Genomic DNA, 57,016 nt, shown 5'->3' with positions numbered 1-57,016 from the left:
GCCCCGCCCTTCCGGGCGGGGCGCAGTCGTATCTCTGTCGGGCCGGGTCAGGTCACTTGACCTTGACGGTCTTGGCACTCGACGTGCTCGACGACGTCGTCGCGTTGCCCGTGTACTTGGCCTTGACCTTGATCGCCTTGGCGTACTTCTTCGGCAGCGTCACGGTGATCTTTCCCTTGTGCGAGCTCTTGAGGGTGACCGTCTTGACGACCTTGCTACCGACGTAGACCTTGACCTTGCCGGTCGCGTACGCGCCGGTGTTCAGCTTGCCGACCGTGACCGTGACCTTGGGCTTGGCGTTCTTCTTGAACGTCTTGCCCGTGACCGCGACCTTCTTGGCGAGCTTGGCCTTGGCCACCGTGAACTTCGCGGAGGCGGGAGACGTCGCTGCCGTCGTCGTGGCGGTCGCCGCGACGGACGCGGTGACCGTGTACGAGCCGACCGGCTGCTTCGAGGACAGCGTGAGCGTCGCCTTGCCTGCGACGATCGCTGCCTGCCCGAGCACGGTCTTCCCGTTCTTGAACGTCACCTTGCCCGACGTGATGCCGGTCACGACCGTGGTCACGCGCGCCACCGACTTGTGGCCGTAGGTCTGCGTGGACTTCGACCAGGTGGGCTTGGACAGCGTGACCTTGGTCGGTGCGGCCGGCTTCGGGGTGGGCGTCGGCGTCGGCGCCGGGGTAGGCGTCGAGGTGGGCGTCGGCGTCGGCGCCGGGGTGGGCGTCGGGGTCGGCGTCGGCGTCGGGGTCGGCGTCGGCGTCGGCGTCGGGGTGGGGACGGCACTCGCCTCCACGGTGACGGCCTTCCAGGCGCTGTGGTAGGACGCGTCGCCCAAGTAGTAGGCGGAGATGCGGTACCTACCGGCTGCCAGCGGGTCGGTCGTGACCGTCGCGACGCCGTTGACGACCGGTACGGTGCCCAGGTCAGCCTCGTCCGTGTAGAACATGACGTGTCCGGTCGCGGCGGATGGCAGCGTCGCAGTGAGCGTGACGCTGGCGCCGGCCTGGACCTTTGTGCTCGACGCTCCAAGGGACATCGACGGGGCCACGCGTCGGTCTCGTGCGAGACGCATCGTCCCGATCGACCCGGGCGCCTCGACCGCCGTGGCGTCATCGAGCGTGGTCCCGCCGTAGTACTGCTCGAGGTAGGTCGAGTCTCCCTCGACCATCAACCGGTACTCGCGTCCGGGAACGAGCCCGCGCACCTCGAACGTTCCGTCGGCCCGGCTTTCGGCCGTACCGCCCAGGCGCCACTGCTCAGCGTCTTCGTCCCAGGCGTAGGCCCGGACACGCACACCCGCGGCGGGGCTGTCGTCATCATCGTCCGTGAGGGTCCCGGTGATGGAGGCACCCGCCTCGAGCGTCACGTCGCCCAGATCGCGGTCACCGTCGGTGAGCGTGACCGACTCGGCATCTGCCAGGGTGGCACCGCCAAAGTAGGTGGACGAGAAGCCGCGCCCGTATCCGAACCCGATGCGGTAGCTGCGGTCGGGCCGGAGCCCCGTGAAGGTGAACGTTCCGTCGTCGTCGGTCTGCACCTCGTCGTAGTGGTACCACTCTCCGGCGTCGACCGGGTCGCTCGCGTACAGGGTGACCCAAGCACCGCTGACGCCGGTGGTGCCGTCGGAGGTGACCCGTCCCGAGATGCTCGGCCTGACCCGCAGGCTCACCGTGTCGAGGGTGGTGCCCGTGCGGGTCGCCTGGACGTCTTCCGCGTCGTCGAGCTGCCAGGCGTCACGGTAGTACTGCCCGTCGTAGCGGTCGTCGTCATCGCTGAACTGCAGACGATAGTCGGTGCCGATGCTCAGCCCCCGGATCGTGTACGAGCCCCGAGAGTCAGTCGATGTCGACTTCACCCAGACCCAGCTGTTGTCGGTCGCGTCCCACCTGAAAGCGCTGACCTCGATGCCGCTGAGGGTCCTCGCGCCGGTTACGCTTCCGGTGATGCTGCCACCCGCTCGGAGGGTGACCGTGGGGACAGTGTTGGGGCCACCGACGAACGTGTAGCCCGTCGCTGCGCTCACGGTGCTCGCACCGCCCGAGAACACCGTCTCGTGGTTACCGCTGGGCACGTAGCGGAGGCGGTACTCCACCCCAGGCTGCAGGCCCCGGATCGTGAACTTGCCCTTGGAGTCCGTCCACGCCCAGGCGACCTGCTCCCACCAGCCGTCTTCGTCGGCCCGGTACGCCGTCACTTCGACGTTGCCGAGCCCCTGCGTGCCGTCCGTGGTGACCAGGCCGGCGATGCGCGCTGCGCGCGGCAGCGCGGTCGGTGCGACCTGGGTGTCGCCGGCCACGATGCGCACGTCCGTGGCAGTGCTGAAGCTGCCGCCCCCGCCGTAGTACGACGTGATGTATCGGTCCTCGTCAACGAAGCGCAGGCGGAACGTCTCGCTCGGGTCTAGGCCGTCGAGGACATAGCTACCGTCAGCGTCGGTCTCCGTGTAGGCGACCGGGGACCATTCTTCCCACTCGTCGTCCCACGTCGCAGCGGTGACCTCGACTCCGGCGACGCCGTCCTCGGGGTCGCCAGTCACAGATCCGAGGATCCTCGCGCCGACCGCGAGCGTGACGGTGTCGAGCGTCGTGCCGCCGGCCTGGAAGACGACGTCGCTGGCGTTCTTGAGGGAGTCCCCTCCGTAGAACGTCGGCGCGTAGCCCCTGGCCGAGCCGAACCCGATCCGGTAGCTCTCGCCCGGGGTCAGGTCGCTGAACGCGAAATCTCCGCTGCCGTCGGACCGCGTCGAGTCTTCGCGGTACCAGTGGCCGTCCTCGTCGCGCATGTACAGAGTGACGCGCACGTCCTCGATGCCCGTCTCGCCGTCGGAAGTGACGCGTCCGGTGAGGCGGGGACGCTCGCGGAGAGTCACGGCCTCGAGCGTGACACCGTCCTCGGTGACCGTGACGTCCTGGGCGTCGTCGAGGTCGGTCGCGCCGAGGTAGTACTGCACGGCGTATCGCTCGTCTTCAGGGCCGAACCGGAGCCGGTAGGTCTGGCCGGGCACAAGGTCGCTCAGCGTGTAGGCGCCTTCGTAGCTCCAGGTGCTCGACGCGGTGGCCCAGCTCTCCTTGCTCTCGTCCCAGAGGTAGGCCTGCACGCGTACCTCGGGCGTGTAGCCGTCCTCGGCGGCGACGGTTCCGGTGATGCTGCCGGACCGGGGCAGCACGACGGTTCCGACGGAGTTGGTGCCTGCCGTGACGGTGGTGCTCGTGGCTCCCGAGAGGGTCAGAGCCCCGCCGGAGTACACGGTCGCGAAGCCGCGACCGCCGTAGTACTTGATGCGGTACGCCTCCCCGGGGACGAGGCGACCGATCGTGAAGTGGCCGTCCTCGTCCGTGTACGTGTCATTGAACGGCTCCCACGAGCCTTCGTCGTCGTAGTAGAGCTCGACGTTGATCTCTTCGAGGGGCTGCCCGTCGGCGTCGGTCACGGTTCCCGTGATGCGCGCCGCAGGCGGGAGCGTGGTCGTGCCCGCCTGGTTCGGCCCAGCGACGGCGGAGATCCGCGCCGCGTCAGAGCGGTTGGTGGAGCCGCCGGCGAACGTGGTGATGTAGCGCGGGTCGCTGAACGCGAGGGTGTAGTCGACACCGGGCGCGAGCCCGTCCACGGCGTAGCTCCCGTCGGCAGCGGTCGCCGTCGAGACGTCGGTGTAGCTCCACCAACCGCCCTCGTCGTCGTCGACCCAGCGGAGGACGCTGACCTCGATGCCGTCGACGCCTTCCTCGGGGTCCCCGACGACCGTGCCGGTGATCTGTGCGCCGGCGGTCAGGGTGACAGTGCGCAGCGTGGTCAGGCCAGGCTGTGCCTTGATGTCCTCCGCGTCGCTGACGTCGCTCGCACCGCCGTAGAAGACGGGGGCGTAACTACCTGCGTTGTCGAAACCGATGCGGTAGTCGACGCCGGGCTCGAGCCCCGCGAACGTGAACGCTCCGCCCTCGTCGGTCCACTCGGTGCTGTTAACGAACCAACCGCCTTCGTCCCAGCGAGAGGGGTAGTAGAGGTTCACGCGGACGTCCGCGACGCCGGTGGTGCCGTCCGAGGTGACCTTGCCGGTGATCTTGGCCGCAGCGGTCAACGTTGTCGAGCCCACCGGATTGTCGCCGCTCTGGACGGCCAGCGCTTCCGGGCCCTCGCTGTCATCGTCACCACCGACGTAGGCGGTGACGAACTCGCCGTACTTGTCGATCACGAGCCGGTAGTACTGCCCCGGGACCAGCGCCCCGATCGTGTAGTGAAGCGCCCTGGGTCTGATGGAGACTCGCGCTATTTGATTCCGACCAGCAGTTCGCGGTCGGCTTGGACAGCATAGAACGCGTTCTCGAACTCGACGGGCGGGACGTCGCCGAGGTAGCCATGGAGACGTTGCGCATTGTGCCAGTGCACCCACCCGAGCGTCGCGAGCTCGAGGTCCTCGACGGTCTTCCACGGTCGTTGGCGGGCAGGTCCGCGGACGAGTTCGGTCTTGTAATAGCCGTTCACCGTCTCGGCCAGGGCGTTGTCATACGAATCGCCGACGGTTCCGATCGAGGGTGTCGCGCCGATCTCCGCGAGGCGTTCGCCGTAGCGAATCGACGTGAACTGAGAGCCCGCGTCGCTGTGACAGCGCAGATCGGCGTGGCGTGCACCGCGGGACCAGCGGGCCATCTCGATCGCGTCGAGGACCATCTCGGTGCGCATGTGGGACGCGACCCGCCAGCCCACAATCATCCTGCTGAACGCGTCGACGATGAAGCACACGTAAGCGACGCCGGCCCAGGTGGGCACGAACGTCAGGTCCGTCACCCAGAGCCGGTTTGGTGCGGTCGCGGTGAACTCGCGCTTGACGAGGTCCGGGTGCCGCGCCGACGCCGGATCCGGGCGGGTGGTCTTCACCCGCTTCGACCGTCGGGCGCCCTCGATCCCCGCGACCCGCATCAGCCGGGCGGTCTGATCCCGACCGATCACGATCCTCGCTCGTCGGGCCGCCTTCCACAGCTTGCGGACCCCGTAGACGCGGTAGTTCATCTCCCACAGCTCGACCAGCCGCGGGATCAGCTCCTCGTCCCGCAGCGCGCGAGCCGAGGGGGCGCGGGTCTTGGCGGCGTAGTAGCTGCTCGGGGCCACCTGCAGCAGTCTGCAGATGAGCTCGACTCCGAGCCGGCGACCGTCGACCAGGTCGTCCTTGTTCGCGTCGATGAACGCGACTACTTCCGGTAGTGGCGGTCGAGCTCCGCCCCAAAGAAAGACGCCGCACGCTTGAGCACCTCGTTGGCGCGGCGAAGCTCCCGGTTCTCCTGCTCAAGCTCCCGCACCCGCTGCGCTTCGGCGCTGCTCACGCCCGGGGTGACGCCGTCGTCGATGTCGGCCTGCTTGACCCACATCCGCACGGACTCGACCCCGTAACCCAGCTGCGTCGCGACCCGCTGCACCGTCCCCTGCGTGACGCCGAGCTCAGCGCGCAGCGTCCTCACCATCCGCACTGCGGCGGCCTTCTCCTCGCTCGAGTAGCGACGCGTCGTCGGCTTCCCATTCGCCAGTTCCTTCGGCATGACTCCATCCTCGTTTCCAAGGTCAGGAGTCTCCAACAAACTCAGGGCGCTTCAGAACTGGCTCCGCCAAGCAGATGTCGAGGAAGGCAAGCGTCCCGGTCAGACGGCAGACGAGGCCGCCGAGATGCGAGAGCTGCGCCGCCGTAACCGTCTCCTCGAGCAGGAGAACGAAGTCCTCAGGAAGGCAGCGGCATATCTGTCGCAGGCGAACCTGAAACTGGGTGGCTCCCCAAAATGACGTACCCGCTCGTTGCCGAGCTCGCCGAGGCGGGGATCGCCGTCCCGGTGTCGTGCCGGGTCCTGACGCTCGCAAGACAGCCCTACTACCGGTGGCGCAATGACCCGATCCGCGACGCGGACGTCCTCCGCGCATATCGGATCAACGCCCTCCACGACGCGCATGAGGACGACCCGACGTTCGGTTACCGATACCTCGCTGACGAAGCACGCCGCGCAGGGTGGCGGATGAGTCGCCGGACGGCGTGGAAGCTGTGCTCGCAGGCTGGGATCCTCTCCTGCGCGCAACGCCGCCGGCGCGGGAAGGGCAAGAAGGCCGGCCCACCCGTGTTCGACGACCACGTGCAACGCGTCTTCCGGGCCGATGCCCCCGAACCGGGTCTGGCTCACCGACATCACCGAGCACCGCACGACGACCGAAGGCAAGCTTTACTGCTGCGCGATCAAAGACGTCTTCTCAAACCGGATCGTGGGGTACTCGATCAGCGACCGGATGACCTCGAAGCTCGCGGTCGACGCACTCCGCAACGCCGTCGCCCGCCGCGGCGATGTCGCCGGATGCATCTTGCACGCCGACAGGGGCAGCCAGTTTCGAAGCCGCGCCATGGCCCGGGAACTGCGCCGGCACGACATGGTCGGTTCGATGGGCCGAGTCGGCGCCGCGGGCGACAACGCAGCTATGGAGAGCTTCTGGTCGCTCCTGCAGACCAACGTACTCAACCAGCAGCGGTGAACCACCCGGCAGGATCTGCGGCTCGCCATCGTCGTCTGGATCGAGCGGAAGTATCACCGGCAACGAGCCCAGGACTCCCTCGGCGGCTTGACCCCCGTCGAGTTCGAGTCCAAGCTGGCCGAGCCGCTCACCCTCGCGGCCTAAACCACACCTGTCACCAGTTCGTTCCTCACGCCCACACGCCGTAGCCGGCGGTGTTGGGCGCTTCGTGAAGGAACCAGGCAGCAGTGCAGGACATTGGCTCCGACATCAGTCGGTTCCGTAGATGTCGCGGGTGTAGATCTTGGTGGCGACGTCGTCGAGCTCGGGGGCGCGGAGGTTGGCGACGATGACGTCCGCGCGGGCCTTGAACTCGTCGAGGTCGGCGATGACCATGGCGCCGTAGAACCCTGCGCCATCCACGGTGGGTTCATAGACGGGACACCCAGATTGCAAAGAAGAAGACATAGCGTTTCAGTGATACTCAGCGATCCTTCACGCTGTCGACAGGCCGAACTCTTTCTGCCCCTGCTCCTGCTCTGCCACTACCCGACGATCGATACCGAAGTCGCCAGAGATCGACACACGAGCTCCTTGACCTCGCCAGACCGCGCACGCAACAAGAGGAAGCATCGGGGTTAAGTGGCGTAGAGCGGAACCATAGTCTGGCTCAAACAGGGACTGCGTCACAAGAAGCGCGACCGAAAGCCCGACGCAGCGCACAACAAGCGGGTCTTCGCCGACCTCCAAATGCCGAACCGCACGATATAGCACAATCCAGATGAACGCGATGAAGAGCGCAATGGCGAAGTAGTAAATGCCGCCCCTAAACAGGACTGGAACCGGGAGGATCAAGGCCCAGTAAGTCAAGACGTTGTTCACCACTCCCCCAAGCGGCTCAACCAGGTTCACAAAAGGATCAATTCTAGTACCCACATCTTCGGCGACCCTCCCCGCGTTGACCGAGCTCCTAAACGAGTTCGCCGACGCGTCGAGCACAACGAACACAGCAAGACTGAGCCCCGCTGAGCCAGCCATCCCCCATGCCGGGAGCGAGCGGGGCCGAAAGCGGCGCAAGACAAAGATCAACACAAGAAAGACAGCTGCAACTACGAGCCAATACTGGCGAAACCAGTAACCATACGCGACCATTAGAGCCAGCAATGCTGCATTCGACCAACGTCCGATCGGGAGCACAAGTGCCGCGATGGCAATTGGCGTCACGAATACGTCTTTCGAGTAGTAGCCTAAATAGACCGCCGCAAGAAGCACCGCGGAACAAATAATTGCTACGCCCTGCCATGTGCGAGCGTCGACTTTCGAACGGCGCCAAGCAAGGAAGATTGCAAAGACGGCCAACGAATAGCCAACCGTATAGGCCAGCAAAGGTCGCGTACCGAGGCCCAAGAACCGGTACACCATCGCAACGTTGACGTAACTATCGTCCGCTTGCGCTCGCCCTCGGGCGATCTCCCCTATCAAAAGTCCGTCGGCCAAAAAGCGCGGAGGCAGGACATCGTCGCGAAGCAGAACAAGAACGAAGCCAAGAAGAACTGTCTCGGTGATGCAGAACCATTGGATAAGGTCTCTCGGGCTGATCCTGGCAACGCGTAAGCCAATCTTCATCTGTTGGCTCCTCTCGGAAACCCGGAGAAATTGAGCATGGCCAGAGCCCTGGCACGGCTCACGTCCACGCGGTCACCCGCCAGAGACAATTCCAAAATGCGGCTCACGAGCTCTAGGGTCACCACAGAAGAGAGGTCTGAGGGCTCAACGCACCGTTCGGGTGTGCCCATCATCGCCATCATTCCCGCGACTTTACCCTGATAGGAGACAGCTACGGCGGGCGTCCCGGAGGTCAGAGACAGTATGGCGAGATGCATCCTTCCGGTCACAGTAATGGTGGCGCGCGCACACAAATTGAGTACCTCATCGACAGTAGGGAGCTTGGATACACTCCATATCTGATCAACACCAGTAGCCTCGGCCCGTTGGCGCAATCGCTCATGTCCGACTATGTCAGCCGCGGCGTTAGGGAGCAAAATCACTTCCAGACCGCGTGATCGAAGGAGTGAAAGAACCGAGATATAGCGGTCCATCTGCACGTCGGAGGCACTCACCACGGGATTCATGTTGACGATAGCGAACGGCGCCTCGCTGACGAATAGTGGAGGAACTTCGTCTACCTGCGGCCGACGCATGAAGACCATATCTGCGGCGCTCGTCACTGGGGCCACCCCGAGCTCCAGCATCCGATCACGCGAGATCGCGTCTCGTGCTATCAGAGAGACACCGGCATCCGCGGCGCGCACTGCGGCTCTCTGGACCGCGGGCAGAACCCTTGGGCTCCAAGAAAAGCCCACTACACGACATTCGACTCCGCGTCGCTGCGCAGTTTCGAGGAGCGTCCAGAGCGCGACAACACTTCGCGCATGGTAAACGCCATCAATAATGTCGGCTCCGGCGACGGCAAGAGCTCCACCCTTGCCAGCCAACTTGGCGATCGCGCGCATGGCCGCGACCTGGCGCCGGATCGATCCCGAGTGCACCCCGCGGAGCATAACCTCGCCGGCGACATCCGATCTCGTTTTGGAGAAACCAGAACGAGAGTCGTAGACAACAGTCGGACGCACTGACGAGTTCTGGCAGAAGGAGTCGAGCATTGCTTGATCTCCCAGGTTGCCAGCCGATGGAGGCGCGACAAAGACAACCCCTGTCGCATCGCCAGTTACGTCACCGCGGAGGACGCATCCAACAGAAAGCCGAACCGCCATCTGAGTAATGAACAGCATCGGTGTAGCGTCACGCACGAGCCGCTTTGCCCGCCGAACTAGCGCGTAAACTTGCTGAGCCCGCGGTGACCGCATTTCTAGCAACTGCTTAACTCGATATTTCACGAGATCATCTCCCTAATAGCCTGGCGCACGAGTGCAGCATGCACCAGGTACGACAGCATCACGACAATCGCGAGACCGAGCAAAGTAAATGACGGCCCGCCGAGTAACACAACGGCCAAAGTAGCAAGAAGCCTAGCGGCCTCCCACACAAACCGCGCCCTGTCGCGTCCAAGAAAGGCGAGCACACGTCCGACGGTCGCCAGTGCAATGTTGCCGAGAGCAAACAGCGCCACCGCAGTTGCAAGAATTGTCAGTTCGCGTATTGAGCGGTCCGTTTCGAGCGCGAAGAAGGCAAAGGCCAGAGCGACAAGGGCGCCGACCACCGATATCGCTAGGCCAACTACCGTACTATTCCGAATGGATCTGCCAACCCTGATGGCGTCTTTGTCTCGGACCGCCCGGGCTACCCATATATCGAGCTTTGTGCCTATAGTCTGCCAACCAAGCGTCTGAAAGCCAGAGACTATTCGCATCGCGGCCGACCAAGGTCCAGCCATCCACCCGAGCGCCGGCGCAATCATGCCGCCAGCCTGGGAAGCTAGAGTACCAAAGGTCAAGCCCACTACAAGTCTCCTGGCATTCCACAGCCCCGATAGTCCGATAGCAAGTAGAGGCCAAGCGTCCAGGACTAGCGTCACGACCATCCGCCCGTGTCTACGCCCGATGAACAGTAGAGCGGCTAAGTACGCCGCGCCGTTTGCGACCAAGTACATGGACGGAGGCGCGTCCAGCACTGTAACGAATAACGTGAACAGGAATGCGCTACACCCATACAGCAGACGGGCATTCATGGCTTCCCCGTAGGCGCCCTTTCGAGTATACCAAGCGAGCGAGATGACAAACGCTGCCTGCCCATACGCTGCGCACCATACGCTAGCAATTACGAGTAACGCGGAGTCTGCATGGCTAGTGCCATAGACTGCGCCGTAGACGATCGCGACGAGGCCGCTCAAGGGAACTCCTGAGATCAGAGCGCCTAATAGCCTCCTGCTCGCGATCGAGTCGTCAGGCTCGGTCGGCAACTGGTAGGACATTGCACCGGTTATCAACGGTATGCATGTAGCGATTACCGCCGTCGCAGCTACGACAAATATCAATGCGTCGGTTCGATGCAACAAAACGGGTAGTATGGATGCGCAAAATGCCAGGCATTGCGCAAGGAGACCGCTGGAACCCGACCGCAGCGTCTGCCAGCGTACTGGAAGTCGCGCACCTATTGCACGCCTCAGAGTCGAGAGTTTTCCTTCATCATCGGCTCTTGCGGTCACTCAGCCACGCCCGTTCGGCATATCCGCGAGACAGCATTATCGATATCAGTGCGAAGGCGTGACCAACTGAAAGCACCCGACGCTGCTACTATTCCGGCGGTCGAACAGTCAGCATAGCGCGCGGGATCACTTAATAGGCGCTGAGCCGCATCCGCGATGGCCAGCGAAGTCGCCGCCTCGGCTACGAGGCCACAGCCGCTCTCATTAACCTGCTCGACTAGTCCCCCGACGGGTGCCACAATGCACGGGACGCCGAGAGCCATTGCCAGCGCAACGACACCTGACTGGCTGGCTTCCGTATAGGGCAGGATTATGAGGTCCAGTTCAGACATGATGGTGTTAAGTTCGTCGTCGGGTATCCACCGCGTGTCAGCTAGTATTTCCTGGCCCATACGATCAACGTCCGGCTTGAGCGGGCCGTCGCCATACACTTCGATGCCGCGCGTAAAGCCTTGCGAAATCAGAATCCTCGCAATTTCGGGAAGCAGGTCAATTCCCTTATACTCCGTTAGTCTACCGACGAAACCGATACGACAGGTTGCAGGCGGTGGAGGGCTCTTCCGTGGCGCCGTTTCCGTACGGTGTTCGAAAGCCGGATGCCTGCTCTCGACAACATTTGCTCCATTTGCGCTGAGCGCCTCAGCGCTCGGAGAAGAAAGCGCCACCACCACATCGGCGCGGCGCAGTTCCGCCCTCCTCATCATTCGATATATTGCCCCATTCTCCCCTGCGTGATGTGTTCCGTCGTGCACTATGGTTACATAGACCACATTCTTCGGGAGCACGAGTGGCACCGTGAGCGATTGGTGTATCGACTCCATCGTGGAAATCACAACTCGCGTATTGCGGCGCGTCAACATACGACGGATTCGGACAGCCTGGCAGAGCGACCTCGGGTAATTTAGAAGTACACCGGCCTTGCTTCGATAGGTCCTTACGGTGACTCGATCAGTCGAGATTTTTGAGAGCTCGTCGCCAATATCAGCTCGCGCGTTATAGGACAACGTGAAAACGTTGCCACTGCGGGCGTACTCCCGAGCTATGTCCGCAAGAAAGCGTGGGCCTGCCCCTGTCTGACCCCAGTGTAGAATCAGGGATTCTGGGTTATCGCTATGCTCCATGTGTGCTACTTCCCGGCAAAGTTCGTGTAGAGGTTGGTGATCTCATCGAAGCGATCCGTTGATTGATGAGTTCTGCGAACGTGATCGGTCGCACCAATCTCGCGTTGAGCTTGCAGTGCTGGATCAGTGACCACACGCCGAAGTTCATGGTGCAAAAGCTCCTTCATCCCGGCGGGGACGGCGACTCCGTGAATGCTGATAATGTGTCCCAAGTCACCCACATCGTAGCCCACAATGGTGCGTCCCATGGCGAGGGCTTCGAGCGGCACGAGTGCAGCTCCCTCCCAATGCGATGGGGCGACAACTATGTCGCACGCCGCGTACCAATCCCGCGGATCCTCGCAATCTGTCACGAATCTTACTGTGTATCCGTCGGAACTTGCCTCAAGTACTCGCTTGTCAGGCCCCTGCCCCAGCAAGACGAGGAGCACGTTTGGCGTTTCCTCTTCAATCTGCTTCCAGATTTCCAGAAAGTCAATCTGGCCCTTCTGCTTCGTGAGTCGACCTACACAGAGAACCATTCGTGCGTCACTCTTGATTCCAAGTCGCTCCCTCGCGTCCCGGCGATCTCTTGGCTGGAACTTGGTGGCATCGACGCCGTTGCGCACGAGTCTCGACGAAGATATAGAGAGAGAATCAGAGTGTGCTAGCTCATCGCGACTTAAGCAAAGTGTTAGGCAAGTCCATCGAGATGCGGTCCGTTCCCACCGGCGAACTAGAAAGCGCCAACTGGCGGGCGCTGCCCAATCGCCCCAGGCGTGGGGCTGGTATATTGTCGGAGTCCGCCCCTTAACAGCAAGTCGGCCAGCGAGCCCGGCTTTTGTGCTGTGTAGGTGCAGGATCGACGGCGTCTCGGTCTGGATTATTCGCTGGAGTTCTCGCACTTCCCTCCACGTCGACAGTCCCGGTCCACGCCGCGCATTCCAGTGATGAAGGACTATTTCCCGAGCCTTTAGTTCGGCAGCCAACCAGCTATCGCTCGGACCGGCAACGGTGACCTCATGCCCTTGGGCTGCCTGCCATGTCGCCAATTCTAAGACGACCCGAGCAACGCCCGCTGATCCTGGTTGCGTGACATGCATGATCTTCACACGGCGCTCCCTTCTAAAGACCCCGGATAGTTTATTGCTATTCGCGCAGAAATAGCGCCTCATGAGGCTAGCTTTTACTCGAGATTCTTGCACGATGCCGGTACTCCGAGAGGCTCCGACCGGCATTTGTCACGTCTCGAGAGGAGCAAACTTGTCAGCGAGCGCCTTCCCCCGCGATCATGGCTTTCGCTGTTCGCGCAAGCAGGAGTGCGTCGCCGAATACTGTCCAATTCTCCGCGTAGTAGACATCTAGGCGGATGCTCTCGTCGGCCTCCAGGTTTGACCGCCCGCTCACCTGCCAAAGCCCAGTGAGCCCGGGTCTCACGAGAAGGCGACGGCTCGCCTTGCGGTCATACAGCGCCACCTCGGCGTCGATCTGCGGCCGCGGTCCCACGAGGCTCATCTCACCACGGAGCACGTTGAACAGCTGCGGCAGCTCGTCGAGCGAGTATCGGCGCAGGACCCGTCCGACCGGCGTCACGCGCGGGTCGTTCTTCGGCTTGTAGAACATGCCGATCTCCTCGACCCCCTCGGCCGCCAGGACTTCCGCGAGCCGCTCGTGAGCGTCGGGCACCATCGACCGGAACTTCAGCATCCCGAAGTGCTCCCCGTTCCGCCCCACGCGCTGCTGCGTGTAGAAGAGCGGCCCTCGGCTCGTGACCTTGACCAGGACTGCGATCACCAGCAGAACAGGCGAGATCGCGATCGTGATGAGCAGTGCAAGAACCCAGTCGAACACGGACTTGAACACGTAACGAGGGCCGTCGAAGCGGGGCTCGTCCACGTGAAGCAGGTTGGTGCCGCTCACGGGCGTCGACACGAGGCGCTGCCCGGCGACGTCGGTGAGCGCCGGCGCCAGCGCAAGGTCGATCCCTGTGCCCTCCAGGTCCCAGCCGATGTGCCGCACGAGGTCCGTCGTCAGCTGCGGCGAGCTCGTGAGCACGACCAGGCTTGCCCCGTACCGCTGCGCGGTGTCAGCGATGTCGACGAAGTCGCCGACCGTCTCGACACCCTCGAGCGGCTCCTCACCCGGCGCCAGGCACACGCCAACTACGCGGAGGCCCGCATCGGTGGCGAACTCGAGCTCAGCGACCATCTCCGCCACCTGCTCGCGGGCGCCAACCACGAGGACTCGGTCGCAGTGCCTGCCCGAGCGGCGCCGCTTGACCAGACGCTGCCGCGCTAGCCACCGGTTGAGCAGCAGCGCCAGCGTCCCGAGCGGGAAGGCGATGAGGAGGAACCCGCGCGCGATGTCGATCTTGAGCGCAAGGCAGACGATCGCGACCATCGAGAACGCCAACCACGACGCCTGGAAGACCGCCGTGTACTCCGGTGCGCCCGTGCCGACGACCCTGCGGTGTCGCGTCCTCTTGGCGGCCATCGCCACGCACCAGACCGTCAGCAGCCCCAGCGACAGGATGAGGTAGCTCGCGTGCACGCCGTTCGAGACCCGTACGCCGTCGTGGCCACGCGGGAATCTCGTGACATAAGCGATGAGGAGTGCGGCACCGAGCACGAAGGAGTCGCTCCAGCGCAAGCCGTTCACGTACGAGCGCAACCATGAGTCAGGAGCGGCCGCCTGCTCCGGTAGCACGACACCGTTGTCGTGCGGGGCACGCGTCGTCGCGGACGCGGTCATGTCTTCCTGAACGCTCATGCTGCTCTCCCCTGGGTCCCCTGTCAGCGGGCCCTGGGGTTGTGCGCGGTGGGGAACTCTCCTCCCGGACGCGGTCCGAACCAAAGGCCTCACAGAGTATGTCGGCCGGTCACGACCGCTCTCTTAGGCCCCTTGGCCGCCCAGCCACTCCGTGGATGTGCTTGCACACACGCCCTCCGCCCGAGTGCGCCTCCCGTAGGCACCCCGCGAACGACGTGACCTGCGGATATAGCGCCATTCCTCGCGCGGAAGCCCGTCATTTGTGACGTGCGCCACTTTCCGCCGAGGTGACCACCAGGCGGACTCCGTCAGAAGCCTCTGTCCACCAGCGAAGGGGCACCTCCGGCGGACCCTGGTGGTTCTTGTGAGTGTCCTGCGGCCCACCGCGGCTCCCCTCCGGCGCACCCTTTCGCTCTGAGCGTGCGGCGGTTCTTTGCTTTTTCTTTGCGCACGGGCGGTTCGCCCACGATGATCGAGGGGTGACGATCACGAGCTTTGCTCCCGAGTCCCGCACCGCTCCGACGGGCACGGTCAGAACCCGCGCAGCGTGGCGCACGCGTCCGCGCCAGCTTGCCGCGGCGTCGGCCGCCGCGCTGCTCGCGCTCCTCACCGTGGTCGTCGGCGCTCCCGCAGCCTCCGCAGCCGCTCTCCCGGCCGAGCCGCCCGCGAACCTCCGTGACCGTGTCACTGCAGACCCGTCGTTGCTGTCAGACGCCGACGTATCGCAGATCGAGGAGGCGCTCGACTCCCTGGCGGACGAGACGGGCCTCGCGGCCTACGTCGTCTTCACGGACGAGTTCGACGGTCGCAGCGGCGAGGACTGGGCCGTCGCGACGGCGGAGAAGTCGTCGTTCGGCGCTCAGAACGTGCTCTTCGCGGTCGCGACCGAGGAGCGCAGCTTCGGCATCGCGACGAGCAACGACGGGCCGCTCGACGACTCGGACGTGCGAGACATCGAGCGCGCCGTGATCGACGACCTCGGCGACCGCGACTGGGCGGCGGCGTCGCTCGCGTTCGTCGCGGCCGTGCAGGACGCCTATGCGGGGACGGGCACCGGCGCAGGCTCGGGCGGCGGCTCGGGCTTCCTCCCCGTCCTGCTGGGGGTCCTCGTCATCATCGGGATCGTCGGTCTGGGGATCTGGCTCTTCGGCCGCAAGAAGGCCCCGGCCAAGGCCGTCGAGGGTCTCGAGGCGCTGCCGACGCAAGAGCTTGCCCGCCGCGCGGGCACCGCCCTGGTCCAGGTGGACGACGCCGTGAAGACGTCGGAGGAGGAGCTCGCGTTCGCGCAGGCACAGTTCGGGCTGCAGGCGACCGACAAGTTCTCCGCCGCGCTCGCCGAGGCTCGTGCGACGGCGCAGCGCGCGTTCGCGATCCAGCAGCAGCTCGACGACGACGTCCCGGAGCCGGAGCACGTCAAGCGTTCGATGCTCGTCGACATCATCAACCTGTGCGGCTCGGTCGCCGCGACGCTCGACGCCCAGACGGCGGAGTTCGAGGAGCTGCGCGACATGCAGGCGCGCGCACCCCAGCTCCTCGACGAGCTCGACCAGCGCGCCGACGAGGTCCGCGCACGCCTGACGACCGCACACGCCGCTCTCGAGGAGCTCGGCCGCCGCTACCCCGCGTCGGCGCTCGCGTCGATCAGCACGAACCCGCCCCAGGTCGAGGCGCTCCTCGCTGGCGCGGCCGACTCGACCCGCGCCGCGCGGGGTGACCTCGAGCGCGACGACCGTCCGACGGCGGTCGTGCGCGCCCGCGGCGCGCAGCAGGCGATCGCCCAGGCCGCGGCGCTGCTCGACGCCGTCGACCAGGCCGGCGAGGACCTCGCCAGCGCGGGCCCGCGCCTGCAGGCAGCCCTGGCCTCGATCAGCTCCGACCTCGACGACGCCGCGCGGCTGGCACCGCAGGACGCCGCCGTCGACACGGCGGTCGAGCGCGCTCGCGCGGCCGTCGAGCTCGGCCGCGCGGCGCAGTCCGGCGGTGACCCGCTCGCCGCGCTCGCCGAGCTCACGCACGCCGAGGCGCAGATCGACGGCGCCCTCGCGACCTACCGGGAGGCCGACGAGCAGCGCAGGCGCGCCGAGGCTCTTCTCGACTCCCTCTTGGGCCAGGTCGACTCGCAGATCCGCGCGACGAACCAGTTCATCGAGACCCGTCGCGGCGCCGTCGGGCCGGAGGCGCGCACGCGCCTCTCCGAGGCGATCCGTCACCTGGGCAACGCCCACCAGCTCCGCCCGACCGACCCGGTCCAGGCGCTGTCCGCCGCTCAGCTCGCGCAGCAGCTCGCGACGCAGGCGCAGACGATGGCCCGGCAGGACGTCGACCGCTGGCAGAACAACCAGAACACACCGTTCGGCGGCGGTGGCGGCAACAACAACGCAGGCCTCATCCTCGGAGGCATCATCCTCGGCGAGATCCTCGGCGGCGGGCGCAGCGGCGGCTTCGGCGGTGGCGGGTTCGGCGGAGGCGGCTTCGGGGGCGGCGGCTTCGGCGGCGGAGGTGGCGGAGGATTCAGCGGCGGCGGCGGCCGCTTCTGACGAGGCACGAGCGACGCCCACGGCCCGGGCGACGCCGCACCGCACGTCCCAGCAGGGCCGCACAGACCAACAAGGCACAGACCGGCAGCATCCCGTATCAGGAAGGCGACACCATGGCTGAGAAGCAGAGCATCTTCGGACGCGTCACCCAGCTGGCCAAGGCCAACATCAACGCGCTCCTCGACAAGGCCGAGGATCCTCAGAAGATGATCGACCAGCTCATCCGCGACTACACGAACAACATCGCGGAGGCCGAGCAGGCCGTCGCGCAGACCATCGGCAACCTGCGTCTCGCCGAGAAGGACTACCAGGAAGACGTCGCCGCGGCGGCCGACTGGGGCAACAAGGCGCTCGCCGCCTCGAGCCGCGCGGACCAGTTCCGTGCGCAGGGCAACACGGCGGAGGCCGACAAGTTCGACAACCTCGCCAAGGTCGCGCTGTCGAAGCAGATCGCCGCGGAGTCCGAGGCGAAGCAGGCCGAGCCGATGATCGCCGCGCAGAACGACACGGTCGAGAAGCTCAAGAGCGGGCTCGCGCTCATGAAGGACAAGCTCGGCGAGCTCAAGACGCGCCGCGACCAGCTCGTCGCCCGCCAGAAGTCGGCGCAGGCGCAGAACGCCGTCCAGGGCGCGATCTCCTCGATCAACGTCCTCGACCCGACGAGCGAGCTCTCCCGCTTCGAGGAGAAGGTGCGGCGCGAGGAGGCGCTCGCCCAGGGGCACGCGGAGCTCGCCGCGTCCTCGCTCGACTCGCAGTTCGCCGAGCTCGAGGCCGACGCCGGTCAGATCGAGATCGAGGCGCGCCTCGCTGCGCTCAAGAACCGCGGCGCCGTCGGCGGCATCCAGGCTGCTCAGATCGAGGCGCCCGAGCACGGCTGACGCCGCAGCGAGCTGCCTCGGACAGCAACGTGGCCCCGATGCGTCCTAGGACGTACCGGGGCCACGGCCGTACCGGGCGGGCTGTCGGGGGCCAGCCGCCGCAGGCAACGGAAGAAGTGTCACACAACAGCCGACATGCCGGAGCACACTGCGCCGGTGTGTTCCACGAACGTTCGGGTGATCGTGCACGTCAGGTCGGTCAGACGGGCCGCGTGGGCGATCGCGTCCATCACGATCTCGGTCGCATCGAGACCCGCGGCACGCACCCAGGTCGCGAGCAGGTCGGCGTCGCCCTCGGGCCGGAACTGGACAGCGACGGCCGACCTGAGCCGGAACGCATGGAACGGGTACATCGCCGACGACGCGAGCCACGTGGCACCAGCCGGCAGTTCGACGATCGCGTCGGAGTGCATCGTCGCGACGAGCGTCGGCTCGCCGCGACGCACGGGGCCGGTCCCGTCGTCGACGCCCGCGCGTCGGGCGACCGCGCCGAACATCGGGTCCTCGGCGGCCTCGGGCCGCCAGGAGAGCTCGACGACGCCGGCCTCGAGGCCGGGCGGGGCGTCGAGGGCGACCCGGCCGCCGCACGCGACGGTGAGGAGCTGCGCGCCGAGACCGGTCGCGAGGGTCGGCAGGTCGGACGCCACGGCGTCGGCCAGCAGGGCGCGCAGCGCGGGCAGCCAGGGCGCGGCCGCGTCGTCGAGCACGCTCGCCGACCCGCCGAGCACGACGAGCCCTGCGTCGCAGCCGTGCACGTCCGGGACGACGTCGCCGTCGAACGGGCGCACGACGCGCACGTCCACGTGCTCCTCGAGCGGGGCCGCGAGCGCCCCGAGGGGCGAGTCCGCGCAGCTCTGGACGACCGTGACGGTCGGGCGCACCGGTGTGGAAGGGCTCTCAGGCATGGGAGGGACGCTAAGCCGCGCCGCTCGGCACGTGCAAGCCGCCCGTCCAGGTCCCGACCGGGCGGCGACGTCGGACCACTAGGATCGAGGTATGTCGGATGTGAGCACGGCCCCGCGCAAGACCTATCTCATCGTCGACGGTGAGAACATCGACGCCACCCTCGGCGTCAACGTGCTGGGCCACCGGCCCACGCCGGACGAGCGGCCCCGCTGGGACCGCATCAGCGACTTCGCGGCGAGCGTGTGGGACCAGCCCGTCCAGGGACTCTTCTTCCTCAACGCGACGTCGGGCCAGATGCCGATGCCGTTCGTGCAGGCGCTCCTCGCGATGAGCTACCGGCCGATCCCCCTCGCGGGCGGCCCGGGACTCAAGGTCGTCGACATGGGTATCCAGCGCACCCTCGAGGCGCTCGTCCCCCGCGACGCCGACGTCATCCTGGCGAGCCACGACGGGGACTTCATCCCGCAGGTTGACGCGCTGCTCGACGCCACCCGCCGGGTCGCGGTCCTGTGCTTCCGCGAGTTCGTCAACTCGCACATGGCGGAGCTCGCCGACCGTGGCCTCGAGTTCTTCGACCTCGAGGGCGACGTCAACGCGTTCAACACGATCCTGCCGCGCGTGCGCATCATCCCGATCGAGGAGTTCGACCCGCTGCGTTTCCTCTGACGCACACCGCCCGGTGTGCCGGGCGCGGCGCGCCCGGTGCACACCCCCTCAGTCGCGTCTCAGGCAGTTCTCAGAATCGCGGAGCATGCTGGAGACATGACCACGACCGAGGCGCGCCTTCTCGTCGTCGACGACGAGCCGAACATCCGTGAGCTCCTTGCGACCTCCCTGAGGTTCGCGGGCTTCGAGATCCACACGGCTCCCGACGGCGCGACCGCGCTGCGCCTCGCGCGCGAGGTCCAGCCGGACCTCGTCCTGCTCGACGTCATGCTCCCCGACATGGACGGCTTCACCGTGACGACGCGCATGCGGGAGAAGGGGCAGACGATGCCGGTCCTCTTCCTCACGGCGCGCGACGACACGCAGGACAAGATCACGGGTCTGACCGTCGGCGGCGACGACTACGTGACCAAGCCCTTCTCGCTCGAGGAGGTCATCGCGCGGATCCGCGCGGTGCTGCGCCGCACCCGCGGCGACGACACCGCGGTCAGCGACGCCGTCCTGCGCTTCGCGGACCTCGAGCTCGACGACGACACGCACGAGGTGCGCCGCGGCGGTCGCCTGATCGACCTGTCCCCGACCGAGTTCAAGCTGCTGCGCTACCTCATGCTCAACCCCAACCGGGTGCTGTCGAAGGCGCAGATCCTCGACCACGTCTGGCAGTACGACTGGGCGGGCGACGCGAACATCGTCGAGTCGTACATCTCCTACCTGCGTCGCAAGATCGACGCTCCGGTCGACGGCGTCAAGCCGCGCCCGCTCATCCAGACGAAGCGCGGTGTCGGCTACCTCCTGCGCGAGCTGCCGGGCAGCTGAGCCCGCATGACCACGCCGGTCCCTCCCCCGCCCCCGCCGCCTGCGGCGCAGACTCCTCCCGACCCGCCCGCGGCGGCCGGGCCTGAGGCTGCGGCAGCCCGACCTGCGCCACGCGAGCCGTCGACCGCGGAAGAGCCCGCCTCACGTCGTCGGCTCCTGCGCCTCCCCCCGTTCCTGGGCAGCAAGCTCCACCGGGTGCCGCTGCGCACCCGGATGACGCTCATCACGACGGTCGTCCTCGTCGTCGGCCTGACGATCTCGACCGTGGCCGCGACGACGCTCCTCGAGCGCTACCTGCTCGAGGAGCGCGACCGCCAGCTCGTCGCGTCCGCGGAGTCGATCCTCCAGGTCCAGGACCTCGCGTCGCTCGGCTCGAACCCGTCGCTGCCGTCCGACTACGTCGTCCTGCTCCAGCTCGAGGGTGGCAAGCGCCAGTACGTCAGCTCGGGCACGACGGCGTCGTGGGGCGCGCCGCTCATCCCGACGCTCAAGCCCGGGTCCTCGGTGACACAGGGCCGGCCGTTCACGGTGCCCGGCGCGGTCGCGACGCCGCGCGACCGCGCGTCCTACTCCGACTGGCGGGTGGTGGCGCGCGACGTCGAGCTGCGCTCGGCGTTCGTCGTGCAGGACGCCGTGCTCATCGTCGCGCTCCCCGTCGCGGACATCCACGCGACGACGGCGCAGCTCTGGAAGATCCTCTCGCTCACGTGCGCGAGCATCGCGGTGCTCGGCGCGACGCTCGGCTACCTCGCTGTGCGCCGCTCGCTGCGCCCCCTGCGGACGATCGAGCACACGGCCCGCACGATCGCCGACGGCGACATGAGCCAGCGCATCCCGCCGATGCCGCAGGGCACGGAGGTCGGCGCGGTCGCGAGCAGCCTCAACACGATGCTCGGCAAGATCGAGGAGTCGTTCGACGCGCAGGTCGCCTCGGAGGCGCGCATGCGTCGGTTCGTGTCGGACGCGAGCCACGAGCTGCGCACCCCGCTCGTGTCGATCCGCGGGTACGCCGAGCTGTACCGGATGGGCGCGGTCACGACGCCGGAGCACACCGCGGAGTCGATGGCGCGCATCGAGTCGTCGGCCGTCCAGATGGGCGCGCTCGTCGAGGACCTGCTGTCCCTCGCCCGGCTCGACGAAGGACGCCCGATGTCGCTCGAGAGGCTCGACCTGCGCGAGGTCGCGAACGGCGCGCTGGCCGACCTGCACGCAATGGACCCCACGCGCGCGACGGCGCAGGTCGCCCTCGCGCCCGACGGCAGCGACGTCGCGCCCGTCCCGGCGGTCGACGGGTCGGCGGCGGTCCCGCCCCCGCCCGTGACCGTCGTCGCCGACCCGGCGCGCGTCCGCCAGGTGTTCACGAACCTCATGGGCAACATCGTCAAGCACACCCCCGAGGGGTCGGCCGTCGAGGTCGCGGTCGGCGTCGTCGACGGCCGCGCGGTCGCCGAGGTGCGCGACCACGGTCCCGGCATCCCTGCCGAGCACCGCGACCTGGTCTTCGAGCGGTTCCACCGCGTCGACCCGTCACGGAACTCGTCGTCCGGAGGGTCGGGCCTGGGCATGGCGATCGTGCGGGACATCGTGACCCGCCACGGCGGCACCGTGGAGGTGCGCGAGACGCCGGGCGGAGGGGCCACGCTGCGTCTCTCCTTCCCCCTCGCAGACGACGGTGCCAAGTCTGCCGGGCGGTAGTAGCCTGGTCGGTCGGCGGTCATGCGGACCGCCACGGGGCTCGCGCCCCGGTGGTTGCACAGAAGGCTGAGCGATGAGCGTCTCCTACACCGACGCACCGCAGTGGCTCCTGTCCTCGTGGATGCGCGCATGCGCCGAGGCGGGCGCGACGGCTGCGCCGGAGGACGTCCGGGAGACCGGCGAGGCACTGCTCGCACGCTGGATGGACCCGCGCCGCCGCTTCCACGACCTGCGCCACCTGTGCGACGTCCTCAACCGCGTCGACGAGCTCGCCGAGGAGACGCACGAGCCGTCCCTCGTCCGCCTCGCAGCCTGGTACCACGGCGCGATCTTCGACGCCGCGAGCAAGGCCGCGTACGCCGAGCGCGGCGGGGAGAACGAGACGGCGAGCGCGGTGCTCGCGCACGAGCAGCTCGTCGAGCTGGGCGTCCCCGAGCGCTCCGCGCACCGCGTGGCGCAGCTCGTGACCGCGCTGCTGCGGCACGCGCCTGACCCGACGGACTTCGACTGCGCCGTGCTGTGCGACGCGGACCTCGGCATGCTCGCGCAGGAGCCGCAGCGCTACAAGGCGTACCTCGAGGACGTCCGCGCTGAGTACGCGCACATCCCGGTCGAGGACTACGTCCGCGCGCGCATCGCGATCCTCACGAAGCTGCTCGCCCGCCCGTCCTTGTTCTCGAGCCCGCTCGGTGCGGCGTGGGAGGACGCGGCACGCCAGAACGTCACCGCCGAGCTCATGCGTCTGAAGAAGGAGCTCGCGAAGCTCAACGCCGAGGACGCTGCCCAGCTGTGCGCGGAGGACGTGGTCCGGCTCGCCGCCGAGGGCGTCAGCACTGGCGAACCTGCGAGCCGTGCCCAGGCGCAGGACTCGGCCGGTGAGCCGACGTCGTCCGAGGCTCCCGCAGCGGGGGGCGCGCAGGACGGCCAGGCCGCACCTGCACCGCCGGCCGCGTTCCGACCGAGCGCTGCGACAGCGCCTATGCGCCCCGTCACCGCCCCCACGCGTGCGGTGACGCCGGCGAGCCCGCCGACGGCCGACGAGCCCGGACCCGTCCGCGGCTGGTCGGACGCGGACATCGACGAGGACGACTTCTAGACCTGCCCACAGGCTCGCCGCTCTCGCGCGCCCTCCCGGTCAGCCCCAGCAGCCGCTCGGCCCTCGCCGTGCCGCGCCTACCGTCAGGCCCACGCGGCGCCACCCGGGAGCCGCGCGAGGACGCCGCGGACGCGGCGGCGAGGAGGAACCCATGACGAGCTTCCAGGTCGACTACACGCAGGTCGCGACAGCGTCGACGAAGGTCCAGACGACCAGCACGACGATCGAGACCGAGACGGCCGCCATGACGACGCACCTGACCGAGCTCAAGGCGTCGTGGCGCGGCACGGCGTCGACGGCGTTCGACGCCGCGTACGCGGAGTGGCTGACGGCGCAGGCGAGCGTGCGCGCGGCGCTCACCTCGATCGCGACTGCGCTGTCGAGCGCGGCGACGACCTACGAGGAGGCGGAGTCCGCGGCGCAGGGGCTCTTCGCCCGCTGACCCTGCCTCCGACATGCACGAACCCCCTGGCCCGTCGGGCCAGGGGGTTCGTGTCAGTGCTGCGAGCTGTGGTCAGCCGGGCTCAGAAGCCCATGCCGCCCATGTCGTCGCCGCCGCCCGGCATGGCCGGAGCCTTCTCGGGCTTGTCGGCCACGACGGCCTCCGTGGTGAGGAAGAGGGCCGCGATCGAGGCCGCGTTCTGCAGGGCAGAGCGGGTGACCTTGACCGGGTCGTTCACGCCTGCGGCGAGCAGGTCCTCGTAGACGCCGGTCGCGGCGTTGAGGCCCTGGCCCGACGGGAGGTTGCGGACCTTCTCCGCCACGACGCCGCCCTCGAGACCAGCGTTGACCGCGATCTGCTTGAGCGGGGCGTCGACCGCGGCGCGGACGATCTGCGCACCGGTCGCCTCGTCGCCCTCGAGAGCCTTGATGGCCTCGGACTCGAAGGCGATCTTGCCGGCCTGGATGAGCGCGACGCCACCACCGGCGACGATGCCCTCCTCGACGGCAGCCTTCGCGTTGCGGACGGCGTCCTCGATGCGGTGCTTGCGCTCCTTGAGCTCGACCTCGGTGGCCGCGCCAGCCTTGATGACGGCGACGCCACCGGCGAGCTTGGCGAGGCGCTCCTGGAGCTTCTCGCGGTCGTAGTCGGAGTCCGACTTCTCGATCTCGGAGCGGATCTGGTTCACGCGGCCAGCGATCTGGTCAGCGTCACCAGCACCCTCGACGATCGTCGTCTCGTCCTTCGTGACGACGACCTTGCGGGCCGTGCCGAGGAGGTCGAGCGTGGCGGTCTCGAGCTTGAGGCCGACGGTCTCGGAGATGACCTGGCCGCCCGTGAGGATCGCGATGTCCTGCAGGATCGCCTTGCGGCGGTCGCCGAAGCCCGGAGCCTTGACGGCGACGGACTTGAAGGTGCCGCGGATCTTGTTGAGCACGAGGGTCGCAAGAGCCTCGCCCTCGACGTCCTCGGCGATGATGAGCAGCGAACGACCGGCCTTCATGACCTGGTCGAGCAGCGGCAGCAGGTCCTTGACGTTCGAGATCTTCGACTCGACGATCAGGACGTACGGGTCCTCGAGGACCGCTTCCTGGCGCTCGGGGTCGGTCTCGAAGTAGCGGGCGAGGAAGCCCTTGTCGAAACGCATACCCTCGGTGAGCTCGAGCTCGAGGCCGAAGGTGTTCGACTCCTCGACGGTGATGACACCTTCCTTGCCGACCTTGTCGAGCGCCTCGGCGATGAGCTCGCCGATCGCCGGGTCGCCGGCCGAGATGGCAGCGGTGGCCGCGATCTCTTCCTTGGTCTCGATCTCCTTCGCCGCAGCGATGAGCTCGGTGGTGACCGCGTCGACAGCCTTCTCGATGCCGCGCTTGAGCGCGATCGGGTTGGAGCCGGCGGCGACGTTGCGCAGACCCTCGCGGACGAGCGCCTGGGCGAGGACCGTGGCGGTCGTGGTGCCGTCACCAGCGACGTCGTCGGTCTTCTTGGCGACCTCCTTGACGAGCTCGGCGCCGATCTTCTCGAACGGCTCCTCGAGCTCGATCTCCTTGGCGATCGAGACACCGTCGTTGGTGATCGTGGGGGCGCCCCACTTCTTGTCCAGGACGACGTTGCGGCCCTTCGGGCCAAGGGTGACCTTCACGGTGTCGGCGAGGACGTTGAGTCCGCGCTCCATGCCGCGACGGGCCTCCTCGTTGAAGGCAATGAGCTTTGCCATGGGGGTGTGATCCTCCGCTTGTGGCGCTGGGAAGGTCGGTCGGCGCCCGCGACGGACGGCCCGGTCGGACGACGTTCATGTCACGCCGCTCGAGCTCGAGCCTCACCGGTCGACCCAGGGTGGTGGGCGGGCGTGCCCGCCCGGTGGAGTCGTTGTCACTCGATCGAGTCGAGTGCTAACGCCATTATTGGCACTCGCGACCGGTGAGTGCAAGACGGCTGAGCCTCCTCGGCTCAAGATTTCGCCGCCGGCGAGATCCGCCCCCCGGCCCGCCCCGGGGGTCCGCGGTCAGCCCGCCACGAGGCCTGCCACGGCCGCGCCCGGGTCCAGGCCCCGACGCCGCAGGAGGCTCTGCGCGGCGAGAAACCCACCCATGCCGTGCACCCCAGGACCGGGCGGGGTCGCCGCCGACGCGAGATAGGCGCGCGAGCCACGACCGACGTCACCCAGCAGGTGCGGCTCCCACGCGAGCCGGGGGCGCGCGACCATCTGCCACGTCGTGATCGCGCCCGACGCGATGTCGCCGTCGCGCAGGTTCTCGTCGTGCTCGGACAGCCGCACCGCCGGGGTGCAGCGCGTCGCGACGACGCGGTCGCGCACCCCCGGCGCGTAGCGCTCGAGCTGCGAGAGGACGTCCTCGGTGACGTCCCGGTCGGAACCCGCAGGCACGTGCGCGTACGCCCAGACGACCCGCAGCCCGCCGCGCTCCCGTGCCGGGTCGGCGACGGTCGGGTCACCGAGCAGGACGACCGGACGCTCGGCGTGCCTCCCCGCGCGCACGGCGGCCTGCGCCGCGCGGATCTCGGCCACGCTCCCGCCGAGGTGGACGGTGCCCGCCTGTCCGACGGCGTCGTCGGCCCACGGCACCGGGCCGTCCAGGACGAGGGCGACGGTCGCGGCCGCGGGGCCACCGCGGAAGCGCCGCAGGGCGGCGCGGACGTGCACGGGCAGGTCGTCCCCGAGCACCGCGAGCGCGGTCGGGACGTTCGTGTCCAGGACGTAGTCCCGCGCGGGAGGGAGGTCACGGCGGGACCGCACGCGGACTCCCGTGACGACCTTCCCGCCGTGCACCTGGAGGTCGGCGACGAGCGCGTCGGTGATCGCCTGCGACCCGCCGACGGGGACGGGCCAGCCGCGCGCGTGCGCGAGCGTCCCGAGGAGCGCGCCCGTCCCCGCGGCGGCGGCCGAGGCGAGCGGTGCCATCGCATGCACCGCGACGCCCGCGAAGAGCGCTCCCGCGACCCCGGACCGCGGCGGCGCGAGGATCCCGCGCGCGACGGCGGACGCCGCGGCGGCACCTCGCGCGGCCGGAGCACCCGGCACGGCCCGCAGCGCGCGGCGCCGGTCGTCGAGGAGCAGCCGCGCGACGGCGTCATGCCGGTCGACGAGCGGGCGGAACGTCCGCTCCCACGCGCGGGCGGCGCGGCTGCCGCCGAGCTCGTGCAGGGAGGCGAGCGTCCGGTCGAGGTCGCGGTACGCGACCGCCGCCCGGCTACGCTGGCCAGCGCCGAGCGGGTGGGCGTACGACGCCTCGGGCGCCACGAGGCGCACCCCGTGCGCAGCGAGGTCGAAGGCCTGGAAGAACGGGGAAGCGACCGCGAGCGGGTGCACCGCGGAGCAGAGGTCGTGCGGGAGACCTGCGACAGCCGCGGCGTCGGCCCCGGGCCGCAGGACCACGTCGCACCCCAGGGGCGCCGTCCGCGCTCCCCCGCCCACGGTGCCCTCCGCCTCGAGGACGAGGACGTCGAGGCCCGCGCGTGCGAGCGTGACCGCCGCGGCCAGGCCGTTCGGGCCGGAGCCCACCACGACGACGTCGCGCACGTCGGCACCTCCCGTCAGCTCTGCCTCGCCCATCTCATCACGTCGGCTCGGAGCGCGACCGGTCCGGGAGGTCGCGAAGGTCCGTTCGGTCCCGGCTCGAGGAGCCGCTAGGGTCGTCGCCATGACGAGGTCCCACGGCCATACGCGCGCCGGCGCGGCCCTCGCCGCACTCTCCCTGCTCGCGACCGTGTGGGGGGCCAACGTGGCACCTCCGGACGACGCGCACATCGACCTCTACATGGACGGGCTGGTCGTCACGCCGTCGGGCGTCTCGACACTCGCCCCGGGCGCTGCGCAGCCGTACCTGGGCGGCACGCGCGTCCCCGCGCCGTCCGGGACGACGTCGCCGGACGAGAGCGAGGCGCTCACCGACCTGGCCGCGCAGGAGTCGTCGTGGATCGCGTCGGGGACCGTACCCGGGGCAGGGACGCGGTTCGAGCCGATGGCGACGAGCGCGCTCGCAGACCTCCACGCGATGCTCGCCGACGACGGCACGATGGTCGCCGCGCTCCACCCGCGCTGGGCGTACTCGTGGCCGCGCGACAACTCGTTCGCGGCGGCGGCGTTCGCCCGCACCGGTCACCCGGACGAGGCGGTCCGCGTCCTCGCCTACCTCGAGCGCGTGCAGGCACCGGACGGCTCGTTCGAGGCGCGGTACACGCTCGACGGCGCCGGACCTCCGGACGACCGTGCACCCCAGACGGACGGCACCGGCTGGGCGCTGTGGTCGCTCGGACAGGTGCTCGACACCCTCGACGACGTCGCCGCCCGCGCGACCGCCGAGCGCTTGCGCCCCTTGCTCGACCGGTCCACCGACCGCGCCCTCGCCCTTCTCGCGAACCCGTCGTCCCTCCCGCCGGCCTCGCCGGACTACTGGGAGGTCGACGAGAAGAAGCTCACGCTCGGCACGGCGGCGCCGCTGCTCGCGGGGCTCGAGGCGGCGTCGGACGTGTACGCCCTGCTGGGCGAGCCCGACCGAGCCACGCTCGTGGACGACGGCGCCGCGCGGCTGCGCGCCGCGATCGAGCGGGAGTTCGGCTCGCGCGGCTACCCGCGCCACGTCACGGGCGGGCCGCGGGACGCGGCGACCGCGTTCCTGCTGCCGCCGTTCGTCGACGAGCCGCTCGCCGGCGCCGTCGACGCGTGGCGGGCCTCGGTCGCTCAGATGCAGCGCCCCGCAGGTGGCCTTGCGCCGGGCGGGTCATGGAAGAAGGACGGCATCTCGTGGACGCCGCAGACGTCGCTCTACGCGCTCGCTGCCGCCGCCCAGGGCGACCGCACGGCGGCGGAGCACTGGCTCGGGTGGATCGACGAGCACAGGACCGCGTCGGGGGCGATCCCGGAGAAGGTCCTCGCCGACGGGTCGCCGGCGGCGGTCGCGCCGCTCGCGTGGTCGGCGTCGAACGTGCTGCTCGCGCTCGCGACGCTCGAGGACTAGCGGAACCGGTGCGGCTATCCGCGCTTGAGCGCGGCCTTGACGAGCTTCTCCGCCTTCTCGGAACCGCGCCCGGGTGTGCCGCCGACGACGTGGCCGAGGGCGATGAGCTGCTCCTCCGTGTCGACGACGACGTAGCCTCCTTGGCGCATGATCGCGCCGTGCACCGTGTGCCGGGGCGCGGCGCCCTCCCACGCGTTCGGGGCGCGGCGCGGGTCGAGCGGCGCCCCTTCGACGAGGGCGCTCCGGAGGAGCGCGAGCATGACGGTCGGGCTGGCCCACAGGCCGCTCGCGCCGCCGAAGGGACCGGAGGCAGGGTTCCAGTCGCGCTGCGCCTTGCCGCGCAGGGTGCGCGCCTGGGCGCGCGGTCGCGGGGCCTGGCCGCTCGCGACGAACACCTCGGCGGTGTCGACGCCGGCCGGCGCGACGACGAGCTCGCGGACGGCCTCGATCCACGGCTTCCCGGTCGCGACCGTGACGGCGCGCGCGAGCAGGGCGTAGCCGAGGTTGGAGTATAGGGGCGCGCGGTCGGCGAGCGACTCGTTGCGCAGGTCGGCGAGGCGGCCGAGGATCTCGGCGTCGAAACGGGCGTCGTCGTACGGACCGTATGGGTCCTGCACCATCTTCATCTGCTCCGGCAGGAGCCGCGGCAGCCCGGAGGTGTGCTCCACGAGCTGGCGCACCGTGACGGGAGGGACGGTGACGTCGGTGGGCGTCACGGGCGCGAGCATCGTCGAGACGCGCGTGTCCCAGGTGAGGTCGCCTCGGACGACGAGCTCGCCGACGGCGCCGGCGAGGAAGAGCTTCGTGACGGAGCCCCACACGACGGGGACGTCCGGGCCGTGCCAGCGTCCGTAGGTGGCTGAGGACCTTCCGGGTCCTTCGACGAGGACGGCGGCGCTGCTCAGGATGCTCACGCGTTCATGCTCGCACACGTCGTCGTCCCGGCTGCGGTGCCGGGACGACGACGTGGGTGGGGTGTCAGAGGGGGCGGACCTGCTCGGCCTGCGGGCCCTTGGTTCCCTGACCGACCTCGAACTCGACTGCCTGTCCCTCGTCGAGCGTGCGGTACCCGTCGGTCTGGATGGCGGAGAAGTGGACGAAGAGGTCCTGTCCGCCGGTCTCGGGGGTGATGAACCCGAAACCCTTCTCAGCGTTGAACCACTTGACCGTGCCCTGGGCCATGGATGCTCCTTGCAGATGCTGCTGCCGAGCCGCTGCCCGGCACCTACGAACCGTGCGGTCGCACGGCATGTTCGCAGCCTAGGGGCTGGAAAAGCCCCTGTGAAGGAGGGGTCAGGATGCGAAGTCGCTCGACAGGATGACGGAGACCGGGCCCACGAGGGAGCTGACCTCCGAGACGGCGCTGATGCCGAGCTTCTCGGCGATCTCCCGTGCGGCCGCGGCGTGCTCGGGGCTCTTGTACCAGACCTGCGAGCTGCTCACGGGGTTGCCGCGGTAGTTGTCGCCCGAGACGTCCGTGTAGCCGAGCGCCTTGACGTCGTTGACCGCGCCGGCGGCGAGGCCCTGGATGCGGGTCGCGTTGAGGACGCGCACGGTCACGGAGCGGTCGGGCTCCTGCGTCGCGGGCTCGTCCGTCTCGTCGGCGTCGTCCGTCGTGTCGTCGGTCGCGTCGTCCGTGGTGGGCTCGTCCGACTCCTCGGGAGTCGTCTCCTCGGGAGTCGTCTCCTCGGGGCCCGTCTCCGTCGGCGTCGTCTCGGTCGGCGTCGGGTCCTGCGCGGCGGTCGTCGTCACGGACGGTTGCGTCGGCTTCGAGGGCGAGTGGCTCGTGAACCACACGTAGAGCCCTGCGGCGAGCGCGGCGAAGATGAGCAGGACGGCGAGGAACGGCCAGATGCGGCTCCAGCGCGAGCGAGGGGCTCGGTGGATGCCCGCGGACTGGCCGCCGGCCGGTGCCTCGTCGAACTCGTCGGCAGGGTACGGGTAGTCGGTCACGGTGGACAGGTTACCGCCGTCGGCGGTCCGTCAGGCCTCCATGCCCAGCCGACGCGCGGTACGCGCGCGCTGGCGGCTGGCACGCATGCGGCGCAGCCGCTTGACGAGCATGGGGTCGGCGGCGAGCGCCTCAGGGGTGTCGATGATCGCGTTGAGCACCTGGTAGTAGCGGGTCGCGGACATGTCGAACAGCTCCTTGACGGCCTGCTCCTTGGCGCCCGCGTACTTCCACCACTGCCGCTCGAAGGCGAGGATCTTGTGGTCGCGGTCCGACAGGCCGGACGCGGACGGCGCCGCCGCCTCGTGCGTCTCGTGCTCGTCGTTCATCACGCGCCCCTCCTAGGTCTGTGGCATGCGTACGGTCAATCGTAGGCCGGAATCACACGGGTGTCATTAGCCCTGGCAGCCCGCCCGGCGCGCCTCGCCACGGCGCACGTCCGCGGTGCGCGGCCACCTGCCCCGTCGCCGCGACGGGGCCTGCCGATAGCATCACGGATCGTGGCAGATCTCACCGCGGCACAGCTGCTCGACGACGTGGACCCGGGCTGGGCCCGCGCCCTCGCCCCCGCCACGGACGCGCTCGAGCGGGTAGCCGCCTTCCTGGTCGCGGAAGAGCGGGCCGGCCACGAGGTCCTCCCGCCCCGCGCCGACATCATGCGCGCCTTCCGTCGCCCGTTCGACGACGTGCGAGTCCTCGTCGTCGGGCAGGACCCGTACCCGACCCCCGGCCATGCGCACGGTCTCGCGTTCTCCGTCGACCGCCACGTCCGCCCGCTACCGCGATCCCTGCGCAACGTCCTCACCGAGCTTCACGACGACGTCGGGCTGCTGCCCCCGCCTGACGGTGACCTGTCCGCCTGGGCGGACCAGGGCGTCCTCCTCCTCAACCGCGTGCTGACCGTCCGCGCAGGCGAGGCCGGCTCTCACCGCGGTCGCGGGTGGGAAGAGGTCACGGACGTCGCGGTCGACGCACTCGCGGCGCGGCCCGCGCCTCTCGTCGGTGTGCTGTGGGGAGCAGACGCCGCACGCCTCGCCCCGCGCCTCGCCCCCCACCCCGTCATCACGAGCGCACACCCGAGCCCGTTGTCCGCACGCCGCGGGTTCTTCGGGTCGCGCCCCTTCAGCGCCGTCGACGCTCGTCTCGAGGCGGCCGGCGGCACCCCGATCGACTGGACCCTCGCCCACGACCAGAGAGAGACTCTCCTGTGACCGCTGCAGACCCCACCCGCCCCGTCCCCGCCGGCGAGAGCACGTCGATGGCGCGCTGGCGCCGCTACGTCGCCGTCGGCGACTCGTTCACCGAGGGCCTGTGGGACCCGACGCCCGGCGACGAGGACCGCTGCCGTGGCTGGGCCGACCGGCTCGCCGAGATCCTCGACGAACGCCGCGGTGGTGACTTCGAATACGCCAACCTCGCCGTGCGCGGCCGCCTGCTGCGTCCCATCCTCACCGAGCAGGTGCCGGCCGCGCTGCGGTCCGAGCCCGACCTCGTGTCGGTCATCGGCGGCGGGAACGACGTGCTGCGGCCCGGCTCCGACGTCGACCTGCTCGCCGACCGTCTCGAGTCGACGGTCGCCCGCATCCGGGAGACCGGGGCGGACGTCCTGATCTCGACCGGGATGGACGCCGCCGAGTCGCCCGTCATCAAGCTGACCCGGTCGAAGACGGCGATCTTCAACTCGCACATCTGGTCGATCGCCCGCCGGCACGACGCGTACGTCCTCGACCTGTGGGGCATGCGGTTCCTCAAGGACTGGCGCATGTGGTCCGAGGACCGCATCCACCTCACGCCCGAGGGGCATCGCCGCATGGCGCAGGGTGCTCTCGAGGCGCTCGGCCTCGTCCCCGACGACCCCGAGTGGGACACGCCGCTCCCGCCGCCGGACGCCGAGGCCTGGGCCGACCGGTTCCGGCAGAACGCGCAGTGGGTCCGCGAGCACGCGTACCCGTGGGTCCAGCGGCGGGTCCGCAAGCAGTCGTCGGGCGACTCGCGCGTCGCGAAGCAGCCGGTCCCCGGCGCAGTGCGCCGCTCGCAAGACTAGCGCGGTACGCCGCTCGTAGGACTAGCGCCCGGGGCGCCCGGGTCTCACGCCTGCGACCGGCGTGCGGGCGCCTGTTGCTCCCCAGCGGGCTCGGCCGGGCTCCTCGGCGACGCCACGGCGTCCCGGATGTCCGGCTCGAGAAAACCGCGCACGGTCCAGCTCTCGAGCACGGAGAGCGCCTCGTCCGCGTCGAGGCGGCGCTGGTTCCCGTCGAGGTCGAGCGGGACGACACCGCGCAGGTGGACGTGCAGCCCGTGCACGAGCGCGAGGTCGGCCCCGGGCCGGTGCAGGTCGTCGCTCAGGACGACCGTGCCGCCGACGAGCGCGAGGCGCTCGCGGATGCGCGCGAGCACCGACCCCGCTCCGAGGCGCGCCTTGTCGACCGTCGCCCCGTTGCTCGACAGCTGCAGGAGGACCGCGCCGTCGACGAGGTCGAGCTTGAGCCGGAACTGCGAGGCGTGGCCGTGCCGCAGCGCGTTCGTGACCCCCTCCTCGACGACCCGGACGATGAGGAGCCGGTCGGACTCGTTGATCTTCGAGCTGCCCGGCTCGTCGACCTCGCGGAGCGTGTCCCCGACCTCGAGGCTGGTCGCGATCCCGGTGGGGAGCCGGCGCAACAGCATGCGGACCGCCGCGACCACACCGATCTCGAGCCCTTCGGGGTACAGCATGCGGCTCATCGCGCGCACGTCGTCCTCACGCGTACGGTCCAGGTCGGCGCGCAGCTCGAGCAGCTGCTCCACGAACTCGAGCGGGGCCCCCTCCCGCTCGGCGGTCTCGATGAGCTGGTCGATCCGTACCGCGAGGATGACGAGCCGCTGCTGGAGGCTTCCGTGCAGGCCCTCGGCGATCGAGCGACGGACCTTGATCTCCTCCTTCTCGAGCGCGCGCAGCGCGAGCGCACGCTGGAGGTTCTCGTAGGCGCGCTGCCGCTCCTCGGCTCTCAACCGGTGCTGGGAGATCATGTAGCGCAGCCCGAGCAGCGCTGACGAGGCGAAGAACGCAACCCCCGCGACGAGCTCCGCAAGGAGCAGCTCGCTCTCAGACTGCGGGACGACACCCGCGATCATGAAAGCCCAGTTGCGGGTGAAAGATGCGACGACCGCGCAGACCACGATGATCACGACCGAGCGCCACGAGCCCTGGAAACGGTGCACGCCGCCGATCCACAGAAGGACGCAGAAGACCAGCGAGACGGTCGAGTTGGCGATCGCTCGCACGCCCGCTTCCGGCAGAGTTGCGGGGTCGCGCAGCCCTGCGACGGTCGCGACGTAGAACCCACCGACGACGAAGAACAGGGCGAGGATCGCGAACGTCGACGCCGTGAGCGCCCACATGTCCTGACGCTCGTCGGACTGCCGGATCCAGGCCGCGAGCCCGCGTTTGCTGTCCATCCACCCAGTATTGCGCCGATCTTCCGCAATACTAGGAAAATGACGAGTAATGACGCACGGATCCGCGTGGCGGTGGTCGAGGACCACACCCTGTTCCGCAGCATGCTCGAGAAGATCCTGGAGGACGACGAAGCTCTCCAGCTGACCAGCTCGACGGCGACGGTCACCGAAGCCCGTGCACGCATCACTCCCGGTTCTACGGACGTCGTGCTGCTCGATATCGACCTGCCGGACGGCAACGGCATCGGGCTGGGCGTGCTCCTGTGCCGCGCTGACCCGAACCTCAAGGTCGTGCTGCTCAGCGCGCAGGACGCGATGGACCTCATGCTCGACCTCCCGCGGGACATCGCGGGCGGGTGGAGCTACCTGTCCAAGACGTCGACGAACGACTCGGCCGCGCTGCTGCGCGCGATCCACATCGCAGCCGCGGGCGGGTCGACCCTCGACCCCGCCCTGCTCAACCGGATGACGCCGCGAGCCGGATCACGGGTCGCCCAGCTCACCGACCGTCAGTACGGGGTGCTCCGCCTGCTGGCGGCGGGCTACTCGAACGGCGGGATCGCGCACGAGCTCGGCATCGCGGAGAAGTCGGTGCAGAACCACGTCAACGCGATCTACTCGACGCTCGGCATCGACGCCTCGCCGGACCGCAACCCGCGCGTGAGCGCGGCGCTGCGACTGATCGAGGAGACCGGCCCGGCCTGAGCCGGCCCTCCCGTGCCGGACGGCGGCACCTCGTGCGGCCGGTCGCCCGCACGTCGTGGCCCGGCGCACTCAGGCGAGCTCGACGTCCTTGCTCGTGAGCTCCTCGCGCGCGAGCGCGGCGGTCTCGGGCGCGACGGCGGCGGTGAGCGCTGTGAGGACCCGGCTGCGCACGCCTGCGCTCGCGGCGTCGAGGGCTGTCGCGCGGACGCAGTGGTCGAACGCGAGACCGACGACGTCGGCGTCGGTCACGCCCGCGTCGCTCAAGACCTCGGCAAGCGTCCTGCCGCTCTCCGTCGTGCCCTCGAAGCCCGAGTACGCGGCCTCGTACATGCCCTTGCGAACCGCAACGGGCGCGGTCGGGAGCTCGGCGACCGCTGCGGCCAGCGCCGGGTGCAGCTCGGCCCCGCTGGTCCCCGCCTCGCAGTGGCGCGGCCACGAGTCGCGGAAGTCGGGCTCGTCGGACCAGTGCGAGCCCGGGTCGACGTGCCAGTCCTGCGTCGTGACGACGAGGTCGTAGTCGCTCGTGCGGAGCAGCTCGGCGACGTCGGCGGCGACCTTGTTGCCGCCCGCGACGGCGAGCGTGCCGCCCTCGCAGAAGTCGTTCTGGACGTCGACGACGATCAGTGCGGTCGTGGTCATCGCGTGCTCCTTCGTTGGGCTGCGTGCGGGGTCGACACCGGGAGACGAAGACCCCTGCCAGCGTCGCCGCAGGTCAGGGGTCTTCTTGTGTCGGAGCCGCCTGTCGGGTTCGAACCGACGACCTTCGCTTTACAAGAGCGGTGCTCTACCAGCTGAGCTAAGGCGGCGCGGAGCCGAGACTACCAAACGGGCAGTCCTGGACCGGGACGGCGACGAGCGCCGCCGTCCCGGTCAGCGGGGGTCTGAGGTCAGCCCTCGGTCGTGCCGGCGGCCTCGTTGACCGCCTGGACGAGCGCACCCTCGACGGTCCAGTTGCCGTCCCAGCGCTTGCCGTCGATCGTGACGGTCGGCGTCGAGAAGCCCTGCTCGCCGAGGAGCTCGGGGCGCTCGACGATGTCGGCCGTCTGGGCGTCGATCCAGTCGGCGTACTCGTCCTCGGCCTTGTCGGACGCGATCGCGTCGGACACCTCGGAGGGGACGCCCGCGGTCAGCGCGATGGCTCCGATCTCCTTGTTCGTCAGGCCCTTGGTGTTCTCCGCCGGCTGGTTCCCGAAGAGCGCCGTGTGGAACGCGAGGAACTGCTCGGGCGCGTTCGCCGCGACGTAGACGGCGGCCGCGGCGGCACGCGTCGAGTACTCGGAGCCCTGCGAGAAGCGGTTGAGGATCGATACCGGCTGCACGACGAGCGTGATGAGGCCGGCCTCGCGCAGCTGGTCCATCTGCGCGACCGTCGCGTCCTCGAACGCGCCGCACGCGGGGCACATGTAGTCGACGTACGTCGCGACCTCGACAGCGTCCGCTCCGCCCGTCGTGCCGGCGACGCCCTCGGCGCCGACGGTGATGCCGCCCTCCGTGTTGACGACGGTCGGGCGGGTGACGTCGGCGAGCGTGGGCGTGGCCTTGTTCTTCTCGTCGAGGTAGCCCTTGACGATCGGCACGGCGGCGATGGCGAGCCCGAGGACCGCGGCGACGAGCACGCCGATCGAGATGAGGCGGAAGCGCTTCTCGCGGCGGGCCGCGTCCTGGCGCATCTGCGCGGAGATCTGGCGAGCGGACTGCTTGCCGTTGTTGCTGGTGTTCTTGGCCATGGTGTTCCTCAGGTCGGGGGCGCCGGGCGGCGCAGGGGTGGTCGGTCCGGGGACGGCGGAGGCCGTCAGGCAGGGACGAGCACCGGGGGCCCACGGCGCACAGGGGCGAGCGCGAGCCGCAGCGTATGGGCGACCTCGTCGCGGGCGCAGCGCACGACGGCGGGACGAGCCTCGACGTCGGGCAGGGCGGCGGGACGCGGGAGACGCGCAGCGGCCCGGCCGAGGATGCGCCCGACGGCGCGGAGCGCGGAGCGCACGACGCCGAGGGCGCCCGCGCTCGCGAGCGCGGCGAGCGCGTGCGCGAGGAGCGCGGGGATCGCGACCGAGACGACGACCGCGGCAGCGACGCTGGGCTCCCCGCCGAGGGCGAGGGTGCCCTCGGGGCACTCGGCGGACGTGCGGACCATCGCGAGGTGGGTGCCCCACCAGCCGAGGCCGAGCTGGTCGGAGAGGCAGCCGCTCGTCAGGACGAGGCCGCGCTGCGAGAGCGCGAGCCCGACGTGCGCGCACGTCTGCCCGACGACGACCAGCAGGAAGAGCGCAGCCGTCACGGCACGCACGGCGCGCGTCGCGTTCGTCAGCAGTCTCGTCCCCACGCGCCGAGGGTAGCCCACGGGGCTGCGAGAGAGCACTCCCCTCGCCCGCGCGCTGACGGCGCGCGGGCCGCGTCAGGAGAGGTCGGGAGGCCCTCCGAAGGGCCACCAGACGATCGGCTTGTCGACAACGGCCCACAGCACGAGGAGCGCGGTGACCGCGAGCCCCACGAGGACCGCCAACACCGTGCCGCCGCGCCCGGGTGCGAGGTGCGCGAGGAGCGTGCGGGCGCCGTCGCGCGCGGGCCACGACATGGGGCCGAACCACAGGAGTAGCAGCGTCACGAGCGCGGTGACCGCGAGCGCGACGACGAACACCCAGTTCGCGTTCTCGGTGCCGAGCGCCGCGACGACCTCACCGTCCGGCCCGCGGAGCACGCCGCCGGTCAGGATGGCGGCGGGCGCCTCGCCGCGCGGGACGGGGACCCAGCGGTTGGTCTGGAGGAGCCACCAGAGGGTGCCGAGCACGGTCACGGTGACGCTCGCGGCGACGAGCAGGCCCGGGATCATCGTCGTCAGGGCGCGCAAGAGGTACCAGGGGTAGGCGCTGGCGGCGCGGAGCGCGTCGCCGCGCCGGACGCCCCGCTGCTCGCGGCGCGAGTGCAGGGCGTCGGTCGTCACGGAGACGGAGCGCAGCAGGAGCACCACGACGACGATCCCGGCGAGCGTCGCGATCGGGAAGAGACCGGCGAGCGCGCACACGGGGAGCGCGAGCGCGAGGAGCGCGACGGGGCGGCGCCCGTGGTGAGGTCGTTCGTAGCCGGCGTCGTGGCTGGCGTCGTCGGGATCGACGTCGTCGAAGCGGGCGTGGTCGTCCAGGTCGTCGGGCTCGGCGGTCTCGGTCTCGTCGCGCTGCGGGAGGGCGAGCGTGCGGCCGGCGCCGTCGTCGGCGACGAGCGCGGTCGTCGGGACATGGTCGTTCGCCCGGTGGTCGTTCGCGACGATGTCCTGCCACGGCGGGAGCGCGACCGTGCCGTCCGCGTCGGCCCCTTCCGGCTCCTCCTCGGTCTCGGGCTGCTCGAAGACCCCGGTAGGGACGCGCAGGACGGCGGTCCGCTGGGCGGGCGCGTCGTCGTCCGCCAACGGCGTGCGCGGCACGCCCTCGCCGTACGGGCCGACGCCCTCCCGCGCGACGAGGTCGTCAGGAGCTACCGCCGGGGCGTCGAGCGGGACGGTCACCGCGATCGGTCGGGGCACGCCCGGCGTCGACGGCGGGACGAGCTCGTGGACCTCACCCGTGCCGACGGCGTCGCCCAGGGCCTCGACGACGTCCTCGGGTGACGTGCGCCGCGCCGGGTCGGGGACGAGCGCCCCGCGCAGGGCCTCCGCGGTGATCGGGCCGGCGCCCTCGAGGTCGACCTCGCCCGCGCGGACCCGGGCGAGCACGGCCTCGAGCGGGCGGACGCCGAACGGGGCGCGGCCGGTCACGGCGAACGCGAGCGAGGCAGCCCAGCCCCACCAGTCCCCTGCCGGGGACGGCTCGGCGCCGTCGAGCAGCTCGGGCGCGAGGTAGCCGGGAGTGCCCATGACGAATCCGTGCGACGTGAGCCGCGCGTCGGCGGCGGCCTGCGCGATGCCGAAGTCGATCAGGACGGGCCCGTGCTCGGCGAGGAGGATGTTGGACGGTTTGACGTCGCGGTGCACGAGGCCGGCCTCGTGGACGGACCTCAGCGCCCTGGCGAGCTTCTCGGCGAGCTCGAGGAGGTCGTGCGCGTCGAAGGGCCCTCCGCCGAGGACCTCGTCCTCGAGGCTGGGGCCGTCGACGAGCTCCATGACGATGAACGCCTCGTGGCCGTCGGCCTCGGCGTCGAGGACGGTGACGAACGCGTCGTCGCGCACCTTGCGCATCGCGGCGACCTCGCGCAGGAGGCGGTCGCGGGACTCGGGGGTGGCCGCGTAGGCAGGGTGCAGCATCTTGAGCGCGACCTGGTTGCCCCCGCCGTCCTCGGCGACGTAGACCGTGCCGGTTGCGCCTGCGCCGAGCGGGCGCACGATCGTGTACCCACCTACCTCGTCGCCGGGAGTCCTCTCGCTGCGCTCCATAACGGCACGGTAGTCCAGAGGTCGCGCGCCCGCGGGGCGGCGCGCGCGGGCCTCCACGCGCTCTCCACGACACGGCGTCGGAGCCGCTGGGGACGCCCGTCAGACGGCCACGACCGTCTCGAAGTGTGACGCTGCCCGCTTCCCCCGCCTCTCGCCGGGCGGGTCTGGAACGCCGCGGGTATGCTCAATGAGCGCCAAACGCGAGCAAAGTCAGGTCAACTTCACGCAAAGCCGATCCGGCCGCGAAGCGCCGGACGCGCCCCGCGCGTTCGTCGAGACAGGGAGAGAACTGATGCCGACCCGCCCGAGCCCGAGCGACAACGCCACCCCGCTGGGAGACACCCCGAGCGGCCCCGCCGCCCCGGGTCACCCGCCGACGGCGCTGACGCCCCGCTCCGCCCCGTCCCCGTCCGACCTCGCGGAGCCCGGCGAGTACGACCTCGTGGTCGTCGCCAACCGCCTCCCGGTCGACCTCACGGCAGCCGAGGACGGCTCGGTCTCCTGGAAGCGGTCACCCGGCGGCCTCGTCACGGCTCTCGCCCCCGTCATGGAGGGCGCCGACGGTGCCTGGGTCGGCTGGTCCGGGAAGGCCGACGTCGAGCACGACCCGTTCGACGCGAGCGGCATCCGCTGCGTCCCCGTCACGCTCACGTCGGACGACGTCGAGCAGTACTACGAGGGTTTCTCGAACGACACCCTGTGGCCGCTGTACCACGACGTCATCGAGGCGCCGTCGTACCACCGTCAGTGGTGGGACGCGTACCGCCGCGTCAACCACCGCTTCGCCCGCGCAGCCGCAGCAGCCGCAGCCCACGGCGCGCTCGTGTGGGTGCACGACTACCAGCTCCAGCTCGTCCCGGCGATGCTCCGCACGCTGCGCCCCGACCTGCGCATCGGCTTCTTCGACCACATCCCGTTCCCGTCCCTCGAGATCTTCAGCCAGCTCCCGTGGCGCACGCAGATCATCGAGGGCCTCCTCGGCGCCGACGTGATCGGCTTCCAGCGCGCTGGCGACGCGGCGAACTTCCTGCGCGTCGCCCGCCGGCTCACGGGCCACACCGTCCGCAGCCGGGTCATCACCGTGCCGGGCAGGTCCCAGCGCGGCGCCGGCGACGCCAAGCCGGCGACCGACCGGCTCGCGCACGTCCAGGCGTTCCCCATCTCGATCGACTCGGCGCGGTTCGACGCGCTCGCGCGCCGGCCCGAGGTCCAGGAGCGCGCCCGCGAGATCCGCAACGAGCTCGGCAACCCCAAGGTCGTCATGCTCGGCGTCGACCGCCTCGACTACACCAAGGGCATCCGGCACCGCATCAAGGCCTACGGCGAGCTCCTCGCCGACGGCCGCATCGACGTCAACGACGCGACGCTCGTCCAGGTCGCGAGCCCGAGCCGTGAGAACGTCGACGCCTACCAGCAGCTCCGCGAGGACGTCGAGGGGCTGGTCGGCCGCATCAACGGCGACTACGGCGAGATCGGCCACAGCGCCATCAACTACATGCACCACTCCTACCCGCCCGAGGAGATGGCCGCGCTCTACCTCGCCGCCGACGTCCTCCTCGTGACCTCGCTGCGCGACGGCATGAACCTCGTCGCGAAGGAGTACGTCGCGGCCCGCTCCGACGAGAAGGGCGTGCTCGTCCTGTCCGAGTTCACGGGCGCTGCCGACGAGCTCGGCAAGGGCGCGCTCCTGTGCAACCCGCACGACATCGACGGTCTCAAGGAGATCCTCATGCGCGCCGCGCAGATGGAGCCCCGCGAGATGCGCCGCCGCATGCGTCGCCTGCGGCGCGTGGTCATGGAGCACGACGTCGCCGCGTGGGCGCGCAGCTTCCTCAACACCCTCGAGGCCGTGCCCGAGCCCGGCTCGGCGGCTGCCGCCCGCGAGGTCGCCGCGGAGTCGCTCGAGGGTCCCGACGCCGAGACGAGGACGGACGCCGCCCTGCTGGAGACTGCCCGTGCCTGACCCAGCCCTTGCCCTGCCGGACGACCTCGAGACCGCCCTCGCCCGCCTCGCGGGCGGGGCGGGCGCCTCGCCCGAGGCCGCGGACGGGCCCGTGCTCGTCGCGTCCGACTTCGACGGCGTCGTCGCGCGCCTCGTGGACAAGCCCGACGAGTCACGGCCCACCGCGTCCGCCGGCGCAGCCCTCGCCCGCCTCGCGGCGGGCTCGCCCGACCGCGTGCGGCTCGCCCTCGTGAGCGGGCGGCGGCTCGACGACCTCGCGCGGGTCTCCCGGGTGCCCGCGGGCACGTTGCTCGTCGGCAGCCACGGCGCCGAGCAGGGCCGCGTGACCGGCGAGGGCCTCGAGCACACGCCCGTCGCGCTCTCCGCCGACGAGGCGGACCGGCTCGAGAACCTCACGACCGCGTTCGAGGAGGTCGCGGGCACGGCCGAGGGGGCGTGGGTCGAGCACAAGCCGACGGCCGCCGTCCTCCACGTCCGGCTCGCCGGACCCGAGGACACGGTGCGGGCCACGGCCGAGGCGGTCGCCGCTTCCGAGTCGCTGGGCCTGCCGCCCATGCGCGGCAAGGACGTCGTCGAGACGGGCGTCGTCGCGACGTCCAAGGGCCAGGCTCTCGAGGCCCTGCGCGCCGAGACCGGCGCGCGCGCCGTCTTCTACATGGGCGACGACGTCACCGACGAGCGGGCGTTCGCCGTCCTGCACGACGGCGACGTCTCGGTCCGCGTCGGACCGGGCGAGACCGTGGCCCGGCACCGCGTCGCCGACCCCGACGAGGCAGCGCTCGTCCTGACCCGGCTCGCCGACCTCCTCACCGGGGCCAGCGCGCCGGGCTGACGGTGCGCCAGTGACCTCCGTCTCTCGGGATCGAGGTCACATGTGGCAAGATTGGCCCCAGCGCCTGCCACCGTCGGCAGGCGTCGTGTCAGCGAGGACAAATCTGGACCCGCAGCTCTACATGGCACTCTTCACTCGGATCGTCCGGCACGTACCTGCCGGTGAAGGGAATGGCGACAGCTATGGCTACCGTCACCTATGACAAGGCGTCTCGCATCTACCCCGGGACCGAGCGTCCCGCGGTCGACCAGCTCGACCTCCACATCGAGGACGGCGAGTTCCTCGTCCTCGTCGGCCCCTCGGGCTGTGGTAAGTCCACCTCGCTCCGCATGCTCGCGGGCCTCGAGGACGTCAACGCCGGCCGCATCCTCATCGGCGACCGCGACGTGACCGACGTCCAGCCGAAGGACCGCGACATCGCGATGGTCTTCCAGAACTACGCGCTGTACCCGCACATGACGGTCGCCGACAACATGGGCTTCGCGCTCAAGATCGCCGGCACGCCGAAGGCGGAGATCCGTCAGCGCGTCGAGGAGGCTGCGAAGATCCTCGACCTGACCGAGTACCTCGACCGCAAGCCGAAGGCGCTCTCCGGTGGTCAGCGTCAGCGTGTCGCCATGGGCCGCGCGATCGTCCGCCAGCCGCAGGTGTTCCTCATGGACGAGCCGCTGTCGAACCTCGACGCCAAGCTCCGCGTCCAGACCCGTACGCAGATCGCGTCGCTGCAGCGCCGCCTCGGCGTCACCACGGTCTACGTCACGCACGACCAGACCGAGGCGCTCACGATGGGTGACCGCATCGCGGTCCTCAAGGACGGTCTGCTCCAGCAGGTCGGCACCCCGCGCGAGATGTACGACACGCCCGCCAACGTCTTCGTCGCCGGCTTCATCGGCTCGCCCGCGATGAACCTCGGCACGTTCCGCGTCAACGGCGGCGTCGCCGAGGTCGGCCCGGCTCGCATCCCCGTGTCGCGTGCGGCCGTGGCGGCGCTCAAGCCCGAGGACGACGGCAAGATCACGCTCGGCTTCCGTCCCGAGGCGCTCGACGTCGTCTCGCAGGCCGAGGCGTCCGCGTTCCCGGTCGAGGTCAACATCGTCGAGGAGCTCGGCTCCGACGCGTTCGTCTACGGCACGCTCCGCGGCTCGCTCGCGGACGCGGACGTCCACTCGGGCGCCGGCGACAACCAGGTCATCATCCGCATCGACCCGCGCAACGTGCCCGCCAAGGGCGAGCGCATCTACGTCGCGATCCGCCCGGGCGAGGAGCACCTCTTCGCCGCCGGCTCCGGCATGCGCCTCCCGAACTGATCGCCTGATCGGTTCCCGCTGCACCCCGAGGGGGCGGTCCGGCTCGTCCGGGTCCGCCCCCTCGGGCGTGCTGGGCCCCCTCCTATGCTGGGGGCAACCCTTCCACCCTCTTCTCGTCTCGAGGCCCCCGTGCAGCAGCAGCTCACCATCTCCGCCGTCTCCCCGGACCCCGCGCTCCTCGACCTGCCGTGGCACATCCCGCTGGAGTCGTGGCCGGAGGACATCATCGCGGCGCTCCCGCGAGGCATCTCCCGGCACATCGTGCGGTTCGTCCGCGTCGACTCCGGCGTGATCGCGATCAAGGAGATCGGTGAGTCGGTCGCCTACCGCGAGTACGAGCTGCTGCGTCAGCTCAACCGCATCGGGGGCGTGCCGTGCGTCGAGCCGGTCGGAGTCATCACGGGCCGCCGCTCCCCCGAGGGCGAGCCGCTCGAGGCCGTGCTCATCACGAAGCACCTGCAGTTCTCCCTGCCGTACCGCGCTCTGTTCAGCCAGGAGCTGCGCCCCGAGACCGCGACGCGCCTGATCGACGCGCTCGCCGTGCTGCTCGTGCGCCTGCACCTCGTGGGCTTCTACTGGGGTGACGTCTCCCTCTCGAACACCCTGTTCCGCCGCGACGCGGACCGCTTCGCGGCCTACCTCGTGGACGCCGAGACGGGCGACATCCACGAGAAGCTGACCGACGGGCAGCGCAACTACGACGTCGACCTCGCGCGGACGAACATCATCGGCGAGCTCATGGACCTCGCGGCGGGCTCGCTGCTCGAGGACTCGGTCGACGAGATCGCGATCGGTGACGCGCTCGTCGCCCGGTACAACGAGCTGTGGGCTGCGCTCACCGACGAGGAGTCGTTCGAGTCGAACGAGCGCTGGCGCGTCACGGCGCGCATCGAGCGTCTCAACGCCCTCGGCTTCGACGTCGGCGAGCTGAGCATCACGACGCACGACGACGGCACGACCGTGCGCATCCAGCCGAAGGTGGTCGACGCCGGCCACCACTCGCGCCGTCTGCTGCACCTCACGGGCCTCGACGTCCAGGAGAACCAGGCACGCCGTCTGCTCAACGACCTCGACGAGTACCGTGCGTCGGGCGGGCGACAGGACGAGGACGAGGAGTTCGTGGCGCACGACTGGGTGACGAGCGTGTTCGAGCCGACCGTCCGCGCCGTGCCGCGCGAGATGCGCGGCAAGCTCGAGGCCGCCCAGATGTTCCACGAGATCCTCGACCACCGCTGGTACATCTCGCAGCAGCAGCGCCGCGACGTGCCGATGAGCGAGGCGACCGCGAGCTACGTCATGAACGTCCTGCGGCACCGCCGCGACGAGGCCGCGCTGCTAGGCGGATAAGCCGCCGCCGCGAGCGGCACGCCGCCCAGGAGGGCGCAGACAGTACGAAGGGCGGGCGCCCGTGGCGCCCGCCCTTCGTCGTACCCATCCTGTCGGCTGTGCCCGCCGGGGTCAGCCGCGCTGGCCCGCGACCTCGTAGAGGGCGATGCCCGCCGCGACGCCCGCGTTGAGCGACTCGGTCTCGGACGCGATCGGGATCGACGCGATCGCGTCGCACGTCTCGCGGACGAGCCGCGAGAGGCCCTTGCCCTCGGAGCCGACGACGAGCACGAGGGGATCGCTCGCGTACGGGAGGTCGCGCACGGACACGTCACCGCCAGCGTCGAGCCCGACGACGAAGCAGCCGGCCTCGCGGAACGTCTCGAGCGCACGCACGAGGTTCGTCACGCGGGCGACGGGCACGCGCGCGGCCGCACCGGCGGAGACCTTCCACGCGGACGCCGTCATGGAGGCGGCGCGACGCTCGGGGACGAGCACGCCGTGCGCCCCGAACGCGCCCGCGGAGCGCAGGACCGCGCCGAGGTTGCGCGGGTCGGTGATCGAGTCGAGCGCGACGACGAGCGGCGCACGGCCGGACGCGGCCGCGGCGTCGAGCAGGTCGTCGACGTCGGCGTACTCGTACGGCGGGACCTGGAGCGCGACGCCCTGGTGCACGGCACCGTCGGTCAGACGGTCGAGCTCGGGCTTGGTGACCTCGAGGATGTTCATGCGTCGCTCGGAGGCGATCAGCAGGATCTCCTTGGTGCGGTCGTCCGCCTCGAGCCGCGACGCGATGTAGACGTTCGACACGGGGATGTCGGCGCGCAGCGCCTCGAGGACGGAGTTGCGCCCGGCGACCATCTCGTGGGTCGAGGAACGGCCGCCACCGGTACGGCGGCCTGCCTGGCTGCCGCGGCGCTGCGTCGCGTTGCGACGCTCGGCCGCCACCTTGGCCTTGTACGCCGGGTGGTAGGGACGCTCCTCGGCCTTGGGCGTGGGGCCCTTGCCCTCGAGGGCCTTCCGGCTGTGACCGCCGGTGCCGACGCGGGCGCCCTTCTTGGAGCCCGGCTTGCGGGTCGCGCCTCGGCGCTGGGAGTTGCCTGCCATCAGTTCTCGTCCTTCGGGGTGTCGGTGGCCAGGGACCAGCGGGCTCCCTGCGGGGAGTCCTCCACCACGATCCCGGCGGCGGTGAGGCGGTCGCGGACGGCGTCCGCGGTCGCGAAGTCGCGCTCGGCGCGGGCGGCTGCCCGCCGCTCGAGCTCGGCGGTGACGAGGGCGTCGAGAGCGCGCGCGGCGCGGTCGTCGGTCGTGCTGCGCGCCCACGTGCTCGACGCGGGGTCCAGGCCGAGGACGTCGAGCATCGCCCGGACCTGCACGAGCGCCTCACGCACCTGGGCGTTCTGCCCGGCCGCGAGCGCGGAGTTGCCGGCACGCACGGCCTCGTGGACGGCCGCGAGGGCGACCGACACGTTGAGGTCGTCGTTCATCGCGTCGACGAACGCCGCTGGCAGCTCGCTCGTGCGCACCTCGTCCTCGGTGACGACGTCGACCTGCTCGGAGGCACGCTCGACGAAGCCCTCGAGGCGCGACCAGGTTGCCTCGGCGTCGGCGAGGGTGTCCTCGCTCCACTCGATCATCGAGCGGTACTGGACGGCCGTCAGGGCGTAGCGGACGATGACGGCCCGCGCCCGGCCGAGCAGCTCGGAGACGAGCAGCCCGTTGCCGAGCGACTTGCTCATCTTGGTGCCGCCCTGCGTGACCCATGCGGAGTGCATCCACAGCCCGGCGAACTCGTCGCCGGCGGCGCGGGACTGCGCCTGCTCGTTCTCGTGGTGCGGGAAGCGCAGGTCGAGGCCGCCGCCGTGGATGTCGAAGGCTGAGCCGAGGTAGCGGCGCGCCATGGCGGAGCACTCGAGGTGCCAGCCGGGACGGCCGCGACCGAAGGGGGTGGGCCACGACGCCGTCTCGGGCTCGCCGGGGCGGCTCGCCTTCCACAGCGCGAAGTCGTGCGGGTTGCGTTTGCCGAGCTCGTCGCCGTCGGAGTCGGCGGCGACGGTGAGGTCCTCGGGACGCTGGTTCGTCAGGGAGCCGTAGTCGGACCACGACTCCACGTCGAAGAACACGTTGCCGGGTGTCGTCGTGTACGCGTGGCCGCGCTCGACGAGCTGCTCCATGAGCTCGACCATGTCGGTCACGTGCGCGGTCGCGTGCGGCGCGTACGTGGGGCGCAGGACGCCGAGCGCGTCGTACGCCTCGGTGAACGCCTGCTCGTTGAGGTAGGCGTGCGCCCACCAGGGGCGGCCGGCCTCGGCGGCCTTCGCGAGGATCTTGTCGTCGATGTCCGTGACGTTCTGGATCATCGTGACCTCGTGGCCGGTGCGGCGCAGCCAGCGGACGAGCACGTCGAACGCCACGGCGGAGCGCATGTGCCCGATGTGGGGTGCGCTCTGCACGGTGGCGCCACAGAGGTAGATGCCGACCTTGCCGGGGGTTCGTGGCTGGAAGTCGCGCACCTCGCGCGTCGCTGTGTCGTACAGGCGTAGGGTCACGGCTCCAAGGCTACCGTCCGCGGCGCGTCTGCCCTTGCTGGGAGCCGTTCAGGCGAAGGCCTTTCCCTCGCCGCGGTACGTGGGGACGGTCTGCTCGATGCGGTCGCCCCGCACGAGGTGGACGTGGGTGACGTGCTCCATGACCTCGCCGGCCTTCGCGTGCCGCATCCAGACGCGGTCGCCGACGCGCGCCGTCGTGCCGCGCGGGAGGCGCAGCGGGGTCTGCACCTCGCCGGGGCCCTCGGTGCCGACGTACCGCATGCCTGCGGGGAACGTCAGGCGCGGTAGGCGGCTCTCGCTCGCGGGTCCTGAGGCGACGTAGCCGCCGCCGAAGGCGGTCGCGATGCCGCGGCGCGGCAGCCTCACGACGTCGAGCCCGACGAGAGCGGCGGGCCTGCGGGCGACGGTGCGGTAGTCGTCGAAGAGGCCGGGCACGTAGAGCCCGGAGCCTGCGGTGACCTCGGTGACGGTCGGGTCGGCGGCGCTCGTCTCGAGCGAGCCGGTGCCGCCCGAGTTCACGAGGGAGACGGGCCGCCCGAGGACGTCCTCGACCGCGCGGCGCACCTGGGTGCGGCGCACGGCGAGGTCCGCGACGGACAGCCGCTTGACGAGCCGCACGGCCGGGCTCGAGTCGGGCAGGCCTGCGACCTGCGCCTCGTAGAACATGAGCCCGACGACCTCGACGCCGTCGTACGCGCCGATCGCCGCCGCGAGCGCCGCGGCCTCCGCGGGCGTGTGCACGGGCGAGCGGCGCACGCCGAGGTGGGCGCGCCAGCGGCCGACGCCGGGACGCAGGGACGCGTCGACGTCGAGGCACAGCCGCACGGGCGGGGCGTCCGCGGCGCCCCGCGCCGCGTGCTCGCGGACGGCACGTGCGACGAGCTCGACCTGCGCGACGTCGTCGACCATGAGGGTGACCGCCCGGCGGGCGGCCGGCGAGGCCGCGAGCGCGGCGAGCGCACCGCGGTCGACGGTCGGGTACCCGACGAGGACGTCGTCGTGCCCGTGCTCGACGAGCCAGCACGCCTCGGCGAGGGAGAACGCCATGACGCCCGCCCAGCCGGGCCGCGCGAGGGCCGCGTCGACGAGGCTGCGCACGCGCACCGACTTCGACGCGAGGCGCACGGGCGTCCCGCCCGCACGACGCACGAGGTCGTCGGCGTTCGCCTCGAACGCGTCGAGGTCGACGACGACGAGCGGTCCCGCGAGGTGCGCGGTCGCGGCGTCGAGACGTTCCCTCAGGCCCATGGCTCCTCCTTCTCCCGGACCATTGACTCACGTGTGGACCTGCGCGGATAGTGCGGTGTGGTCTTCTCCTCCCCCACGGGCGACGCAGCCCGCCAGCAGCCGTGGACGACGTGGGGCGGTTCGGCGTCCTGCACGCCCGCGCACCGCTTCGCCCCGCGCTCGGTCGGCGACGTCGTCCGGGTCGTGCGCAGGGCGCGCGAGGTCGGGCGCACGGTCCGCGCGGTCGGCGCGGGCCACTCGTTCTCGCCGGTCGCGACGACCGACGGCGTCATGCTCTCGCTCGACGCGCTCGACCACGTGGACCAGCCCGTACGGCTCGCCTCCCCCGAAGGGCGGGTGACGCACGAGGTGCGGGTCGGCGCCGGCATCCGGCTGCACGCCCTCAACGACGCGCTCGCCGCGCACGGCCTCGCGCTGTCGAACCTCGGTGACATCGACCGGCAGTCGATCGCGGGCGCGATCTCGACGGGCACGCACGGCACGGGCGGGGACGCGGGCACGGGAGCCGGGCTCGCCGCGCAGGTGCGGGCCGTCGAGCTCGTCGTCGCGGACGGGTCGGTCGTGCGGGCGTCGCGCGACGAGAACCCCGACCTGTTCGAGGCCGCCCGCCTGGGCCTCGGGGCGCTCGGCGTCCTCGTCTCGGTGACGCTCGGTGCCGAGCCCGCGTACGTCCTCCAGGCGCGCGAGGAGCCGTGGCCGCTCGAGCGCGCGCTCGGGGCCGTCGCGGACGGCTCGTTCCTCGCTGGGGACCACGCGGAGCTGTACTGGTTCCCGCACACGCGCACGGCCCTGACGAAGCGCAACGACCGTCGCGCGCTCGACGACGCGCCCCTCGACCCCCTGCGCGGCTGGGTCGACGACGAGCTGCTGTCGAACGGCGTCTTCGAGCTGACGAACCGGCTCGCCCGCGCCGTGCCCGGCTCGATCCCGACGATCAACCGGGTCTCGTCGCGCGCGCTCGGCGCGCGCCGCTTCACCGCGCCGTCGCACGAGGTGTTCGTCTCACGCCGCCGCGTGCGGTTCGTCGAGTCCGAGTGGGCGGTCCCGCTCGAGGCGGTCGCGGACGTGCTGCGCGACGTCGAGGACTGGCTCGCCCGGACGGGCGAGCTCGTGTCCTTCCCCGTCGAGGTGCGGTTCGCCCGCGCGGACGACGTGTGGCTGTCGACGTCGCACGGACGCGCGACCGCGTACGTCGCAGTGCACCAGTACTGGCGCACCGACCCGACGCGGTACTTCACGGCGGTGCAGGAGATCGTGGCGGCGTACGACGGTCGCCCGCACTGGGGCAAGATGCACACGCTCGGCGCCGAGCGTCTGCGCGAGCTCTACCCGCGGTTCGACGACTTCGTCGCGGTGCGCGACGCCGTCGACCCGGACGGTGTCTTCACGAACGGCTACCTCGAGCGGGTGCTCGGACGATGAGCGACGACGACGCGCCGGAGCTGTCCCCCGAGGCGCAGGGCTGCCGGGCGCTGTGCCTCGACCTGCCGGACGCGACGTCCGACTTCCCGTTCGGGACGGCCGCGGAGGCGTTCCGCGTGCGCCGCAAGATCTTCGCGCTGGTGACCCGCCACCCGAAGGTGGGTGGGGAGCACTGGCACGTGAACCTCAAGGCGGACCCGGAGCTCGTGCCCGGCCTCGTCGCCGCGCACGAGGACGTCCTGCCCGGCTGGCACCAGAACAAGCGGCACTGGGTGTCGGTCGTGCTGCACCCGGACCTCGACCGGGAGCTGCTCGAGCAGCTCGTCGAGGACTCGTACGATCTCGTCGTGAGCGGGCTGCCCGTCTCGAAGCGCCCGATGACGCACTGAGCCTGCCGGTCAGGCGCTGACGGGCACGACGAGCGCCGTCGCGATCGCGGCGACGCCCTCGCCGCGGCCGGTGAGGCCGAGCGCGTCGGTCGTCGTCGCGGTGACCGTGACGGGTGCACCGGCGGCCGCGCTCAGGGCGTCCTGCGCCTCGGCGCGGCGCGTGCCGATCTTGGGACGGTTGCCGATCACCTGGACGGCGACGTTGCCGATGTCGAATCCCGCCGCGCGCACGCGGCGCGCGGCCTCGGCGAGCAGGACGGCGCCGGCGGCACCGGCCCACCCGGGGTCGGCGGTGCCGAAGTTCGAGCCGAGGTCACCAAGACCGGACGCGGAGAACAGTGCGTCGGCGGCTGCGTGGGCCGCGACGTCAGCGTCGGAGTGGCCGGCGAGGCCGCGCTCCCCGGGCCAGTGCAGGCCGGCGAGCCAGAGGTCGCGGGGCGCGTCGTGAGGGGCGTAGGCGTGGACGTCCACGCCGATGCCGGTGCGGGGCAGGGTCATGAGCGCTCCTCGAGCTGGGCGGGTCGTCGCCGCGCGTCGGCGCCGCGCGACTGACGCTCGCAGGCTATCGCGGGTGCCCCGCCGCGCAGCCGCTGGGTGTGCCCGCGGGCGCCACCGCTGGCAGCGCTCTGGGGCGGGGCGGCCCTGGAGACAGGACGAGCCCCCACCCAGCGGGCGGGGGCTCGTCCAGCAGATCTGTGCGGCTCAGGAAGCGAGAACCTCGTCGAGGATCGCCTCGGCCTTCTCTTCCTCGGTGTGCTCTGCGAGCGCGAGCTCGGAGACGAGGATCTGGCGGGCCTTCGCGAGCATGCGCTTCTCGCCGGCGGAAAGGCCACGGTCGGCGTCACGACGCGACAGGTCGCGCACGACCTCGGCGACCTTGATGACGTCGCCCGACGCGAGCTTCTCGAGGTTCGCCTTGTAGCGACGCGACCAGTTGGTCGGCTCCTCGGTGTACGGCGCCCGCAGGACCTCGAACACGCGGTCGAGGCCTTCCTGCCCGACGACGTCACGGACGCCCACGAGGTCGACGTTCTCAGCCGGGACCTCGATCGTGAGGTCGCCCTGGGCGACCTTCAGCTTGAGGTAGGTCTTTTCCTCTCCGCGAATCGTCCGGACCTTGATCTCTTCGATCAGAGCTGCTCCGTGGTGCGGGTAGACGACCGTCTCCCCAACTGTGAAAGTCATCGGCAAAATTCCCCTTTCGCGGACCCCTATCTTATCATGCGAAGTTCTCAACTCTGCGTGGGATCTGGCCGATCTGGGCCAAGGAGGGGTAGCCTCTGCCCCTCGGTCTCCCCCGACCTGCACGACCGTCACGACGCCGTGTCCGCCCTCACGTCGGCTGCCGCGCAGTCCTGCGGCAGACGCGGTCGTCCCGCCCGGCCCGCAACCACTAGAGTGGGGGTCGGCTCTCCGATACCACGGCGCGGCCCTCGCCACCTGGGACCTCGCGTAGGACCTGTGCGCAGCGGCGTCGGCTCGGAGGCCTGACGACCCCAGGGCCTTCCAGGCCCGCCCGACCACAGGAGAGCACGTGAACCGCCACCAGACCCGCCGCGGCCTCGCCGTCGGCATCGCCCTCGCCGTCGCAGCCGGGCTCGGCGCCTGCTCCCCCATCACGACCAAGCTCCAGTACGCGGCGTCCGACGGCGTGCGCGTCGAGGTCGGCGACGCCGTCACGGTGCAGAACCTCATGATCGTCGCTGCCGCCCAGGGCGAGCCCGGCGCGGTGCAGGGCGCCGTCGTCAACAACGGCGGCGAGGACGCGACCGTCACGATCGGCTCGCTCACGGTCACCGCGCCCGCAGGCGAGACGGTCCTCCTCGGCGGCGCCGAGGGCGAGGAGCTCGTCGTCGACTCCGTGCCCGCCGCACCGGGCGCGACCGCGCAGCTGCCGGTCGGCCTCGCGGGCGCCGAGGGCGAGACGGTCTACGTCCCCGTCCTCGACGGCACGCTCCCCGAGTACGCGGACCTCGTCCCTGCGGACGCCTGAACCGGCACCGCACCGAGCACCACGAAGGCTCCGGCTCCCGCGAGGGAGCCGGAGCCTTCGTCGTCGCGCGGGCCGGGGCCTGTCACCCGAAGCGGCCCGAGATGTAGTCCTCCGTCGCGGCGACCGTGGGCGACGAGAAGATCGTCGCCGTGTCGCCCATCTCGACCAGACGCCCGGGCTGCCCCGTGCCCGCGATGTTGAAGAACGCGGTCGCGTCGCTCACGCGGGCGGCCTGCTGCATGTTGTGCGTGACGATCACGATCGTGTAGTCGTCCTTGAGCTGCGAGATCAGGTCCTCGATCGCGAGCGTCGAGATCGGGTCGAGCGCCGAGCACGGCTCGTCCATGAGGAGCACCTGCGGCTTCACCGCGATCGCCCGCGCGATGCACAGACGCTGCTGCTGGCCGCCCGAGAGCGACGAGCCCGGGCGGTCGAGCCGGTCCTTGACCTCGTTCCAGAGGTTCGCACCGCGCAGCGACTCCTCGACGAGGTCGGCGGCGTCGGCCTTCGAGATGCGCTTGTTGTTGAGCTTCACGCCGGCGAGCACGTTGTCGGCGATCGACATGGTCGGGAACGGGTTGGGCCGCTGGAACACCATGCCGACCTGCCTGCGGACCTGCACCGGGTCGACGTCGGACGCGTAGAGGTCCTGGCCGTCCATGACGGCCTTCCCCTCGACGCGCGCGCCGGGGATCACCTCGTGCATGCGGTTCAGGGTCCGCAGGAACGTCGACTTGCCGCAGCCGGACGGGCCGATGAGCGACGTCACCGCGCGCGGCTCGATCGCCATCGTGACGTCCTGCACCGCGAGGAAGTCGCCGTAGTAGACGTTGAGGTCGGAGATGTCGATGCGCTTGGACATGGATTTCCTCTCGAGCGCCGAGCCGCGGCTCAGCGGTGGGTCCGGGGAGCGAAGGCGCGGCTGATCGCGCGGGCGACGAGGTTGAGGAGCATGACGACGAGGATGAGCGTGAGCGCAGCGGCCCACGCACGGTCCACCCCGACGCCGCCCTGGTGGTACTGGTTGTAGGCGAACACCGGGAGGGTGGCCATGCGCCCCTCGACGACGTCCCAGCTCGTGCGGGTGACGATGCCGACCGTGATGAGCAGCGGCGCGGTCTCACCGATGACGCGGGCGACCGCGAGCATGACGCCGGTGACGATGCCGGCGACGGACGTGCGCAGCACGACCTTGACGACCGTGAGCCACTTCGGGACGCCGAGCGCGTAGGACGCCTCGCGCAGCTCGTCCGGGACGAGCCGCAGCATCTCCTCGACCGAGCGGATCACGACGGGCGTCATGAGGACCGCGAGCGCGACGGCACCCATGAGACCCGAGCGGTAGGCAGGCCCCATGACGAGCGTGAACAGCGCGAACGCGAAGAGCCCGGCGACGATCGAGGGGATGCCCGTCATGACGTCGACGAGGAACGTGATCGCGCGGGCCACGGCGCCACGCCCGTACTCGACGAGGTAGATCGCCGTGAGCAGCCCGACCGGTACGGAGATGACCGTCGCGGTCACCGTCACCATGAGGGTCCCGACGATCGCGTGCGCCACCCCTCCGGACGTCATGTCGCCGAAGACGCCGACCATGTCGGTCGTGAGGAACTCGACCGAGAAGAGGGCCGCGCCGCGCGACCCGACGGTCCACAGCAGCGAGACGAGCGGGACGAGCGCGAGCGCGAAGGCGAAGGTCACGAGCGTCGTCGCGAGCCGGTCCGCGCACCGGCGCGGCCCCTCGAGGACGCGCGACGCCGTCGTCAGCCCGACGAGGTGCAGCGCTGCCGCGAGCGCGACGACGGACACGACGGTCGGCGTGCCCGCGAGCAGGAGCGCGGCGTACGCGACGGCGAGCGAGCCTGCGCCGGACGCCCACGGCGTCCAGCGCGGGAGGGTGCGGTAGCCGCCCGAGCGGAGCAGGTCCGCGGTCGAGAGCTCGGTGGTGTCGACGGTGGTCATCAGCTGGCTCCCGAGAACTCGGCGCGGCGCGCGATGATCCACCGGGCGACCATGTTCACCGCGAACGTGATGACGAACAGGGCGAGCCCGGTGGCGATCAGGACGGAGACGGACAGCCCCGACGCCTCGGGGAACTTCGCGGCGATGTTCGCGGCGATCGTCTGGTGCTGGCCGGGCTTGAGCAGGAAGAACGAGAACAGGTAGCCGGGCGACAGGATCATCAGGACGGCCATCGTCTCGCCGAGCGCGCGGCCCAGGCCGAGCATCGCGGCGCTCACGAGCCCGGAGCGGCCGAACGGCAGGACGGCCGTGCGGACCATCTCCCAGCGCGTCGCGCCGAGCGCGAGCGCCGCCTCCTCGTGGAGGCGCGGCGTCTGCAGGAACACCTCGCGGGCGACGGCGGTGATGATCGGCAGGATCATCACGGCGAGCACGGTCGCCGCCATGAGCACGTTGCGGGCGGGTGCTGCGTATCCCTCGAAGACCGGGACGCCGCCGAGGACGTCCGTCAGCCACCGGAACACAGGGTCGAGGACCCCCGAGAGCCAGAGCGCGCCCCACAGGCCGTAGACGACCGACGGGATCGCGGCGAGCAGGTCGATCACGTAGCCGAGCGCCTGCGCGGCCCGGCGCGGCGCGTAGTGCGAGATGAACAGCGCGATGCCGACCGAGAGCGGGACGGCGATGACGAGCGCGAGGAGCGCGGACAGGAGCGTCCCGAAGACGAGCGGGCCGACGTACTCGGCGATCGACGCGCCGCGCAGCCAGGAGATCGTCGCGAGCTCGTCGTCGCTCGCGGTCAGCGCGGGCCAGGCCCGCAGCACGAGGAAGACGGCGACGGCCGCGAGCACGACGAGGATCGTCAGGCCCGCGGCGGCGGAGAGCCCGTGGAAGACCTTGTCGGCGATCCGGCGGGTGCCGGACGCGCGGAGGAACACCTCGGCGGCGACCGTCGCGCCGTCGGGCTGGGCGTCGTCGGGTCGAGCAGCCTCCGCTCGTCCCGGCTGGGCACCGCGCCGAGGTGGGACGGTGCCACCGGGCGTGGCGGCAGCGCCCTGGGGCGGGGTGCCCTCGGGCGCGGCACCCGCGGGAGCGGGGGCGGTGGCCTCCGGGGAGGCGTGCGAGCCGGTCACGGCCACGTCATCTCCAGTTCTGCGCTGCTCTCGCAGCATGGTCGTCTCGGGCCCGGCGTCTCGGGCGGGGCGGCGGAGGCGGTGCCTCTCGCCGACGGCGGGGCGGCGGGCGTCCCAGCGCCCGCCGCCTCGCGCGTCACTTCGCGGCGATCGCGTCGATCGCGGCCTGGGCCTCGGTGCGCAGGGCGTCCGAGATCGGGGCCGAGCCGGCGACCGCGGGGTCGGCGGCACGCTCCTGGCCGTCGGGCGACGCGACGTACGTCAGGAACGCCTTGACGTTCGCGGCGTCGGCCGGGTCCTCGTAGACGGAGCACGCGACCGAGTATGAGATGAGGACGAGCGGGTAGGCGCCGGGCTCGGTCGTCGTGCGGTCGAGCTCGACGACGAGCCTCTTGTCGGTCGCGTCCTCGGCGCGCGGCGACGCGTCGACGACCTTCGCCGCGGCCTCGGCCGAGAACGGCACGTACTCGTCGCCGACCTTGATCGCGACCGTGCCGAGGTCGCCGGCGCGAGACGCGTCGGCGTAGCCGATCGTCCCCTCCGCAGCCGCGACCGTGTCCACGACGCCGGAGGTGCCCTGCGCGGACTGCCCGCCCTCGACGGGCCAGTCGCCCGAGACCTCGTGCGGCCACGCGCCGTCGCCCGCGGCGGCGAGGTACTCGACGAAGTTCTCGGTCGTGCCCGACTCGTCGGAGCGGCTCACGGGCGTGATCGCGAGGTCCGGGAGCGTGACGCCGTCGTTCTCCGCGGCAATCGCCGGGTCGTTCCACGTCGTGATGTCGCCGTTGAAGATCTTCGCGATCGTCTCGGCCGACAGCTGCAGGTGCTCGGTGCCGAGGTCCGGGAGGTTGTAGATGACGGCGATCGGGCTGATGTAGAGGGGCAGCTCGAGCGCCTCGCCGCCGTAGCACCGCTCGGTCGCGGCGGTCAGCTCCTCGGGCTTGAGGGCGGCGTCCGAGCCGGCGAGCTGCACGGAACCCGCGAGGAACTGCTCGCGGCCGGCACCCGAACCGGCGGGGTCGTAGCTGAGCGCGACGTTCGGGGCGATGTCACCGAACCCCGCGATCCACCCCTCCATGGCCTTCCCCTGGGAGGAGGCACCGGCGCCGGCGAGGATGCCGGACAGCTCGTCGGTCGCGGCCGAGTCGCCCGAGGTCGTGGCCCCGCCCGAGGAGGTCGGCGCGTCGGAGCCGCCGCAGGCGGCGAGAGCGAGGGTGAGGGCGCCGACGGCGAGGGCTGCCCCGGCGCGGGTGGTGCGGCTGAGAGTCACGAGGATCTCCGTCCTGTGCGAATCACGTCGCGGCCCTGGGCCGCGCGTCGAGAGCGGTGCGCCCTCGATCTGTGACTGACGCTAGGAAGCGAAGGTGACCCTCCCGCAGTCCCCTGGTGAACCCGCGGTGAACTCCCTCGGAAGTCGTGGGACCAGCTCGCGTCGGCCGCGCGCAGGGCTCAGTCGTCGCTCAGCTTGTAACCCAGGCCGCGGACCGTGACGAGCAGGACGGGGCTGCCCGGGTCCTTCTCGATCTTGGCGCGGATGCGCTTGACGTGGACGTCGAGAGTCTTGGTGTCGCCGACGTAGTCGGTGCCCCACACCCGGTCGATGAGCTGGCCTCGGGTCAGGACGCGGCCCGCGTTGCGCATGAACAGCTCGAGCAGCTCGAACTCCTTGAGGGGGAACGCGACGCTCTCGCCGTCGACCGTGACCGTGTGCCGGTCGACGTCCATCCGGACGGACCCGACGGTCAGGACGCCGTCGTCCTTCGGCTCGGGCTGCGCGGCCGGGGCGGCGGCCGCCGCCGCGACGACCTCCGCGTGGCGGCGCAGCACAGCTCGCATGCGGGCGAGCAGCTCGCGGAACGAGTAGGGCTTGGTCACGTAGTCGTCCGCGCCGATCTCGAGACCGACGACCTTG

General features: G+C 70.4%; 49 protein-coding genes, 1 tRNA gene and 1 pseudogene (1 of these 51 only partly in view). 19 read left to right on the top strand and 32 right to left on the bottom strand.

Translation table 11 applies throughout. From position 1 onward, the window contains the following. Positions 1 to 52: 52 nt before the first annotated feature. Together ATL41_RS13190 and ATL41_RS10600 are read right to left on the bottom strand one after the other, a co-directional pair. On the bottom strand, positions 53 to 4,189 hold the full coding sequence (locus ATL41_RS13190) for a carboxypeptidase regulatory-like domain-containing protein (RefSeq protein ID WP_169924555.1): 4,137 nt from the start codon (positions 4,187 to 4,189) through the stop codon (positions 53 to 55). A gap of 74 nt (positions 4,190 to 4,263) precedes the next feature. Beyond that, positions 4,264 to 5,528 (bottom strand): IS3 family transposase gene (locus ATL41_RS10600; protein WP_245854530.1). Its coding sequence is split into 2 segments (ribosomal slippage): positions 4,264 to 5,216 and positions 5,216 to 5,528, totalling 1,266 coding nucleotides; the frame shifts between segments, so codons are not numbered across the junction. Between ATL41_RS10600 and ATL41_RS13710 the strand changes: the two are divergent. Further along, positions 5,527 to 6,642, top strand: a pseudogene (locus tag ATL41_RS13710) (IS3 family transposase). The gene ATL41_RS10600 and the pseudogene ATL41_RS13710 sit on opposite strands and share 2 nt — an antisense overlap. 105 nt (positions 6,643 to 6,747) lie before the next feature. Here the strand turns inward: ATL41_RS13710 and ATL41_RS10585 are convergent. The 7 genes from ATL41_RS10585 to ATL41_RS10555 all read right to left on the bottom strand — a co-directional run bounded on the left by ATL41_RS10585 (position 6,748) and on the right by ATL41_RS10555 (position 14,511). Next, positions 6,748 to 6,900, bottom strand: a complete 153-nt coding sequence (locus tag ATL41_RS10585) for a hypothetical protein (protein ID WP_219810390.1) — start codon at positions 6,898 to 6,900, stop codon at positions 6,748 to 6,750. A gap of 72 nt (positions 6,901 to 6,972) precedes the next feature. Continuing rightward, positions 6,973 to 8,103, bottom strand: coding sequence for a hypothetical protein (locus ATL41_RS10580; protein WP_098458438.1), 1,131 nt, complete (start codon positions 8,101 to 8,103; stop codon positions 6,973 to 6,975). Further along, entirely contained in the window at positions 8,100 to 9,269 is a 1,170-nt protein-coding gene (locus tag ATL41_RS10575) for a polysaccharide pyruvyl transferase family protein (protein ID WP_169924554.1), read from the bottom strand. Before ATL41_RS10575 ends, ATL41_RS10580 begins: the two co-directional genes overlap by 4 nt. Positions 9,270 to 9,370: 101 nt before the next feature. After that, positions 9,371 to 10,408: a hypothetical protein gene (locus tag ATL41_RS13070; protein ID WP_143556610.1), complete on the bottom strand. Its 1,038-nt coding sequence runs from the start codon at positions 10,406 to 10,408 to the stop codon at positions 9,371 to 9,373. 230 nt (positions 10,409 to 10,638) lie between these two features. Next, positions 10,639 to 11,427, bottom strand: coding sequence for a glycosyltransferase family 4 protein (locus ATL41_RS10565; RefSeq protein ID WP_425432671.1), 789 nt, complete (start codon positions 11,425 to 11,427; stop codon positions 10,639 to 10,641). Positions 11,428 to 11,768: 341 nt separating this feature from the next. Beyond that, positions 11,769 to 12,845: a glycosyltransferase family 4 protein gene (locus ATL41_RS13615; protein WP_281253889.1), complete on the bottom strand. Its 1,077-nt coding sequence runs from the start codon at positions 12,843 to 12,845 to the stop codon at positions 11,769 to 11,771. A gap of 163 nt (positions 12,846 to 13,008) precedes the next feature. After that, on the bottom strand, positions 13,009 to 14,511 hold the full coding sequence (locus ATL41_RS10555) for a sugar transferase (RefSeq protein WP_098458433.1): 1,503 nt from the start codon (positions 14,509 to 14,511) through the stop codon (positions 13,009 to 13,011). Between the two features lie 479 nt (positions 14,512 to 14,990). On the opposite strand from ATL41_RS10555, the gene ATL41_RS10550 reads away from it, so the two are divergent. Together ATL41_RS10550 and ATL41_RS10545 are read left to right on the top strand one after the other, a co-directional pair. Then, positions 14,991 to 17,048, top strand: a complete 2,058-nt coding sequence (locus tag ATL41_RS10550; RefSeq protein ID WP_169924552.1) for a TPM domain-containing protein — start codon at positions 14,991 to 14,993, stop codon at positions 17,046 to 17,048. Positions 17,049 to 17,161: 113 nt separating this feature from the next. Then, on the top strand, positions 17,162 to 17,926 hold the full coding sequence (locus ATL41_RS10545; RefSeq protein ID WP_098458431.1) for a PspA/IM30 family protein: 765 nt from the start codon (positions 17,162 to 17,164) through the stop codon (positions 17,924 to 17,926). Positions 17,927 to 18,045: 119 nt separating this feature from the next. Here the strand turns inward: ATL41_RS10545 and ATL41_RS10540 are convergent, their stop codons facing one another. Beyond that, a complete protein-coding gene (locus ATL41_RS10540; protein ID WP_143556609.1) occupies positions 18,046 to 18,831 on the bottom strand; it encodes a type 1 glutamine amidotransferase in 786 nt (261 codons plus the stop codon). A 91-nt stretch (positions 18,832 to 18,922) separates the two neighbouring features. On the opposite strand from ATL41_RS10540, the gene ATL41_RS10535 reads away from it, so the two are divergent. The 5 genes from ATL41_RS10535 to ATL41_RS10515 all read left to right on the top strand — a co-directional run bounded on the left by ATL41_RS10535 (position 18,923) and on the right by ATL41_RS10515 (position 23,547). After that, entirely contained in the window at positions 18,923 to 19,498 is a 576-nt protein-coding gene (locus ATL41_RS10535; RefSeq protein ID WP_098458429.1) for a PIN domain-containing protein, read from the top strand. A gap of 96 nt (positions 19,499 to 19,594) precedes the next feature. After that, entirely contained in the window at positions 19,595 to 20,314 is a 720-nt protein-coding gene (locus ATL41_RS10530; protein ID WP_098458428.1) for a response regulator transcription factor, read from the top strand. A gap of 195 nt (positions 20,315 to 20,509) precedes the next feature. After that, entirely contained in the window at positions 20,510 to 22,009 is a 1,500-nt protein-coding gene (locus ATL41_RS10525) for a sensor histidine kinase (protein ID WP_245854769.1), read from the top strand. Between the two features lie 73 nt (positions 22,010 to 22,082). Then, a complete protein-coding gene (locus tag ATL41_RS10520; protein WP_342744436.1) occupies positions 22,083 to 23,105 on the top strand; it encodes an HD domain-containing protein in 1,023 nt (340 codons plus the stop codon). Positions 23,106 to 23,256: 151 nt separating this feature from the next. Then, the gene (locus tag ATL41_RS10515) at positions 23,257 to 23,547 is read left to right on the top strand and encodes a WXG100 family type VII secretion target (RefSeq protein WP_098458426.1); all 291 of its coding nucleotides are present in this window, start codon (positions 23,257 to 23,259) and stop codon (positions 23,545 to 23,547) included. A gap of 82 nt (positions 23,548 to 23,629) precedes the next feature. Here ATL41_RS10515 and groL read toward each other — a convergent pair whose 3' ends face one another. Together groL and ATL41_RS10505 are read right to left on the bottom strand one after the other, a co-directional pair. Beyond that, entirely contained in the window at positions 23,630 to 25,264 is a 1,635-nt protein-coding gene (gene groL / locus ATL41_RS10510; protein WP_098458425.1) for a chaperonin GroEL, read from the bottom strand. Between the two features lie 288 nt (positions 25,265 to 25,552). Beyond that, positions 25,553 to 27,118: a phytoene desaturase family protein gene (locus ATL41_RS10505; RefSeq protein ID WP_098458424.1), complete on the bottom strand. Its 1,566-nt coding sequence runs from the start codon at positions 27,116 to 27,118 to the stop codon at positions 25,553 to 25,555. Between the two features lie 88 nt (positions 27,119 to 27,206). On the opposite strand from ATL41_RS10505, the gene ATL41_RS10500 reads away from it, so the two are divergent. Further along, the gene (locus ATL41_RS10500; protein WP_098458423.1) at positions 27,207 to 28,523 is read left to right on the top strand and encodes a glycoside hydrolase family 15 protein; all 1,317 of its coding nucleotides are present in this window, start codon (positions 27,207 to 27,209) and stop codon (positions 28,521 to 28,523) included. 14 nt (positions 28,524 to 28,537) lie between these two features. On the opposite strand, the gene ATL41_RS10495 is transcribed toward ATL41_RS10500, so the two are convergent. The 4 genes from ATL41_RS10495 to napA all read right to left on the bottom strand — a co-directional run bounded on the left by ATL41_RS10495 (position 28,538) and on the right by napA (position 30,803). Further along, entirely contained in the window at positions 28,538 to 29,437 is a 900-nt protein-coding gene (locus tag ATL41_RS10495) for a serine hydrolase domain-containing protein (protein ID WP_169924551.1), read from the bottom strand. Between the two features lie 64 nt (positions 29,438 to 29,501). Then, positions 29,502 to 29,705, bottom strand: coding sequence for a cold-shock protein (locus ATL41_RS10490; RefSeq protein WP_098458421.1), 204 nt, complete (start codon positions 29,703 to 29,705; stop codon positions 29,502 to 29,504). A 111-nt stretch (positions 29,706 to 29,816) separates the two neighbouring features. Then, a complete protein-coding gene (locus ATL41_RS10485) occupies positions 29,817 to 30,476 on the bottom strand; it encodes a LytR C-terminal domain-containing protein (protein WP_143556608.1) in 660 nt (219 codons plus the stop codon). A gap of 30 nt (positions 30,477 to 30,506) precedes the next feature. Further along, positions 30,507 to 30,803 (bottom strand): nucleoid-associated protein NapA, encoded by a 297-nt coding sequence (napA, locus tag ATL41_RS10480; RefSeq protein ID WP_098458419.1) that lies wholly within the window; start codon positions 30,801 to 30,803, stop codon positions 30,507 to 30,509. A gap of 171 nt (positions 30,804 to 30,974) precedes the next feature. On the opposite strand from napA, the gene ATL41_RS10475 reads away from it, so the two are divergent. Both ATL41_RS10475 and ATL41_RS10470 read left to right on the top strand, forming a co-directional pair. Further along, the gene (locus tag ATL41_RS10475; protein WP_245854767.1) at positions 30,975 to 31,685 is read left to right on the top strand and encodes a uracil-DNA glycosylase; all 711 of its coding nucleotides are present in this window, start codon (positions 30,975 to 30,977) and stop codon (positions 31,683 to 31,685) included. Further along, the gene (locus ATL41_RS10470; RefSeq protein ID WP_342744435.1) at positions 31,682 to 32,518 is read left to right on the top strand and encodes an SGNH/GDSL hydrolase family protein; all 837 of its coding nucleotides are present in this window, start codon (positions 31,682 to 31,684) and stop codon (positions 32,516 to 32,518) included. The genes ATL41_RS10475 and ATL41_RS10470 overlap by 4 nt, the downstream gene beginning before the upstream one ends. Positions 32,519 to 32,562: 44 nt before the next feature. On the opposite strand, the gene ATL41_RS10465 is transcribed toward ATL41_RS10470, so the two are convergent. Beyond that, on the bottom strand, positions 32,563 to 33,912 hold the full coding sequence (locus ATL41_RS10465) for a sensor histidine kinase (protein ID WP_098458418.1): 1,350 nt from the start codon (positions 33,910 to 33,912) through the stop codon (positions 32,563 to 32,565). A gap of 39 nt (positions 33,913 to 33,951) precedes the next feature. On the opposite strand from ATL41_RS10465, the gene ATL41_RS10460 reads away from it, so the two are divergent. Beyond that, a complete protein-coding gene (locus ATL41_RS10460) occupies positions 33,952 to 34,617 on the top strand; it encodes a response regulator (RefSeq protein WP_098458417.1) in 666 nt (221 codons plus the stop codon). Positions 34,618 to 34,686: 69 nt separating this feature from the next. On the opposite strand, the gene ATL41_RS10455 is transcribed toward ATL41_RS10460, so the two are convergent. The 5 genes from ATL41_RS10455 to ATL41_RS10435 all read right to left on the bottom strand — a co-directional run bounded on the left by ATL41_RS10455 (position 34,687) and on the right by ATL41_RS10435 (position 38,980). Further along, complete coding sequence (locus ATL41_RS10455) at positions 34,687 to 35,256, bottom strand: isochorismatase family protein (RefSeq protein WP_098458416.1); 570 nt, start codon at positions 35,254 to 35,256, stop codon at positions 34,687 to 34,689. Positions 35,257 to 35,350: 94 nt separating this feature from the next. Continuing rightward, positions 35,351 to 35,423 (bottom strand) — tRNA-Thr (locus tag ATL41_RS10450). Positions 35,424 to 35,504: 81 nt separating this feature from the next. After that, entirely contained in the window at positions 35,505 to 36,344 is an 840-nt protein-coding gene (locus ATL41_RS10445; RefSeq protein ID WP_098458415.1) for a DsbA family protein, read from the bottom strand. Positions 36,345 to 36,409: 65 nt separating this feature from the next. Continuing rightward, positions 36,410 to 36,940, bottom strand: coding sequence for a hypothetical protein (locus ATL41_RS10440; RefSeq protein ID WP_098458414.1), 531 nt, complete (start codon positions 36,938 to 36,940; stop codon positions 36,410 to 36,412). Between the two features lie 72 nt (positions 36,941 to 37,012). Beyond that, positions 37,013 to 38,980, bottom strand: coding sequence for a serine/threonine-protein kinase (locus tag ATL41_RS10435; RefSeq protein WP_098458413.1), 1,968 nt, complete (start codon positions 38,978 to 38,980; stop codon positions 37,013 to 37,015). A 292-nt stretch (positions 38,981 to 39,272) separates the two neighbouring features. On the opposite strand from ATL41_RS10435, the gene ATL41_RS10430 reads away from it, so the two are divergent. The 4 genes from ATL41_RS10430 to ATL41_RS10415 all read left to right on the top strand — a co-directional run bounded on the left by ATL41_RS10430 (position 39,273) and on the right by ATL41_RS10415 (position 44,429). Continuing rightward, positions 39,273 to 40,943, top strand: coding sequence for an alpha,alpha-trehalose-phosphate synthase (UDP-forming) (locus ATL41_RS10430; RefSeq protein ID WP_098458412.1), 1,671 nt, complete (start codon positions 39,273 to 39,275; stop codon positions 40,941 to 40,943). After that, positions 40,936 to 41,775 (top strand): trehalose-phosphatase, encoded by an 840-nt coding sequence (otsB, locus tag ATL41_RS10425; protein WP_245854765.1) that lies wholly within the window; start codon positions 40,936 to 40,938, stop codon positions 41,773 to 41,775. The genes ATL41_RS10430 and otsB overlap by 8 nt, the downstream gene beginning before the upstream one ends. A gap of 182 nt (positions 41,776 to 41,957) precedes the next feature. Continuing rightward, the gene (locus ATL41_RS10420; protein WP_098458411.1) at positions 41,958 to 43,082 is read left to right on the top strand and encodes an ABC transporter ATP-binding protein; all 1,125 of its coding nucleotides are present in this window, start codon (positions 41,958 to 41,960) and stop codon (positions 43,080 to 43,082) included. Positions 43,083 to 43,166: 84 nt separating this feature from the next. Beyond that, positions 43,167 to 44,429, top strand: coding sequence for a DUF4032 domain-containing protein (locus ATL41_RS10415; RefSeq protein WP_098458410.1), 1,263 nt, complete (start codon positions 43,167 to 43,169; stop codon positions 44,427 to 44,429). Positions 44,430 to 44,540: 111 nt separating this feature from the next. Here the strand turns inward: ATL41_RS10415 and rlmB are convergent, their stop codons facing one another. The 3 genes from rlmB to ATL41_RS10400 are packed head-to-tail and all read right to left on the bottom strand — an operon-like array spanning position 44,541 to position 48,205. Further along, the gene (gene rlmB / locus ATL41_RS10410; RefSeq protein WP_098458409.1) at positions 44,541 to 45,515 is read right to left on the bottom strand and encodes a 23S rRNA (guanosine(2251)-2'-O)-methyltransferase RlmB; all 975 of its coding nucleotides are present in this window, start codon (positions 45,513 to 45,515) and stop codon (positions 44,541 to 44,543) included. Continuing rightward, complete coding sequence (gene cysS, locus ATL41_RS10405) at positions 45,515 to 46,957, bottom strand: cysteine--tRNA ligase (RefSeq protein ID WP_098458408.1); 1,443 nt, start codon at positions 46,955 to 46,957, stop codon at positions 45,515 to 45,517. Before cysS ends, rlmB begins: the two co-directional genes overlap by 1 nt. Positions 46,958 to 47,005: 48 nt before the next feature. Continuing rightward, positions 47,006 to 48,205, bottom strand: a complete 1,200-nt coding sequence (locus ATL41_RS10400) for an alanine racemase (RefSeq protein ID WP_098458407.1) — start codon at positions 48,203 to 48,205, stop codon at positions 47,006 to 47,008. 57 nt (positions 48,206 to 48,262) lie between these two features. Between ATL41_RS10400 and ATL41_RS10395 the strand changes: the two genes are divergently transcribed. Together ATL41_RS10395 and ATL41_RS10390 are read left to right on the top strand one after the other, a co-directional pair. Then, positions 48,263 to 49,627, top strand: a complete 1,365-nt coding sequence (locus ATL41_RS10395; RefSeq protein ID WP_098458406.1) for a D-arabinono-1,4-lactone oxidase — start codon at positions 48,263 to 48,265, stop codon at positions 49,625 to 49,627. After that, the gene (locus tag ATL41_RS10390; RefSeq protein ID WP_098458405.1) at positions 49,624 to 50,016 is read left to right on the top strand and encodes an MmcQ/YjbR family DNA-binding protein; all 393 of its coding nucleotides are present in this window, start codon (positions 49,624 to 49,626) and stop codon (positions 50,014 to 50,016) included. The genes ATL41_RS10395 and ATL41_RS10390 overlap by 4 nt, the downstream gene beginning before the upstream one ends. A 9-nt stretch (positions 50,017 to 50,025) precedes the next feature. Here ATL41_RS10390 and ispF read toward each other — a convergent pair whose 3' ends face one another. Beyond that, entirely contained in the window at positions 50,026 to 50,514 is a 489-nt protein-coding gene (gene ispF, locus ATL41_RS10385) for a 2-C-methyl-D-erythritol 2,4-cyclodiphosphate synthase (protein ID WP_098458404.1), read from the bottom strand. A gap of 204 nt (positions 50,515 to 50,718) precedes the next feature. After that, positions 50,719 to 51,201 carry a CarD family transcriptional regulator gene (locus tag ATL41_RS10380; protein ID WP_098458403.1) on the bottom strand — a complete coding sequence of 161 codons (483 nt, stop codon included), beginning with the start codon at positions 51,199 to 51,201 and terminating at the stop codon, positions 50,719 to 50,721. 349 nt (positions 51,202 to 51,550) lie between these two features. On the opposite strand from ATL41_RS10380, the gene ATL41_RS10375 reads away from it, so the two are divergent. Next, positions 51,551 to 52,009, top strand: a complete 459-nt coding sequence (locus ATL41_RS10375) for a hypothetical protein (protein ID WP_098458402.1) — start codon at positions 51,551 to 51,553, stop codon at positions 52,007 to 52,009. 82 nt (positions 52,010 to 52,091) lie between these two features. Here the strand turns inward: ATL41_RS10375 and pstB are convergent, their stop codons facing one another. The 5 genes from pstB to ATL41_RS10350 all read right to left on the bottom strand — a co-directional run. Then, complete coding sequence (pstB, locus tag ATL41_RS10370; RefSeq protein ID WP_098458401.1) at positions 52,092 to 52,871, bottom strand: phosphate ABC transporter ATP-binding protein PstB; 780 nt, start codon at positions 52,869 to 52,871, stop codon at positions 52,092 to 52,094. A 29-nt stretch (positions 52,872 to 52,900) separates the two neighbouring features. Continuing rightward, a complete protein-coding gene (pstA, locus tag ATL41_RS10365) occupies positions 52,901 to 53,971 on the bottom strand; it encodes a phosphate ABC transporter permease PstA (RefSeq protein ID WP_098458400.1) in 1,071 nt (356 codons plus the stop codon). Next, positions 53,971 to 54,909 carry a phosphate ABC transporter permease subunit PstC gene (gene pstC / locus ATL41_RS10360; protein ID WP_098459054.1) on the bottom strand — a complete coding sequence of 313 codons (939 nt, stop codon included), beginning with the start codon at positions 54,907 to 54,909 and terminating at the stop codon, positions 53,971 to 53,973. Before pstC ends, pstA begins: the two co-directional genes overlap by 1 nt. A 331-nt stretch (positions 54,910 to 55,240) precedes the next feature. Further along, complete coding sequence (pstS, locus tag ATL41_RS10355; protein ID WP_098458399.1) at positions 55,241 to 56,374, bottom strand: phosphate ABC transporter substrate-binding protein PstS; 1,134 nt, start codon at positions 56,372 to 56,374, stop codon at positions 55,241 to 55,243. A gap of 179 nt (positions 56,375 to 56,553) precedes the next feature. After that, positions 56,554 to 57,016: the 3' portion of a response regulator transcription factor gene (locus tag ATL41_RS10350; protein ID WP_098458398.1), read on the bottom strand. The gene runs 257 nt beyond the window's last position; 463 of the gene's 720 nt are visible here — the last part of the coding sequence; its start codon lies beyond the right edge, outside the window; its stop codon occupies positions 56,554 to 56,556.

Origin of the sequence: Flavimobilis soli, assembly GCF_002564025.1 — a bacterium.
In the GTDB taxonomy this organism is placed as follows: Bacteria; Actinomycetota; Actinomycetes; order Actinomycetales; family Cellulomonadaceae; genus Flavimobilis; species Flavimobilis soli.
The sequence above is the reverse complement of the archived record's forward strand: the minus strand, read 5'-3'. Positions and strand labels throughout refer to the sequence as shown.

What these genes read in the sequence shown, in the direction of transcription:
- ATL41_RS10580 (WP_098458438.1), bottom strand. Translation starts at nt 8,103, where the DNA reads ATGAAGATTGGCTTACGCGTTGCCAGGATCAGCCCGAGAGACCTTATC.
- ispF (WP_098458404.1), bottom strand. Translation starts at nt 50,514, where the DNA reads ATGACCCTGCCCCGCACCGGCATCGGCGTGGACGTCCACGCCTACGCC.
- ATL41_RS13070 (WP_143556610.1), bottom strand. Translation starts at nt 10,408, where the DNA reads ATGTCCTACCAGTTGCCGACCGAGCCTGACGACTCGATCGCGAGCAGG.
- ATL41_RS10520 (WP_342744436.1), top strand. Translation starts at nt 22,083, where the DNA reads ATGAGCGTCTCCTACACCGACGCACCGCAGTGGCTCCTGTCCTCGTGG.
- ATL41_RS10460 (WP_098458417.1), top strand. Translation starts at nt 33,952, where the DNA reads ATGACGAGTAATGACGCACGGATCCGCGTGGCGGTGGTCGAGGACCAC.
- ATL41_RS10530 (WP_098458428.1), top strand. Translation starts at nt 19,595, where the DNA reads ATGACCACGACCGAGGCGCGCCTTCTCGTCGTCGACGACGAGCCGAAC.
- ATL41_RS10545 (WP_098458431.1), top strand. Translation starts at nt 17,162, where the DNA reads ATGGCTGAGAAGCAGAGCATCTTCGGACGCGTCACCCAGCTGGCCAAG.
- ATL41_RS10465 (WP_098458418.1), bottom strand. Translation starts at nt 33,912, where the DNA reads ATGGACAGCAAACGCGGGCTCGCGGCCTGGATCCGGCAGTCCGACGAG.
- ATL41_RS10540 (WP_143556609.1), bottom strand. Translation starts at nt 18,831, where the DNA reads ATGCCTGAGAGCCCTTCCACACCGGTGCGCCCGACCGTCACGGTCGTC.
- napA (WP_098458419.1), bottom strand. Translation starts at nt 30,803, where the DNA reads ATGAACGACGAGCACGAGACGCACGAGGCGGCGGCGCCGTCCGCGTCC.
- ATL41_RS10515 (WP_098458426.1), top strand. Translation starts at nt 23,257, where the DNA reads ATGACGAGCTTCCAGGTCGACTACACGCAGGTCGCGACAGCGTCGACG.
- ATL41_RS10535 (WP_098458429.1), top strand. Translation starts at nt 18,923, where the DNA reads ATGTCGGATGTGAGCACGGCCCCGCGCAAGACCTATCTCATCGTCGAC.
- ATL41_RS10445 (WP_098458415.1), bottom strand. Translation starts at nt 36,344, where the DNA reads ATGGCCAAGAACACCAGCAACAACGGCAAGCAGTCCGCTCGCCAGATC.
- ATL41_RS10575 (WP_169924554.1), bottom strand. Translation starts at nt 9,269, where the DNA reads ATGCTGTTCATTACTCAGATGGCGGTTCGGCTTTCTGTTGGATGCGTC.
- ATL41_RS10555 (WP_098458433.1), bottom strand. Translation starts at nt 14,511, where the DNA reads ATGAGCGTTCAGGAAGACATGACCGCGTCCGCGACGACGCGTGCCCCG.
- ATL41_RS10400 (WP_098458407.1), bottom strand. Translation starts at nt 48,205, where the DNA reads ATGGGCCTGAGGGAACGTCTCGACGCCGCGACCGCGCACCTCGCGGGA.
- ATL41_RS10380 (WP_098458403.1), bottom strand. Translation starts at nt 51,201, where the DNA reads ATGACTTTCACAGTTGGGGAGACGGTCGTCTACCCGCACCACGGAGCA.
- groL (WP_098458425.1), bottom strand. Translation starts at nt 25,264, where the DNA reads ATGGCAAAGCTCATTGCCTTCAACGAGGAGGCCCGTCGCGGCATGGAG.
- ATL41_RS10415 (WP_098458410.1), top strand. Translation starts at nt 43,167, where the DNA reads ATGCTGGGGGCAACCCTTCCACCCTCTTCTCGTCTCGAGGCCCCCGTG.
- ATL41_RS10490 (WP_098458421.1), bottom strand. Translation starts at nt 29,705, where the DNA reads ATGGCCCAGGGCACGGTCAAGTGGTTCAACGCTGAGAAGGGTTTCGGG.
- rlmB (WP_098458409.1), bottom strand. Translation starts at nt 45,515, where the DNA reads ATGGCAGGCAACTCCCAGCGCCGAGGCGCGACCCGCAAGCCGGGCTCC.
- pstB (WP_098458401.1), bottom strand. Translation starts at nt 52,871, where the DNA reads ATGTCCAAGCGCATCGACATCTCCGACCTCAACGTCTACTACGGCGAC.
- ATL41_RS10455 (WP_098458416.1), bottom strand. Translation starts at nt 35,256, where the DNA reads ATGACCACGACCGCACTGATCGTCGTCGACGTCCAGAACGACTTCTGC.
- pstA (WP_098458400.1), bottom strand. Translation starts at nt 53,971, where the DNA reads ATGACCACCGTCGACACCACCGAGCTCTCGACCGCGGACCTGCTCCGC.
- ATL41_RS10505 (WP_098458424.1), bottom strand. Translation starts at nt 27,118, where the DNA reads ATGGGCGAGGCAGAGCTGACGGGAGGTGCCGACGTGCGCGACGTCGTC.
- ATL41_RS10390 (WP_098458405.1), top strand. Translation starts at nt 49,624, where the DNA reads ATGAGCGACGACGACGCGCCGGAGCTGTCCCCCGAGGCGCAGGGCTGC.
- ATL41_RS13615 (WP_281253889.1), bottom strand. Translation starts at nt 12,845, where the DNA reads ATGCATGTCACGCAACCAGGATCAGCGGGCGTTGCTCGGGTCGTCTTA.
- ATL41_RS10435 (WP_098458413.1), bottom strand. Translation starts at nt 38,980, where the DNA reads ATGGAGCGCAGCGAGAGGACTCCCGGCGACGAGGTAGGTGGGTACACG.
- ATL41_RS10420 (WP_098458411.1), top strand. Translation starts at nt 41,958, where the DNA reads ATGGCTACCGTCACCTATGACAAGGCGTCTCGCATCTACCCCGGGACC.
- ATL41_RS10430 (WP_098458412.1), top strand. Translation starts at nt 39,273, where the DNA reads ATGCCGACCCGCCCGAGCCCGAGCGACAACGCCACCCCGCTGGGAGAC.
- ATL41_RS10500 (WP_098458423.1), top strand. Translation starts at nt 27,207, where the DNA reads ATGACGAGGTCCCACGGCCATACGCGCGCCGGCGCGGCCCTCGCCGCA.